Genomic DNA, 57671 nt, shown 5'->3' with positions numbered 1-57671 from the left:
GTGACCGAGATCCTCGAGACCGGGGCCCTGCGGGTGCGCTTCAAGTGCGACAACCCCGGCGCCCAGGGCGGCACCGCGGGTGGGGTGGGCTACGAGGTGCTGCGCCAGGACGACGCGAGCGGGACGTACGGCTTCGTGCTGGTCGCCGGCGAGCGCGAGTTCGTCGACGCTACGCTGCCGGCGGGCACGGCCACCTCGACCTACCGCATCACCGCCTTCCGCGGCACCCAGCGCGGCGACGCGGCGACGTTCAACGTCTTCTTTGGTGTTGGGGGCAACGGGCAGCAGGTGGTCGAGGCGGTCTCGACGCCTTCTGGCGCGAGTGGCAAGGCCGCGTAGTCGATCGGATCGAGCGGGCCCGGATGGAACCGGGCGCACGAGGAACCCCCTTGGGGGTCAGCCGCCCCAGTTGCGCGTGCCCCAGCGCTTGAATTCGTGGATTTCGTGCCCGGGGAGCATCGTGTTGGTGATCTCGAGGCTCTGCATGAGCGGGCTGCGCTCGGGGTGCTCGGGGTCGAAGGCGTACCACGAGGGATCGAGCTCGGCGCCGAACGTGGACTCGTAGTGGATCATGCCGCTCCCATAGATCAGCTGCCGCACCACGCCGGTCTCCACGTCGATCCAGAACTGGGTCGCGTGCTCCGGCGGCACGCCCGCGTCGCGCACGTGGTAGCACGGCCGGCCGCGGATGACCTCGACGCCCACCAGCCGCGGATCGGTCGAGTGGTCGAGGATCGAGGTCCAGTGCTCGGTTGGGTCGAGCGCCTCCCACATGTGGGTCACCGGAGCCGCGCTGGGAAAGTAACCAAGCGGCCGGAGCTCGTCCCCGGCCCTCCGCCACAAAAAAGACTGGCCGTCCGGCCCGCGCCACACCACATGCAGAAACCCGTACCACTTCTGCGGCAGATGGAGGTCGAGTACTTCCTGGTGGATGCGCACGCCGCGCTCGAACGCCGTCAGGAAGACCTCGGGGTAGAGATCCGGCTCGAAGCGCGGCCGGAACGAATAGGGTTTGAGGTCGACGAAGACGCCTACGTCGACGTAGGTGTCGCAGGTCTCGTATCGGAGCTTCGACCACGCCAGGGCGACGGCGCCCTTGTGCGCCTCAGCCGTCAGCGGCACGGGGTCGTCCGTGGAAATGGTAAACAGGCGGGCGGCGAGTTGCTGGCCGGCGGGCGTCGACGCCCGCCCGAGCAGCGTGCGGCTCCGATGGCGAAGCAACCAGCGTTCCCAAGGCCAGAGGTCGCCGGCCGACCACCAGGCGTGGTGCTTGCTCGATGGATTGGTGGAGGACCGGTGCCACACTTCTCCGAGCAGTGGATCGGTGCCCGGAGCGCCGAGTGGCGACCCCGTGGGCTCCTCGACGTACGGCACCATGGCGATGAGGACGGTGTCGGGCACCGCCCGCCACCAGCCGTGGTCGCGGACGATCGGATAAGCGTGGCTCGCGTAGCTGCCCGCAAGCATGATCATCGCGAGCGCCGCGAACCCCCAGCGCCGCCGTGTCTTGCGGAACTTTCGAGGCTTGCGTGTCGCCTTTCCGCACTCGGGGCACGTTGTCGCGCTGTCAACCTCGGGCACGCCCTCGACGACATACCAGCACTTCGGGCATCGCTTGCGGCCACGGGAACGATCCCACAGCATCGCCCACGCCAGGCCGAGGAGGCCGAGCGCGAGCAGGAGCCACGTCAGGGTTGTGAAGATCCAGTCGCCCACGGGGAACGATACCGCGTGGATCGGACCGAGGATGCGAAGACGGGTCCGCGTGCTCACGCACGCGGCTCGGACTGATGCCCGGTGCCCAGTGCCTGATGCCTTCTTCTACCGATCCAGCTCCGCCGCCACCACATTAATGCTGCCCAGGATGCCCACCACGTCGGCCAGCATGTGGCCCTCGGTCATCATGGCCATGATGGCGTAGTTCATGAAGGTCGGCGGGCGGGTGCGGACGCGCCAGGGGCGCGGGCCGCCGTCGCTGACGATGTAGTAGCCAAGCTCGCCGTTGGCGGTCTCCTGCGCGTCGTAGCACTCGGCGACCGGGGGCTTCCAGCCGCGATTGCTCATGATGAGCTCGAAGTGCTGGATGAGGCCCTCGATCGAGCCGTACACCTCGGCCTTGGGTGGCTTGACCATCTTCGAGTCGCTGAAGACGTCGATCGAGCCGCCGGGGATGTTGTCGATGAGCTGGTCGATGATCTTGACGCTTTGCTTGATCTCCTCGATGCGCACGAGGAAGCGGGTGTACACGTCGCCCTGGTCGGCCACGGGCACCTGGAAGCGCACGGCCTCGGCGCCCTGGCCGTCCCAGTTGTCGGCGTAGCAGAGGTAGGGGGCGTCCTTGCGCAGGTCTCGCGCGACGCCCGAGGCCCGGGCCAGCGGGCCGGCGATGGACCACGCGATGGCGTCTTCCTTGGAGAGGATGCCGATGCCGCGCGAGCGGTCCATGAAGATGCGGTTGCGCTCGACGAGTGTCTCGAGGTCCTTCATGGCGACGAGGCAATCCTCGTGACAGAAGGCCTTGACCATCCGCTGGAAGACCTCCTGGTCGGGCAGGTCCTGCATCGCCCCGCCCACGCGGGTCCAGTCGGGGTGGTACCGCTGGCCGGCGACGAAGTCCATGATGTCGTAGATCTTCTCGCGCGGGTTGAAGCTGTAGAGGAAGCCGGTGATGGCACCGAGGTCGAGCGCCGCCGCGCCCACGCACAGCAGGTGGTCCTGGATGCGGCCGAGCTCGGCCAGGATCGTGCGGAGCACCTTGCACCGCGGCGTGATCTCGATGCCGAAGAGCGTCTCGACCGCGCCGTGCCAGGCGATGTCATTGGAGACCGGGCTCAGGTAGTTCATCCGGCTGACGATGGTGACGTACTGGTTGTAGTCCAGGGCCTCGCCGAGCTTCTCGAAGCCGCTGTGCAGGTAGCCGATGTGGGGCGTGCAGCGGGCGACGCGCTCGCCGTCGAGCTCGAGCACCAGCCGCAGCGTGGTGTGGGTGGCCGGGTGCTGGGGCCCGAAGTTCAGCGTCCAGCGGTCGCCGGTGTCGGGGTGGTCGGCCAGGTAGCCGGTGGTTTCCACGTCGAGGCCATAGCCCTCGTCCGGTCGCATGGTGTACGGCATTTCGGCTCCGCGATCACAGGTGCTGGGGGCCAGTCCGTGGGCCCTCGGGCGCGATGATAGACCCGGCTGGTGGGGCTTTGGCGGGGCGTCGCCCTACGATGGGACTCCCCGTGCCCATCCTGCCCGTTTCCCTGCTAAGTGAGCCCCCGCCGCATGCGAATCTGCCTGGTCAGCAAAGAGGTTTTGCCCTTCTGGGGCGCGGGCATCGGCGTCTATGTCTCGCTCATGGCCCGGGCCTGGGCCGCCGCGGGGCACGAGGTCCATGTGCTGAGCGAGCCGCACCCGGGGTTGCTCGACGACGGCCCGAAGACCCACAAGGGCGTCCGCTTCCACGCGGTGGACGTCCACGCCGGCCAGTGCCTGCTGGATGGCTTCCGATGCCAGTTCGAGCAGCACTCGATGGCCGTCCACGAGAAGCTCAGCGAACTGCACGCCAAGCACCCCTTCGACTACATCGAGTTCCCCGACTTCGGCGGCGAGGGCTGGCTTGCCCTCAAGGCCCGGCGGACGCTGGGTGCCTACGCCGGCGCGGTCATGGCCGTCCGCCTGCACACGCCGCTGGCCGATTGCATCGAGCTGAACGCCGACGCCATGCTCGATCGCGAGACCGCATTGATCCTGGCGATCGAGACCCAGGCCATCCGCGACGCCGACGCGCTGATCTCCCCGTGTACGAGTCTGCTCGAGCGCGTCCGCGATCGCTACGGGCCCGACGTCGCCAAGGATCGCAAGCCGGGTTTCGTCGTGCCCTACGCGTTCGACATGGCGACCATCGACGAGCTTGGCAAGGGCCAGGCCGAGAAGTATGAGCGTCCGACGGTGCTGTTTTATGGTCGCAGCGAGCGGCGCAAGGGCGTCCATCTGCTGGTGCCCGCCGCCCAGCAACTCATGGACGAGGGGCTGGACTTTGACGTCCGCTTCATCGGCGGCGACACGATGACCGGCCCGGCCTGCGGCTCGGTGCGTCGGCATCTGGAGAAGCTCGCGTCGCGTGCCCACGCCGACCACTTCCGCTTCGACGCCCCGCGCCCGCGCGTCGAGCTCGGCCCGGCCATCCGCGGCGCGGCGGTGTGCTGCTTCCCGTCGCTGTGGGAGAATTATCCCAACGTGTGCCTCGAGGCCCTCGCGCTCGGCAAGCTCGTCGTGGGTTCGAACGCCGGCGGCATGAGCGAGCAGATCGAGGACGGCGTGAGCGGGCTGCTGTTCGAGAGTGGCGATATCGAGAGCCTCAAGGACACGCTCCGGCGAGCACTCACTGACGACGCCCTGCGTGAGCAGGTCAAGACGGTGGGGCCCCAGCGCGTCGCGAGCATGTGCGAGCCCGCCCGCATCGTGCGCGAGACGAGCGCCGCGATCGACGCCGCTCGCGGGCGCATGGTGAAGACTACCGAGTTCTCCACCAGCCGCGTCACCAGCAACGGCTCGCCCAATGGCAAAGCGGTCCCCGACGCCTCGATCATCATCCCCTTCTACAATATGGCTATGTGGCTGCCGCAGACCCTGGAGAGCGCCAAGGCCCAGACGCACGCGAACACCGAGATTGTCGTTGTGGATGATGGCTCGACCGACCCCGCCAGCATCGCGATGATCGACCAGTTGGATCGCGACGGGTCGGTCCGCGTCGTGCGCAAACGCAACGGTGGGCTGGGCGATGCCCGCAACTTCGGCATTGCCGAAGCGCGCGCGAAGTGGGTGGTCCCGCTGGACGCCGACGATCTTCTCGACCCGACCTTCGTCGCCAAGGCGTTGCATGCGGCGAACCAACCCAGCCATTCCAGCCGCCCGCTGGCGATGGTGACCTCGATCGTCGCGGCGTTCCCCGAGACGCCCGAGGACGCCCCGTGGATCTGGCTGCCGCTCGGCCTCGAGCGCGACATGCTGCCCGCGGCCAACGTGTGCTCGTGCTGCGTGGCCCTCATCAACAAGGCCGTACTCGACGCCGTGGGCGGCTACGACACCTGGCTGACCAGCTACGAGGACTGGGATTTTTATTGTGCGCTCGCGTCACGCGGCTACCGGTGCGAGACGATGCCCGAGCGGCTCATCTATTACCGCCAGCGCGAGGACTCGATGCGGCACGAGATCGGCGAGCCCAACCTTGCCCGCTTCCGCGCCCTCATCACGCACCGCCACCCGAATCTCGCCGAGCACCCCGACATCGCCCTGCGCATCCTCGCCGGCGAGCTGCGCCAGCACGAGTCGGTCTACCTGCGCAACCCCCGGTACCAGGCCATCGACCGCATCAACCGCGCCTTCAAGCGCACACCGCTGCATGCACCGCTGAAGAGCCTGGTGCTGCGGACGCTGGGCGTGGGGGCGATGGATTAGGGCCTCCCTGTCGTGCGGGATTAGGCGGTACCGGTCGTAGAGCGTTACCAACTCTGCGCCAGGCGCGCCAACAACCGCGCACTAAACCCCGTCGGCCCCTTGATGTACGGCCCCTCATCCCCCTCGACCGCGTGCGTGCCGGCGATGTCGAGGTGGCACCAGGGGACCTTCTCGTCGACGAAGTAGCTCAGGAACGCGGCGCCCTGGATGGGGTGGGCCTTGCGATTCGGGTTGCTGTTGATGATGTCGGCGATGGGGCTCTTCATCATGTCGCGGTACTCGTCGTGCAGCGGCAGACGCCACACGCGTTCCCCGCTGGCGTCGCTGGCGCTCTGCACCTTGTCGCGGAGCTTGTCATCGTCGCACCACATCCCCGAGAACGTGCTGCCCAGCGCCACCACAACACCACCGGTCAGCGTGGCCACGTCGATGATGGCGGCGGGCTTCTCCTTGTCGCACGCGTAGCACAGGCCGTCGGCCAGGACGAGGCGGCCCTCGGCGTCGGTGTTCGTGACCTCGACGGTGACGCCGTTGCGGAAGGTCAGCACGTCGTCGGGGCGGTAGGCTTCGTCGCTGATCGAGTTCTCCGCCGAGCAGAGCAGCGCGACGACGGGGACCTTGGGCTTGATGGTCTTGGCGATGGCGAGCATGGCGCCCATGACGCCGCAGCCGCCGTCCTTGTCGCGCTTCATGCCGACCATGCCGCCGCCGACCTTGATGGAGAGGCCGCCCGAGTCGTAGGTCATGGTCTTGCCAACCAGCACGATGGGCTTGGCCGACTTGGCGGCATTGGCGGGGCGGTACTCGATGCGGATCAGGTGCGGCTCGTTCTCGCTGGCCTTGCCGACGTTGATGAGGCCTTCCATCTTCTCACGCTTGAGACCTTCGCCCTTCACGACGCTGACCTTGAGCCCGTGCTTGGTCAGCTTCTTAGCCTCGGCTGCCATCCAGGCTGGCGTGGCAACGTTGGGCGGCGTCTGGCTGAGCGTGCGCGCGAAGTTCGCGCCCTCGGCCAGGCCCAGGCCGAGCTGGAGCGCCTTGGTGCGGGCGGCCTTGGACTCGATGACGGCCAGCTTGGGCTTGGCGCTCGACGGGCTGGCCGAGCCGCGGAAGTGTTCGCAGCGCCAGCTCAAGAGCCCGAGGCTCTCGCCCACCGCGGCGAAGGCGTCGCCATCATCCAGCTTGGCGGCGCCGATGGCGTCGTCGAGCTCGAATTGCACGGTGGTCACCTTGGCGCCCGAGAGCTGCCGGCCCGCGGCGGCGATCGCGTTGCGGAGCTTGTCGGCGGTCAGTGTCTTGGCATCGCCAAGTCCCAGCAGGAGCACACGCTCGGCGGGCTTGCCCTTCGCGGGGTACGCGGCGGCGATGGAGCCCAGGTCGCCCGTGGCCTCGCCCCGCTTTGCGGCGGCGGCCATGGAGCCGTCGGCGTCGAGCTTCTTGGCGGCGGCACCCAGGCCCTTGCCCTTGAAGACGCCCACGACGATGGCCTGGGGCTGGCCGGTTTTCTTCAGACTGATCGCATCGAACATGGGGAGGCTCCTGTCTGGGTCAGACCGCCTGGAAAGGCAGGAATGGCTTGGAAAGTGGGGCGTCAGTGTAGGAGTGGGAGCACCAAAAAGCGGGCGTGCGACCCGCAAAGGGACGCACGCCCGCACCCGAGAAAGGAAGTCTGTCAGGACTTCGCCCCGCTCACGCGAGCGGCGGGGCAGTACGAATCCGAATCACAGACGAAGCGGAGAGGGAATCACGGGCAGCCGGCGTCGAACTCGTTCTGGAACGCCAGGAAGTCGAAGATGGTCAGCACGCCGTCACCGTCGAAGTCGGCTGTCGCGATGTCGCCGGCGTCGAACGCGTTCTGGAACGCCAGGAAGTCGAAGATGGTCAGCGCGCCGTCGCCGTCGATGTCGGCCCGGCAGCCGGCATCGACCTCGACCAGCAGCACGTCGTCGATGTACGACGGGTTGGCGTTGGGCGTGTACAGGTCGAGTACGTCGATCTGCGTGAGGCCGCCACCGGAGACGTTCTCGCTCCAGATCAGGTCCTCGGCCAAGATCACGTCGTTGTAGTAGATATCGAACGAGTCCGCGTCCAGGTCGATCTCGGCACGGACCTCAACCCACTCATCCACGATCAGATCGGTGGTGGCACCGTCAAACTCGCTCTCGACCAGTCGATCGATCGTGCCCAGGCGCAACTGCATCGACCAGTTGCTATTGCCCGGATCGGCGTCGTTGTAGGTGTTCAGCAGCAGCACGTAGAAGTCGCCGATGGCCGACGACGACATGTACGTCTGGCATGTGAACGTCCACTGGCCGCTCTGGGCAATCGGAACCCCCGCGCCATCACGCATGCGATAGATCATGTCGACTTCGAAGTCGTTGGCCTTGAACGACTGGCTGCCAGAGGCGGCCTGATCGTTGGAGACGGTGGCGTCGGCGCCACCCGGCCACAGATCCCAGCCACCTTGGCCGGTCAGGATGCTGTCGAGCGCGTAGCTCTCGAAGTCGTCATCGATGAGCGTGGTCTGGGCGAGAGCAGGAGCGGCAACACCGCACGCCAGAGCAATTGATAAAACAGTCCGCATAGCGAACCTCCCCTTCAACTTGTATCCGTGGAGGGCCTTCCAGCACCCGCAGCAATCACACCCGCTAGCAAGTGGCCGTGCGCGGGCAGCACACGGCCGGACGGAGGGTGAACGGGTACGCACCCGACCACACCATAAACATCAGGGTGCTGCGGCGTTCGGTAACCGTACCGACATCTGGATACTCCCCACGGCGGGACCGAAAACGTCCCTTAACCAACAATAGTTTCCACATTCCTGCTCAATAATCAATACGTGATCTCCCGAACTATCGAAAATTTGTCAGCCCGTGTGGATTCGGCGACTCCGGCTACACTGCTGCGAGCCGGATCGAGACCTCCCGGCATACGGGGAATCCGCCGCGGGTGATGGACGACGAGCCCCAACTCATCGAGCGTGCGAAGGCTGGCGATGGGGCCGCCGCGGGCGAGATCGTCGAGCGGTACCAGCGACGGATCTACACCTTGTGCCTGCGCATCCTCGGCAACGCCGATGACGCCGAAGAACTGACCCAGGAGACCCTGGTCAAGGCCCTGACGGGCTTGGAGCGCTTCGACGGCCGCGCCAACCTGGGCACCTGGCTGCACCGTATTGCGACGAACGCCTGTTACACCCGTATTCGTTCGGATCGTGTCCGGTCGAAGGGGCGTGTTCCGTGGCCCGAAGGTGGGGAACCTGAGGCCCGCTCGCGCGTCCAACGGAGCGATGAGGTCCTGGATGCGGGGCAGCGCCAACGCCACGTGGCGATGGCGCTCGACCAGATCCAGCCCGAGCATCGCGTTGTGCTGGTGCTGCGGGACGTCCAGGGCTTGGAGTACGAGCAAGTGGCCGAGGTGCTGGGCGTACCCATGGGAACGATCAAGAGCCGGCTCTTCCGGGCCCGGCTGGCACTGCGTCAGGCGATCGAGCGGCTCGAATCCGGCGTCACTCAAGGCAAGGGCGGCAACCAACAATGAGCAACCGCCCGTTCAACCTTGATCTACCACACGGCCTTTCCGAGGCCGACGTGTTGGAGTGGATCGAGTCGGACACCAAGGCGCGCTCTTCGGCGACTCCTGGCTCGCCATTGCATCGGGTGACCCAGGCCGTTGCCGCAGACGGTCACTTCGGTTCGATCCTCGAAGCCATGCGGATCGATCGCGCCGCCCTTGGCTCGCTCGAGGCTCCCGCGCCGCCGGAATGGGTTGCCCAGGCCGTACTTGAGGAGCACGAGCGTCAGGCTTTGCTTGCACTCTCGGATATGGCGACGATCGGGCCTCGCGCCACCAACCGTGGTTGCGACGATGAGGGCTTTTCCATCTCGGCGATGCCCGGCTGGTTCAAGCCGGCGATGGCCGTCGCGGCGGTGCTCGCGCTCGCTTTCGGCGCGTGGCAGCTCGTCCCCGTACTACTGCCTCATCCCGCTCCACAGCCTGGGCCAGAACTTGTTGTGAGTGACCCCGATGCCGGTGATCCAGTGCTGGTCACCTCCGAGGATGTCGGTCAAGAGAGCAGCATCCTCGCCGAAGCGCCACCGGCGGCGACGCTCCTTGCTCCGCGAGTGATCGAGCCAACGGCCACCGAGATCCTGACCGCTCGATTGGACATTCCCGTTGAGCGGGCCCTCGAACTCGCCCTGGCTGGCCGCCTCATGGTGGTTGTCGCCGTCGATGAAGCCGACACCGCTCGTGAAGCTGCTGTGGACATCGCTGCGCAAGCGGTCGCGCCCACCTGGGGACTCGAGGAGGCCAAAGCCGAGTTGGTAGCCGCGATGGCGACACCCGACCACTCCCGCCTGATTGGCTTGGACGGGATCGGCGAAGGGCCCGCCACCGCGAACGGTCATGGACCGCTCGGCCATCTCGAGTACATCATGGCCACCGCCCCGACTGTGTTCCTGGCACGGGCCTCGGCCTCCCCCGAGGCCTTGCTGGGCATGCTCGATGGTCTGGCGCGTTTGGGCACCGGGGTTCGCCTGGTGCCCCTCAGTGAGCATCTGCCCGGAACGGGCGAGATACCCGCGCCGGCCATCGAGAGTTCCTTGCTGTGGTGGGAAGGCGATCCCGCCGCATGGCAACCGTGGGCCGCGATCCCCGTGCGGTTCGTCGAATCGCGATAAGCCATCAATCCAGATACGCCGACGCATCCCGCGGCCAGCGGTTGCGTTTCATCATGGCGCGCATCTGCGGATCGGCAAGGTACATCCGTACGGCCTGTTCGGGGAGTGAACGCGAGCGCTCGCTCGGCGCTGCCGACGGCGCGCGGTCTTCGAGCTCTTTCGAAGAGCCGTGATAGTGCCCGGTAGTGTATTGCACGGCTGCCTTGACGCGGGCCGGATCTTTTGGCAATCCCCACGCCTTGAAGAGCTGCCGGAAAAACTTGTCGGGCTTGCTCCGGAACATCTCGAACGTGAGCGGCACGTGTGAAGCCGCCCAATTTGCTGCGAAGTTCTTGTAATGGTCGAGTTCGAAGTTGGGCCGGAGCGCATCGGTCCAGCCGCGCGCGTACAGGCTGTTGAGCCTGGTCAGGGGGTTACGCGCCAGCCACACCGCCTGATGATCCGGGAATGCTCGCCAGAATTGTTCGGGCGGCGGACGCAGGTGGGGGTGCTTGACCACGAGCGTATCGCTGCCATCGGCGATCTCGCGGAGCACTTCCTTGGCGAGGTCGATCGTCGCGGGGTCTTCCAGCATGCACTGGCCCGCGAGGTGGGCCTTCACCAGTTCGGCCTGGCTTGGCGGATAGTTGTAGGGTTCGGCCGTGCGATCCCACGGGCCCAGCGGTTCGTCGGCAACCGGGCAGCCCAGCGCGTGCGCCGCCGCGTACGCCGTCACCGACGAGCCGCTGCGAGGGAGCGAGAAGATCCAGAGCACGCGCATGGGACACTGTTGTAGGCCCGAGCCCCATCACACGGCGATTCACGCGTGTATGGGGCGCCGCTGACGCCCGAGGATCTCGTTGGCAACAGCCAGATCGACGTCGTTGTCGATGTCAACGACGTCACCCGGCTCGGTCGTCACGCCACGATGGTCGCGGCCGAGAAACGCGTGTGGGTTTTGGGGCTCTGCGTTCGCCGCATCCAGGCACGACCGCCGGACAACGATCACCCCGCCATCGGGCACGAAGGCGGGCTCAAGATCCTGCCTGCGATACACCCCGCCAAACAGCCGATCGCCCTGCCAGGGGCGGACCCGGCCCTGGCTATCGACGCGGGCCGTCCACATCGGGTGGTACTTGCCGACGGCCGCATAACTCTGCACGCTGTCGCAACCGCTCTCGCGAAACACGGCCAGCGCTCGGTCGATCAAGCCCGGCGGCCGGACCGGAACATTGGCATACAGCATCACGATCGCGGCATCATCGGGCACGATCGCGTGCTCGTCGGCTTGATCGAGCGCCGCCCGTGCGGCGGCGTCCACGGTGGCCGTGTCGCTCGCAAGTTCGCCGGGCCTGGGCCAGTGCTCGAACCCCGATTGCGTCGCCAGAGTTGCAATCTCTCGATCATCGGTCGACACGCCGGCCCGGCCGATGCCAGCCGAAGCTCGCACGTGCTCGAACGTCCACTCGACGCACGGCTTCCCCGAAACTGGCGCACGGTTCTTCCCGGGCAGGCCCTTGCTGCCAGCGCGAGCCAGGATCAGGGCGATCGCTTGTGGATGGGGAGTCATGCCGGGCTGCCCGCGTGCGAGACCGATGCGGCCTCGGTCTGCCTGTCCTCACGGTCGAGCCTCTCCCTCGCGGTTTGCGGAAGTGGGAGGGGCACGAGCCTCTGCGAATCATCGGGCGTGTCTGGCTCGATCAGCGCGGCCCCGAAACCCATCAGCGCCGTATTGTACTTCTCAAGCAGTGTTGGCAGCATCGCCTCGGTACGCCGGAGCCGGGGCACGATCCACGGCGTGCTCAGCCCCCTGCCGGGCGCGTCGGGGAAGGCCTCGAGCGGCGGGAGAAAGTCCGGATCGATGACGTCGATGCTGATGATGTCCACCGTGCTCGCCAGGAGTCGGTCGATCTCGTCCTGCCCCCAGCCCAACGGTGTATGTGCATGCACTGAGGCGGTCCCGAGTTCGTGCAATGCGCGGGCCAGGTGGTTGGCGAAGGGAGTAAAGCCACACCGCTCGCAATCCAGCGTGATGGCGGCGTCGCCCGCGCCGCGCGCGAACGCGAGCACGCGTTGGCACAGGTCATCATCGGATTCTTCGCCCAGGATCACACGCAAGTGTGTTGGGCGCTGGGGTGCGGTCGCGTACAACTCGCCCAGGGTGCTTGTCACGAGAGTGCTATTTGCAGCCTCATGCATCGCCGGCAACAGTACCACGCGCCGATCATCACTGTCGGGAATCACGCGTCGACCCAGGTCCCTGAGCTGGGGATCGACCGTGACGCAGATCTCGCGCGCGATCGGGTCGGTCCGGGGCATGTGCGGCGTGTACGCCAGCAGACCACCGATGCTCGCGATGGGACCGGCTTCGAGGTTGTTGGCGAGTTCCGCAACCGCCGGTTTCGCGAGCGCGCACGCCGCCAGGCCGGCCGGAGCGTGCGCGAAGGCGACGTGCCGGGCTTTGGCGTCAATCAGCAACCGCTCGGCGACGCGATCAGTCAGCCCCGCATCCAGCAAAGCCCAGTCCGCCCCGAGGATGAGGACACCGGGGGCGTCGAGGCCATCGAGAATCGCGAGCGTCGCGGCCGGATCGAACGCCTCGTCGTGTGCGGTGAGCGACGCCAGACCGCCTCGGAAGCTCGAGGGGCAGAACGCCCGGGCCGATCCGATTGCCCGGCGGCGGTCCGAGAGCCCATCGGTTGCTGAGTGAATAGAAACACGCAAGCCCGATGGAGCCTTTGCGGCGACCCGCTGCGCCGCCTCGATGTCCGTAGCGATCAGGATGGCCTCGGACACGCGCTCGCAGGAAGCCAGCGTGCGCAGCGTGATGTCGGCTATGCAAAAGCCATCGGCGATCGGTGCGAGCAAGTCCCGACGTTGGTTGAGCCCTCCAACCTCTGGATCAAACCAGACGATCGCGGGTAGCCTCTTCGATGCATCGGGGGCGGCGACTTCGACCACTGCTGGTGACTGCTCTTCGGCCGTGTCCTTGAGCAACCCGGCCATGCGATCTGCTGCATCGGCGAGCCAGCTCAGGTTCTCGGCGTCGCGTTCGATGCGCTGGGCCTGGACCTCCCGGTCGGTGGCTTCTTCGGCAGAGATCGCGATGGCTCGGTCACGCTTGGCCCGGCGGAGGCCTCCCGTCTGGTTGAGGAACTGGGTCAGCCAGAACGCGGGCTGGATCGCCTCGGCCCGGTCACGCACGTCGTGGATCTTTCGCACGGTCTCGTTCATCACCCCGGCATCGCCAAAGGCATCGAGCCCGCGAACGAGGGCTTCGGCCTTGCGTGTGAGGTCGGCGAGATCGCATGTCTGATCGGCGGTGCTCAGGAGCGTCTCGCGGACGGTGTTGTTCCCGGTCGATGGGTTCGGCGTGTCGGGCAGGGTGAACGCCTTGCCGTAGTTTTGTAGTGCCTCGGCCAGCGGCATCACGACGGTGTGCGCCTTGGCCGCACCACGGCCGGCATCGATCACCGAGAGTCCACGCCGCTCGTCCTCGGCGAACTCACGCTCGAATTGCAACAGGTAATTGTGCAACTGCTCGTCGGTGGCCACGGGCTGGCCGTTCTGGTCGGGTATCTGCCGGAGCATCCGCCGTGCACGCCCGATGCGTTCGGTCTCCATCATCTCAAGCGTGCGGAACGCTCCAAGCTCGGCGGCCCACACGTTGTGGATCGCTGCGCCGGGGCCGTAATAGAGGCCATCGGTGTAGGCCAGATCCTGCCCGACCATGATGGCCGGATCGCACCCGAGGTGCCGCGCCAGGAAGTACGAGAGGTGGGCCACCGTCGCCCCGCTGCGCACGAAGGCGTGCGATGCATCTCCGAGCACGCGGTCGAGTACCTCGTCGCCGGTCAAGCGCAGCGCACCGGGCCAGGCCTTCAGGATCGCCGGGTTCGCCTTGGGCTCGGCTACCAGCGTGACGCCTTCGACCATCTCGGCGGTCAGCCCCTCGTAAAACCGCTTGCTGATGTCGTGGTAGTCCAGAGCCGTCACGAAGTGCGGGCGGATGCCTCGTTCGAGCAGGGGCTTGAGAACCGTCTGCGCCGCGATGATGCACGCCCGATCGCGCACGCCCGGCTGGGCCAGCACGTCCATGCTCTCGGCCAGGCTCGGGCCCGCGCTCACCACGACCGCCGGCACGCCCTCGAGCACGCCGGCCAGGTCGTTCACACCCGGATGGGTGGCGTAGGCCCGCGCATTGGCGAGCGTGTTCTCGAGGGTCTTCTCGGTCTGCACCAGCGTCGTCACGATCGACGTCTTGGCGGCCGAGATCACCTCAACCAGCTTCTTGCTGAACGTCTCGGCGGCGGGTCCGAGCCGTCCCGTACTGGGCGGGTGGGCGATGAACCGCACGCCCAGCGCGAGCACGCCCTCCAGGCCGCGAAGCCTCGCCGTGATCGCGTCGCTGCTCTCGGCCTCGTGCAGCACGATCACGCGGCCGGTGTCGAAGCATGCCGTGCAATCCACACGCTCCAGCACCGATCGCAGCAACTCGACGTCGGGCTCGAAGCAGAGCACCAGCCCCGCCCCGCCCACGCGGTGCGCCATCGCGTCGACGTGGTAGCCGATCCCGAACCCGAGGACGGCGAAGACGGCCGCTTCCGATGGGTCCGCCTGCTCGGCCAGCCGATCCGCCTCACGCAGCGGGTGCCGGGCCGATCCGAGCGACCGCTCCTTGCCGTCCACGATGATCCTGCAGGCCGGCACGCCGTCCTCGGTCATCGCGAATGCGGCGTCGGCCCTCGGCTGTGCCGCTGCGATGGCGTTGGCCACCAGCGGCGAGGCCTTGGCCAGCGAGCGGAGGTTGCGGTCCAGCAATTTTGGGTCGGCGGGCAGGGACATCGGCATCGCTCCGGGGCTCGTCGTACCGCTCTGCATCGGCACTTCCAGGGAATACGCTGGAGCGGTCCAGAGGCGATCCAGACCACCAACGACCCGGCCCGCATACTCAGGGAGGTCCACCGTGAACGACTTACTCCAGGCTGGCAACATCGAGCGGCTGCCGCCGCCCCCGCTGCTCGAGCGTTTCCTCTTCGAGCAGCCCTTGCTGCCCATCGCCGTGCTCGTCCTTCTGGCCATCATCGCCGTGGTTGCGTTTGCCAGCCGTAACCAGCGCCGGAGGGGCCTCATTGTGGCCGGCGTGCTCGTGGCCGTGGCGACCGGCGTCTACCTGGCATCGATGTTGGTGACGACCGAGCGCGAGACGCTGCTCGAGCGGACGGAGGTCGCCATCGGCGCCACAGCGCAGGTCGAGGTTGACGCGATGAGTGAGATCTTGACCGAGGACGCCTACCTGCGCACGGCGGGTGCCATCGCACGTGTTCAGCTTCCAGTCGAGGGTCGAACCGAAATCATCGATCTGGCCGCACGCCGATTGCAATCGCGATATCGCGTCGGCCAGTGGGAGATCCTGGATCGCCAGGCGACCATCGATGGCCCGAACCTGGGACGGACCCTCGTCCGCGTGGGCGTCGATGTCGACGGATTCAGCCGTACCCACTACTCGTGGTGGCGTTTGCACTGGGAGCGTGGGCCCGACGGCGTCTGGCGGTGCTTCGAGCTCGAACCGCTGTGGATCCAACTCGTTGGTTCGGCTTGATCCTTCCGACTACCGCTTTGGAATGCCCACGAGCACGCTGCGCTGGGCCTGGGGTTCTTCGCCTTGCAGCGTCACCCTGCGCTCGGCACCATTGAGCAGGTTGTATGGGAACTTCGCCTGGAGGTCGTAGAACGCCGGGCTGCGCAATCCGGTCTGCGGGTCGACCTCCTCGGCCCGGAACAGCCCGACCGTCACGCTGCTGTAGTTCGGCCCGTGAAAATAGAACGCCTGCTCGCCCTCGCTCCGCAATGTCGCCACAGCCCGCTCGGCCGCCCGGCGAGCCTCCATGCGCTCGGCATCGGTCGCCGGCCGCCCATCGGCACGCCCGTAGCTGCCGATCTGCAGCGTGTAGATATAGCCCGGCCCGTACGTCCGATGCACGTTCAGCAGGTCATGCTCGGGGTTGGTCCCGGTCGAGGCTAACGGTGGTGTCAGGATCGCCCGCTCGAACGGCGTGAAGCCTCGGATCTGGACTCCTCGTACCCGCTCGAGTTCGGCTGCCGCTTCTGGATCGTCCGGCCCGCCGAACCGGCCCAGCGTGAGAAGGATGGCCCTCCCTCGCTGCTCGACCCTGGCGCCTTGCAGCCCGCCCTCGTTGACCACGCGATCGTGGGCGAGACGGGCGGCCTTGTCCGCTTCTTCCCCCCGGAACGCCGCAAGCACGATCGTCCAGGCCCCGTCGTCACGAGCGGAGGTGCCGCCCCCTGGGAACAATGCTCGGCCCTCGCCTGGATCGATGGACGGACCCGCCTCACCGCCACCGGCGCAGCCAACGAGCCCCGCCCCGACAGCCGCGAAGACGCACCATGCCACCCGGGCTTGCCCAGATTTACATTGCTTGGCGGCGACATCCGTACAAACACCAAGTGGTTTTCGGACTTGGGCAAAAAAAATCTTTCGTGGGCCGTGGTGAAGGAGTGCTGCGTTCATGGGCTCTATCTCGGTTGGACCCGCTCTGAGTGTGCCGTGAGGGCTACTTGAGCGATTCTTTGGCGCGGTGGTGAAGTTTGTAGCGGTCGTGCCACCTGGGACGATATTCACCCTGTTCCGGTGACGGGACGGTGGTAAGAGAGAACGGTGGTTGGGTGGCAATGGAACGCCACCCTCGCAAGGGCAAGACGTCACGATCGGGGTGCCAACGGGGCATTCTGGGCTATACGTATTGCCAACCGCCGCACGAGAGAGGGGTTGTTCAATTGATGCGTTCGAGAGATTCAGTTCGGAGGCCCCGCCACATGTCAGACATCGGCCAAGTTAGCTCCGGGTCCCATGCCCGAGACATCGAACCCAGGCCCATCGCCCGTCCGGATCGCGATCCGGGCCAGCAGCCGGGTCGCAACGCCCAGGCACCTCGCCGCGAGCCCGATCGCATCGAGATCTCGCCGGCGGCGCGGGCCGGTCGCGAGACCTCGGAAATCCGAGCCGAACTCGTGATCCGAGTTCGCGAAGAGATTGTCCGGGGCGTGTACGAGTCGCCAGCTCGCATCGAGGGCACCGTCGACGCCCTGCTCAGCGAGTTTGATCCCAACGCCTGACCGTTCGCGGGGTCAATAGCCCCAAGAACGGAGTTCCGGTGGAGAGAAGATTCGACGCCGCGATGCCTCAGGGTGTTGCGGCGTCGTCGCGCGCGGGCTCCTCGGCCGGCGGGTTCACAAGACGATCGACCGCGCCGATGACCTGCGAGATCGCGCGAGCAAAGCGTTCCTTGTCGATCGTGTCCACCGCGTCGGTGGATTGGTGGTAGTGGGGGTTGCGGAAGTTGGCCGTGTCGGTCAGCATCACGCCCGGCCAGCCTCGGATCAGGAACTCGGCGTGATCCGATCGCATCAGGTCGGGTGGCGGCACCACGAACATGTCGATGGGCAGCACGCTTGCATCTGGCTCGGTCTCGAGCATCGCTGCGGCCAGACCCCGGCTGAAGCTCTGGTGCCGCTTGACACCCAGGATCGCGAGAAAATCCCCGCGGTCCGGCTGCTCGAACCCCTCCATCGGCGGCAATGGCGACCGCTGGCTCCCCGGCTCGTCGCTGTAGTAGCCGAGCATCTCGAGCGAGATCGCGCCGAACACGGTCATCTCTCCAGATTCGACCTTCGGCTCGATGTTGTCGGTCGCGTGCTTCCTCGCACCGTGCAGGCCGGCTTCTTCGAGTGTCGTGAAGAGCAGCCGCACGCTGCGCTGCCGGGGCCTGTCCTTGATCGCCCGGGCCATCTCCAGCAACGCGACCACGCCGGTGCCGTTGTCGTCGGCTCCCGGGCTTCCTACGACCGCATCGATGTGGGCCATGACCACCAGCCACTCGCGAGCGAGGTCGCCGTCGCCCGGAAGATCAACCCAGATGTTCCGCGGCGTCGGCGCCTCCTCCGGCGTCAGATTGGCTATGCGTTCGGGCCTCGGGACCTCCTGGGTCTGCGGATCGTACCCCAGCGTTCTGAGCCTTTGGAGCACCAGCGTCTCGGTGCGTTGCAGGCCGGCGGTGTCCTCGGGTGTCCGGTGGCCCGCACGCGCGGTGGGCAATTCGGCGAGCAACTCCATGGCTCGCGCTGCGTCGACATGATGCCAAGCAGGCTCCTGGGCTGGGGCCGCATCGGCTTGGGCCCAAACAGCCACCGGCATCGCGAGCAGCATGGTGATCGAGCATCGGGCCAGGCGGGTGATGGACATGGTCATGATCTTCTCCTGCCAGCGTCTTCGGACCTTGCATCGCACTTTCTTCGCGCAATATGGCGGTTCTACGCCGCTGCTCGGCCGAAGTGCTCGGTATACATAGTAGAATGGTCGCTTGGAGGACCGTTCGATGATCAGACCCGGCTTGATGCGTGCTATGGCCATCCTACTGGTGGCGGCAACGCCCGCCATCGCCCAACTCCGCGTGGCGACGTGGAACCTAACCAACTTCAATGGCTCCGACGCCGACCGCAACGACGCGTTCAGGACGTCGCTGTTCGCCGAGTTCGATGGCCGCTCGCTGCGCCCGGACGTGCTAGTGGTCCAGGAAGTGACCGGTGCGGCGGCCGCGAGTCGTCTGCCGGGCATCCTCAATAGCGACGCTCGCGGTGGGCAGGACTGGGCGCTCGCTCAGTTCGTCGATGGCCCGACCACCGATAGCGCGCTGGTATATCGCACGTCCCGCGTATCGGTGCGTGAGGTGGTCATCGCGTCGGCGGGCGGCAGTTCCCCACTTCCCCCGCGCAACACGATGCGCTACGACCTGGCTCTCGCAGGATACGACACGCCCGTGCTGAGCTTGTACAGCACGCACATGAAGGCCGGCACCTCGGGCAGCGACAGGGACCGGCGCGAGGTTGAGGCCCAAGCCATCCGAGCCGATGCCGAGGACCTGCCCGAGGGCACCTGCATCATGCTGCTGGGCGACCTCAACATGCGGAGTTCGAGCGAGGACGCGTATGGGGACCTGGTCGACAGCCGCACCGACAACAACGGCCGCTTGTTCGACCCGATCAAGAGCCCGGGCTCGTGGAACAACAGCTCGCTTTTCCGCTTCCTCCACACGCAGGATCCCGTTGACCAGATGGACGACCGGTTCGACCTCATCCTGATCAACGATGACCTCTTCGATGGCGACGGCATCGAGTACTTAGGCGACGTGACCGTCCAGTTCAGCCGAACGCGGTTCGATGATCCCAACCACAGCTACCGTTCGTGGGGTAACGACGGCAGCTCGTTCGACGATCCGCTTACCACCAGCGGCAACGACATGGTCGGCCCTGTCATCGCCCAGGCTCTCAGAGACGCTCCCGGCGGATCGCTCGGCCACCTGCCGGTGTTCCTCGACTTGCTGGTGCCCGCCAAAATCGGCACGCTGGCCTCGCTCAGCTTTGGTGAGGTTGCTGTTGGCCAGGAGATCGTGCTCGACCTGCCTGTTGGCAACCTCGGGAGCGTTTCGCTGTGGAGCGCCGCTGGCATCCAGCCGTTGCGGTTCACGGTTGTTGCACCGCCGCCCTTCGATGCTCCGCTAGATGTGGTCACCGTGCCCGCCGGGTCGCCTACGGCTTTTGTGCCCATTACCCTAATTCCCACCTCCGCCGGCGACATCGACACGGAACTGCGTGTCGTCAGCAACGATCCAGATCGCCCCGAGGCCATCGTCCGGCTCCTGGCCACCGCCGTTGCGAGTTGCCGCGCCGATCTGGACGGCGATGGGCGGCTCAGCATCTTCGACTTCCTCGAATTCCAGAACCTGTTCTCATCCGGCGACCCCGCGGCCGATTTCGATGGTGATGGCGAGCTGACGCTGTTCGACTTCCTGGCGTTCCAGAACGAGTTCGACGCTGGTTGCTGAGCTGCCCCGGCTGCTGAACGCAACGTGGCGAATACACGGCCCCGATTCGCCATATGGTGGCAGCATGTTCGGTAGGCCTCGGGATATCGAAGGACACACCCGGTAACGCGATCCCTGTCATAGGCGGTAGGCTCCTGTGGCGGCCCGCCCGTGGCCGCTTTCTGTCGTCTCTGTGGAGGGGGAAAGCAAGATGTTGAAAACGACTGATCGTGCGGCGGCGTTGCTGGCTCTGGCCGGCGGTGTTCTTGCTCTGTGTTCCGCGTCGGTTGTGGCTGATCCGATCTCGGGGCCATTCACTGTCGAGGTGAACGACCTGGGTGTGCTGACCGCATCGCCCAGCGGGGCGCTGCGCACCTACGACGGCGACATCTTCCACCTGGCTGACGCTGGCGGGCAGGGCATCATCGAGTGGTCGGGCTACCAGTACATGGTGGGGGGTGAGGTCAGGCGTTTCGTCGCCAGCGGCACCGAGGGTGATTGGTTGAATCGGCCGGCGGTCGAAGCCGTGTCGAGTGAGTTCACACCCGAGCGCGCCGTCACGGTGACGCGCACGCCGCACCTCGAGATCCACACCGAGGCGTGGTTCGATGGATCAGAGTTAATCGTCTCGACGACGTTCACCAACACGAGCGACGAGCGTGTCCGCGGGATGTTCTTCTCGCGTGAATGCCGGACGATGGACGCGGTCGATACCACGTTCCCGGCTGATTGGTCTCAGGAAGTGCCGGTCGCGGCGGACGGTGTCAGCCGCCGGCTGTGGATGCTCGATGACATCTTGCCCGGGGCCGTGGCCCAGGTGACGTGGTCGTATACCAATACGTCCGAGGTCGATGGCCCCGATGACCCCGACACGGATGTACCCCTGAGCTTGTGGACGAGCCCGGCGTTCCCGAGTGGGCTGATCTACGGCTTCACAAATGGCATCAGTTGGGGCGATTACGACGCCGACGGCTGGCCCGACGTGTTCGCGTGCCAGGGCGGCGAGCTCTGGCGGAATCAGGAGGGCAACGGCTGGCTGATGGTCGATGATCTCGATCGCCTGCTGCCCTTCGCTCAACGCCGGTACGGATCGTCGTTCGGTGATTACAACAACGATGGGCTGCCCGACATCGCGACGTCCCCGCGTGACTTCCCGGGCGATACCTGCATGCATCTGCTTCGTAACGACGGCGACCTCAACTTCGTCGACATCATGCTCGACCGCTCACTGGTCGACGTGCAGCCCTGCAACGCCCACGGCGAGGCGATCTGCTTTGCCGATGTCGATGCCGACAACGACATGGACATGATCCTGCCGGTGTACCCAGCGTGGGCCTTCGGTAATCACGGGAACTACTTCTTCGACAACCTCGGGCCCGTCGGGCCGGGGGGCGAGTACGTGCTCGACGAAGATACGGCAGAAGCGGGCCTGCTCAACCCGCCGCCGGCCAGCGCGCGGAGCGAGGGGGCCCAGTTCGTCGATGTCGATTTCGATGGCGACCTGGATTGGTATTGCAACGGGCACATGTACCAGAACAACTCGACCGTGGGCGATCCATCGTTCAACTTCATGGCCGAACGATCCAGCGGCATCCGCTTCTCGACGTTCCTGGAAGAGGGCATCGCGTTCCTCGATTATGACTTGGACGGCGACTACGACTTGATCGCGATCTACACCGGCCCTGGCATCAAGTTGTGGGAGAATCGCGGCGACGGGACCTACTTCGAGCGCACGGGCGCGATTGACAGCCCGTTCATCGGGCTCGATCTCGGCATCAGCGTGGTCGATTGGGACAACGATGGCGACCTGGACTTCACCAGCCGCAGCGTGTTCCGCCAGAACCAGCTCATGGAAACCGGCGAGGCCCGCTACACCGTCGCCACGACCGACATCCCCTCGAGCCACCGCACCAGCGCGACGCCCGCGTACGCCGACTGGGACCGTGATGGCGACCTCGATTGTGCGCTGGGCAACTGGCTGGAGCGTGGCCGCTTCTACGAGAACACGCTGTATGACAACTCGACGCCCGAAGAACAGAAGCGGTACATCCGCGTGCGAGCGATGACCGATGACGACACGATCGAGCGCGGACTCGAAACCCAGTACGGCGCCAACGTCATCCTCGACATCGAGGGCGATACGGTCCACCGCATGAAGTTCCTGACCAGCTCGGCGGGCTACCTCAACCAAGACGAGTACCCGGTGCACCTGGCCCTGCCGGCCGACCCATTCCCGGGCGATCCAACGCGGGACCTCGAGGTGTCGCTGATCGTCGACTTCCCGGGCCTGCCCGAGATCGGCTATCGGCGAGTCGATCGTCTGGTGAACTCGGCGCTGGGCGACATCGACATCGCAACCCTGGCCGACCGTGAGGTCGTCGTGTTCCGCTCGGGAACCGTCGTGATCGACGGCGAGACGTTCGCGCCCGATGGCGATCCGAACATGATGTTCACCGCCGGACGGGAGCTCATCAAGGCCGACCCCGCGATGGGCATGAACCGGCCGACCCCGCTGGGTTCGCCGGCGTTTGTTGGCGTCGACTTGGACACGACCGACGCCACCGGGCCCAAGCGGATGACCCAGATCATCATCGATGGCCAGCTCCGGGGTGCCTCGGATTGCCAGGGTGAACTCGCGAACGTTGTCTTGTGGGACGTGACCGAAGCGCCGGTGGTTGCCGAACGATTCAACCTGAGCACCAACCCGAACAACGATCGCGCGCACTTCAACGTCGATACGACATTGCTGCCGGCTCGCCAGTACCGCCTGGTTGCGGATGTGCTTTCGAGCCGCCAGTCGCTGTTCTTTGACCCGACCACCGTTGATGGGGTGACGGTCGATGGCGGCCTGTTTGCTTTCGATAGCGCGTGCGACGGTGATGCCGTTGCGGCGACCAACGTCACGCCGGCATTGTTCATGACGGCCCGGTTCCGTGATGCCGTGGGTGGCTGCATCGCCGACTTTGACGGCGACGGAAGCCTGGACATCTTCGACTTCCTGGCGTTCCAGAACGCCTTCGCGCTGGGGGATCTGTCGGCAGACCTCGACGGTGATGGCGTGCTGACGCTTTTCGACTTCCTGGAATTCCAGAACTTGTTCGCGGCGGGCTGCTAAGGCGCGCTGATCCCGGGAATCGGGTCCTACATCTGGTCGTGTTCAACACCCAATCGGCACTCCTTTTCTTTAAGGGGCGCCGGTTCTTTTCTACGTGGACGATCGCCCATGATTCTGGGGGTATGACCAACCCCCGCATACGGGCGATGTTACTAGGATCGGCTACGCACTCGAATATGGTGGTGCAGCAGGTTAGAACCAACATAGGAGTTGAACATGGACGTATCCAGATTCACGAACGATCCGCGTGTGGAACGAAGCATGGCCGCTCTAGGCGGCGGCGGTCCCTATGCGGTGTCTGACATCACCGATGGTGACGGCCATCGGTATATTGACCTAGTGATGGAGGGCGGCGGTGTATTGGGCATCGCGCTCGTGGGGTACGCCTGGGCACTCGAAGAGATGGGCATCCGGTTTCGCAGCATCGGCGGCACTTCTGCTGGAGCGATCAGCGCATGCCTGCTGGCCGCGGCCGCGCCTCCCGCCGAGCCGAGGGCACTGCGGCTGCTGGCAATGCTTTCGGACATGGATTTTTTCTCGTTCGTCGATGGCGGCGACGACGCGCGTGACCTGGTGCGGGACATCTTTATCAAGCGCCGGGGTTGCTATTCGATCACCCGGGCCGTGCTGCGCAATATCGATGAGATTGTTGGGGAGTGGGGCATCAATCCCGGCGTCGTGTTCGAGGAATGGGTCCGCGAGCGCTTGCTGGAGTGCGGTGTGGAGAGTGTCACGGACCTGGACACCCAGATGAACCGCTGGCCCGATTCGATGTCACACAACGGCGCGCCCCAGGACATGGCGGACCTGCAAGCGAAGCTACGGATCGTGTCCAGTGAGGTCACGACCTATAGCAAGATTGTTTTTCCCGAAATGGCGGGTTTGTTCTACGACGAGCCGGAGGCGCAGAACCCCGCCCGCTTCGTGCGCGCGTCGATGTCGGTGCCCTACTTCTTCGAGCCGATGCGCGTCGCGCCGTTGCCGTCGGGGGACGCGGCGCGGGCCCGATGGCGGGAGTGCGTGGGCTACAACGGCGAGGTGCCGGCAGAAGCGATCTTCCTCGACGGCGGGCTCATGTCGAACTTTCCGATTAGCCTGTTCCACACCCAACCGGGGGGCTCTGGACCAAGGCGGCGACCGCGGTTGCCGACGTTCGGGGCCAAGCTCGGACGCAGCCGGGCCCAGGCCGCACGGGTCACTGGCCCGATCACCATGGGCGGGGCTATGTTCAATGCAGCTCGACAGGCTTCGGATTTTGATTTCTTGTGGCGCAACCCCGATTACCGCTCGCTGGTTGCCGAGATCGAACTCGACGCAAACCGTGACGGCAAGGATGACGTGCATTGGCTCAATTTCAACCTGGAAGAAGGCGAAATGATCGACCTGTTCGCGGCCGGTGTCGACGCGGCTCGGTTGTTCCTGGCTGGCGACCCGAAGTCCAGCCGGAAGCCGTTCGACTGGTCGGCCTATCAGGATAAACGTGAGATGCTGTTCAGGGCCAGTGACGCGTAGCCGGCGTGCTAGGTGGCTACGAATAAGCCCGCGATTCGCGGGCTTGCTGAAGACATCCGATCTGGTTGTCAGGCACCGGCGGACTTGGTGTGCCCTGCCAGCACTTCGAGCAATTCACTATTGATGTCGCGGACACCCACAAACGTGCGTTTGGCGGCATCAACGACTTTTTCGAGCGCGTCGGGCCCGAGGTCGAGCGTGTCCAGCCTGCTCTTAAAGCGGGCCCAGGTCTCGCGCTGGGCTGGGCCGTAGCTGGTGAGGTAGCGCAGGCCGTCGGTCTTCAGATCGAGAGCTGGGCCAATCTTCTTGGCGATGAATCCGTTGCCGTTGGTCGAGCCTTCAAGAACATACTGCACCCCGATGAGGGCGGTGGGGTTGTCCTTCGCGGTGGCCTCGATCCAGGTCACGAAGCTCTGAGTCGCAGGTACGGGTTTCACGTCGGCCGGATCGGTCGACAGATGGGCGAGATCCGCCTCGAGCTTGCCGGTATGACGCAGCTCTTCGCTGTTGAGCGCTTTGACCTGATCGCATGTGCCGGCGGCGTCGTCCAGGCAGCTCTCCAGCTTGCGATGCACGAGGTAGAGCTGGCCCAGGTGGGCGGCGTACTCGGCGCGGCCGAGTTCACCTTTTACTAGCCGCTGCTGGAGCTCGCCGCTCTCGGCCTGCTGGTGCAGGTCCCAGGTGCTGTCTTTCAGCGTGGCGGCGATGCCGGTGGCGGCTTCGGAGTCGCCCGTGTGAGTCGTGGGGTGTTGCATGCGTTCCTGGCTCCTGTCTTGCCGAAGGGTAGGGAGGCTCAGCCGGCGTCGAAGGCGTTCTGGAAGGCCAGGAAGTCGAAGATATCCAGCACACAGTCGCCGTTGAAGTCGGCCAGGGGCTGGTCGGCGTCGAAGGCGTTCTGGAAGGCCAGGAAGTCGAAGATGTCCAGCGAGCCGTCGCCGGTCAGGTCGGCGTCGTCAACCGCGATGACGGTGATATCCAGGCGAGGGGCGTAGCCCAGGATCGGGCTCAGGGCGTTCTCCTTCGTGAAGAACGCGGGGAAGGCGGTCGAGCCTAGCTCGGCGCTGTGCATGCTGGTGACGGTCAGGTTGACCTTGCCGGCGTCGAAGGACGCGTCGAAGAACGACTTGGCCCCCGGGGCGCAGGTATCGATGTCGAAGGTGAACACCGTCTCGGCCGGCACCAGCTCACCTACGGCCACATCAGTGGTCTGGCCGATGGCCATTGGCGTGCTCTCGATGCGCTCGCGCACCTGGCGTGACAAGTCGACCACGTCGTCGACACCCGCGTAGAACGCGGCAAACGCGTTGCGAGCGCCCTCGGCCGGTGGCACGATGGGCGGACCGCCGAACACGCTGGTTTCTTCCCAGTTCTCGATGGTAATGCCGTTGCGATAGCCCGTGGCGTAGAGCTCGATGGGGCGGCCGGCGGTGGTGTCCTCGACATAGTCGGGATCGTCACTCTGGAAATAACTCGCCAGCACGTCCTGAGTGGCGTCGTAGGCGAACTGGAAGTCGTTCTGGACCACCAGTGTGACCCTGGCCGAGACCACGCGGAACGCGTCGGCGCCCATGCCGGTGGGGATGTCGCCGCCGGTGTCGAAGCCGATCACGAACTGGCTGTCGCGATCGTCGAACCCCGCCAGGCCCGTGGCCCCGAAGATGGGCGACTCGGTGCGTGTGCCGGGGGTGGCGCTGAAGGGGTAGTTCCAGCGGTCGCGGACGGGCTCGTCGAAGCTCAGCGAGATCGGGCCGGACTGGGCGAGGCAGGCACCGGCGAGAGCGAGCAGGACGGCGGGGGCGATGGTGCGGGTCATGGGCGGTCTCCTTCAAGAACCGGGCGGCAGATTCTCACCCGAGCGGCATTGCGATTGAGTCTCAGTTGCGTAGTATTGGGCTGGACTCGCTGTTGGTCAAGAAATATTCTTGTATGACAGCAAAGCAGGAGCCCTGCCGTGTCACAGCGCCGTGAGAATGCCGCTTTTACGCTCATCGAACTGCTCGTGGTTATCGCGATCATCTCGATCCTAATCTCGATCCTGCTGCCCAGCCTGGGGGCCGCCCGGGGGCTGGCCAAGGCCACGCGCGAGCTCGCCGCCGCCCAGCAGACGATGCTCGCATTCCAGCTCTACGCCCAAGACAACGGCGGCCGGCTGCTGACCGGCATGCCCGATCGCCGTGACGTGATGGGCCGCCATGCGCCGTTCGACGACCGGGGCGATCCCATCGGCGACCCGCTCATCGCCCAGCGGTACCCATGGCGGCTCGCGCCGTACTTCGACTACAACTTCCGAGGCATGTACGGCGACGCCAAGGCACTCGCGGCCCTGCGCGAACGCCGCGATGACTTCGTCTACACGGTGAGCCTCTACCCCAGCCTGGGCATGAACGTCGCGTACGTCGGCGGGAGCGTGAACCACCTGGGCGACACCACCAGCCAGCGCGTGTTCGGCAAGGTGTTCCTCGAGCGCGACGACCAGGCCACGCGCCCAACCGAGGTCATCGCGTTCGCCTCGGCCCGCTTTCGCGGTCCCGGCACCATCGAAGAACTGCCCGATCCCGAGGGCTTCTTCAGGATCGAAGCGCCGACCTTCAGCAGTGGGTGGCAGGATAGCTATGAAGACCGCGCGGCCAACCCCGGAACCAACAGCGGCTTCGTCAGCCTCCGGCATGGCGGCAAGGCCGTGACCGCCATGCTCGACGGCCACGCCGAGGTGCTGGGGTGGCAGGAGCTTCGGGACATGAGGAAATGGGCTGATCAGGCGACCGGTGAGGATTGGGCTCCGGAGCCGCGCCGATAGCCAAGCGGGGCTAGCAAATTTTCTCGACCGGATTTGCTAGAGCCTGATTACAATATCTCGAAGGCCGGGTGGTGCAGGATCAAGCCGGGTACGACCGTATCAAGCTTGGAGTCTGGATTCACACTTTGAGATGGGGTGAGGTCATGCTCGGGATGAACAATCGGTGGGGTGCGCCAAGGTGTGGTGGGATCCTGATCTCGGTGATCGCGGCGAGTTCGCACGCCCAAACGGTAGTTGGTGGCCCGATCCTCGATGACGTGACTTGGACCGCAGCCGGGAGCCCGTACCGGGTCGTGAACCTCATCATCGTGGGTGACGACGCCACGCTGACGATCGAGCCGGGCGTTACCGTGGAGTTCGGTGACGGGTTGGGCATGGACATCGGCTCGTCCGCGTTCGGTGCGGGCACGCTGATCGCCCGAGGCACCGAAGCCGAACCCGTCGTCTTCAAGGCGCTCGCTACCGATCCAATCCCGGGCCAGTGGCGGGGCATCCACTTCACACCGCTGGCTGTCGATGGTCAGGTCGACTTGGACACTGGGGCCTATCTCGGCGGATCGATCCTCGAACACGTGGACGTGTCGATGGGGGGTGGGCCTTTGGGCATCGGTGCTTCGGTCTACCTCGACCTCAGCGTGGCAGTCTTGAAGGACCTCACCGCCCGACAATCGGGTTCTAGGGGTGTGCGGGCGGAACTGGAAGGCGAGCTTCGCCTCCATGCCGAGAACCTGGAGGCACGTGACAACGCCGGCCTAGGTATGTCCGTCGGTGGCGGTCGATGGCACGAGATTTCCGGGTTTCGGGGGATTGCAAACTCCACCGAGGCGTTGAATATCTTCGATGCTGACGACGTCTTAGTGGTTGATAGCGTGATGGAAGGCCGAACCGGGTCCCGTGGGCTCGCCTTCTCGCGGTGCAATCGTGTCGTGATCGAATCATCACGAATCGAGCAGTGCGATCGCAACGGACTCGCGATCACGGACTGCACGGATGTCGATCTGGTCGGGTGCTCGGTGCTCGAGAACGGCTGGGCGGGTGCGACGATCTCTAGGGTTGAGAATCTGACGATCACCGACAGCGACTTCCGACGCAATTCATCTGATACGTTCTTGGCGTCGTCTTCCGGAATGTTCTTGGGCGAATGCAACAACGTCGTGATCGAGCGGGTGGTTCTCGAAGACAATATGTTCGAAGGCCCCTCTGCCTTTGGCGGCGTGATAACGCTCCATGATAGTGAACGGATTCGCTTGATCGACGTGCGATTCGAGGGCAACACGAGCGTGATGGACTGCGGCGGCCTGCTGGTTGACAACTGCCCCGACACGATCGTGTCCGATTCGGTCTTCGTGGGCAATACTGCTGCGGAACGGGGCGGGGCGGTGCTCCTGCGGAGCCCGGGTGTGGTGTTCGAGGCGACCACGTTCGAGGACAACATGGCCGCGGATGGTGGCGCCGTCTTCATCGATGTAGGCTCAACCGGGACCACGTTTGCTGGTGATCCGGATGCGAGAAGATTTAACGTGTTCACGGACAACGTGGCGACACGCGGGCAGGACGTGTTCAACGGCCAGCCCTTCGATACCGGTGGTTCGAGCAACATCGATGCCAGCAACGTCTGCTGGGGCACACTCGACCAATTCGAGGTGCAGCAGCGCATCTGGGATGGCTTCGACGATCCGTTCCTGGGGTTCATCGTGGCCAACCCGCTGGCCGACTGCGACGCCTGCCGCGCCGATATCGATGGCGACGGCGAGCTGACCATATTCGACTTCCTCGGCTTCCAGAACGCCTTCGACGCCGGCGACCTCACGGTGGCCGACTTCGACGGCGATGGGGTGCTGACCATCTTCGATTTCCTGGCGTTCCAGAACGAGTTCGACGCTGGGTGCCCGTAGCGCGAGACCACGACGGCGGGCCGCTGGGCTCATACCATCTCGGCCCATGCCCGAGACCTCCAAACAGATCGACCTCCTCGAAGAGCTCCGCTGGCGGGGCCTGCTCCACCAATGCACCGACGAGGCAGGCCTGGCCGAGCACCTGAGCCACACGGCCGGTGGGGGCCCGCGCCGGATCTACTGCGGCTTCGACCCGACGGCCGACTCGCTGACCATCGGCAACCTGGTGCCCATCATGACCCTGGTCCACGTGGCCCGGGCCGGGCACGAGCCGGTGGTGGTCATGGGCGGCGGCACCGGGCTGGTGGGCGACCCCAGCGGCAAGAGCGACGAGCGGCAGCTCATGCGTCGCGAGCAGATCGAGGCCAACGTGAACGCCCAGCGGCCGATCTTCGGCGGCGTATTCGCAGGGGCAGGGTTTGGCGAGCCACCCATCCTGAACAACCTCGAATGGCTCGGCAAGATCAGCTTCCTCGACGCCTTGCGCGACGTGGGCAAGCACTTCAGCGTCAACCAGATGATGCAGCGCGACTCGGTCCGCGACCGGCTGCACGGCCGCGAGCAGGGCATCAGCTTCACCGAGTTCAGCTACATGATCCTCCAAGCCCTCGACTTCGCCCACCTGCACCTGACCCAGAAGGTCACCGTGCAGTGCGGCGGCAGCGACCAGTGGGGCAACATCGTCTCGGGCATCGACCTCATCCGCCGGCTCATGGTCGAGCTGCCCATGACCCGCCAGCGGCCCGCGTGGCTGAGTACAGAGGCGGGCGACGTGGTGGTGAGGGAAGAACTCGAGAAGCGGGCCGCCAGTTTCGGCTTCACCATGCCGCTGGTCACCAAGGCCGACGGCGGCAAGTTCGGCAAGAGCGAGAGCGGGGCGGTGTGGCTTACCAAGGAACGCACGAGCTGCTACGACTACTCGCAGTTCTGGCTGAACACCGCCGACGCCGATGTTGGCCGATTCCTGAAGATCTTCACGTTGCTCGATCGGGCCGAGATCGAGGAGGTATTGCAACGCCACGAGCGCGAGCCCAGCCGCCGCTACGCCCAGAAGGTGCTCGCCAAGCAGGCCGTGACGCTGCGCTACGGCGAGGGCGAGGCCCGGGGCGCGATGCAAGCAGCAGAGGCATTGTTCTCGGGTGGCGTTGAGTCGCTGGGGCTCGACGCCCTCGAAGCCGCGATTGCCGATGCCCCGAGCATCAACCACCCGCGGGCCATGCTGGGTGCCGACGGCGGTGGGGGCGTGCCGCTGCTCGACCTGCTCATCGCCGCCGGGCTGGCTTCAAGCAAGCGCGAGGCCCGCGAGTTCCTGGCAGCCGGCGCGATCCGCGTCAACGGCAAGCCGCACGATGGCTCGCACCCGATCACCGCCGCCGACCTCTTGCACGACCGCCTGACCGTGCTCAAGCGGGGGAAGAAGAAGCAGGCCGTGGTGCGCTGGGTCGACTAACGGCGGCATCCGGCGAGTTGCCTGCGGCGCAGGCTTGCCGACATCCCGAACTTCCCTCGGCGAGCATCCAAACCGATGGCCCTGGCCGGCCGTGGGGGGTATCCTGCCATTCCAGTTTAGAATCATTCCAGATCACACCCCCCAGGCACGCGGCGGCATCGGACGCCAGGGCGAGCAGCCCAGCACGAAGGAGACCACGAGCATGACCACCATGGACACCTCGTCCCGTTCCACAGGCCACGGCAGCGACCAGGGCTCGGGCAAGTGCCCGTTCCGTGGCGGCCGCGTGGGCGGCGCCTTCGGCTCGGGCCCGACCATCAGCGACTGGTGGCCCAACCGCCTGCCCGTCGAACTGCTGCACCAGAACCCGCCCCAGGCCAACCCGCTGCGCGACGTGGACTACGAGGAGGCCTTCAGCGCCCTCGACCTCGACGAGGTCAAGGCCGACATCCGCACCGTGCTGACCGACAGCAAGCCCTGGTGGCCGGCCGACTATGGGCACTACGGGCCGCAGATGGTACGGATGGCCTGGCACGCGGCGGGCACGTACCGCATCGCCGACGGACGCGGCGGCGCGAGCGCGGGGCTGCAGCGCTTCGCGCCCACCAACTCGTGGGACGACAACGGCAACATCGACAAGAGCCGACGCCTGCTGTGGCCCATCAAGCAGAAGTACGGCGCGGCGCTGAGCTGGGCCGACCTGATGATCCTCACCGGCAACGTCGCGCTCGAGGATATGGGCTTCGCCACGTTCGGCTTTGGCGGCGGCCGCATCGACGCCTGGGAGCCCGACCGCGGCATGTACTTCGGTAGCGAGTTCTGGGATGGCAAGTCAGTCAGCGAGTTCAAGGGCCAAGCCAAGCAAGGCGGCGACCACCCAGGCGAGATGGTCACCCGCACCAAGCGCTGGACCGGAAAGCCCGGCGACGCCGAGTACGACCTCGAGGCCCCGCTGGCCGCGAGCTTCCAGGGCCTGATCTACGTGCACCCCGAGGGCCCGATGCGCGACGGCGACGCGGCCAGCGCCGCCGGTGACATCCGCGAGACCTTCGCCCGCATGGCCATGAACGACGAGGAGACCGTCGCGCTCATCGCCGGCGGGCACGCGTTCGGCAAGAGCCACGGGGCCGTGCCGGCTGACAAGGTCGGTCCCGCGCCTGAGGGCGCCCCCATCAGCGCCCAGGGCATGGGCTGGAAGAACACTGAGGGCAGCGGCTACGCCAAGTACGCCATGACCAGCGGCATCGAGGGCGCCTGGACGCCCGAACCAACGAAGTGGGACAACGCCTACCTCGAGAACCTCTTCAAGTACGAGTGGGAGCTTACCAAGAGCCCCGCCGGCGGCATCCAGTACAAGCCCAAGTCCGACGACGCTCCGAAGACCCCCGACGCCCACGTCGAAGGCCAGCAGAACGAGCTCATGATGCTCGCCACCGACATCGCGCTCAAGGTCGACCCCGCGTACAAGGCCATCTGCCAGAAGTTTCTCGAAGACTTCGACTACTTCAGTGATTGCTTCGCCCGCGCCTGGTTCAAGCTGACCCACCGCGACATGGGCCCCAAGAGCCGCTACCTTGGCCCGGACGTTCCAGCCGAGAACCTCGTCTGGCAGGACCCTATCCCCGTCGTCGACCACGAGCTAATCGACGACAACGACGCCGCGAACCTCAAGCAGGCGATCCTGTCCAAGGGGTTGTCGGTACGCGAGCTCGTCTCGGCCGCCTGGGCCTCGGCGTCGACGTACCGCGACTCGGACAAGCGCGGCGGCGCCAACGGCGCTCGGGTTGCCCTCGACCCGCAGAAGGACTGGGCCGTGAACCGCCCCGAGGAACTCGGCAAGGTGCTCGACGTGCTGCGCCGGGTTCAGGGCGAGTTCAACGGCTCCCAATCGAACAACAAGTCGGACAAGAAGAAGGTCTCGCTAGCCGACCTCATCGTGCTGGGCGGATGCGCGGCGATCGAGAAGGCTGCCACGGACGCCGGCGTGCAGGCCACCGTGCCTTTTACGCCCGGCCGCACCGACTGCCTCGCCGAGAACATGGACGAGCACACCGACCCGGAGAGCTTCGACTGGCTCAAACCTGTCGTCGATGGCTTCCGCAACTACGTCGACACCAGCATCCAGATGGACGTCGCGCCCGAGCGGATTTTCCTCGACCGCGCCAACCTGCTGACGCTCACTGCCCCCGAGTGGACCGTGCTCGTCGGCGGCCTCCGCGTGCTTGACCAGAACCACGACCATTCGAAGCACGGCGTCTTCACCGACCGCCCAGGCGTGCTGACCAACGACTTCTTCACCACGCTGACGAGCATGGACTACGAGTGGGAGGCGGCCGACCCAATGGAGATGGGCTTCTACCTCAAGGACCGCGCCACTGGCGAGACGAAGCACACCGCGACGCGGATGGACCTGATCTTTGGTTCGAACGCCCACCTGCGGAACCTGGCCGAGGTCTACGCCGCGGCCGACGGCCACGAGCGGATGGTGCACGACTTCATCGCCGCGTGGAACAAGGTGATGATGCTGGATCGGTTCGAGATGGGGTAAGTAGCGACGGAGCGACAAAGGAAGAGCCACTCGCCCGGGTATGAGCCCGGGCATATTTGTGCGCCTTGTCACACGTGGATTCTGCTACATCAAGTAAGCACTTTCCGCACCTGTCTAAACACTCGTTTGACTCGAATCGGCCAGGGGGCTAAATTCAAATCTGTTTTTATAAACGAGTGTTTGAATGAAAGCCGCCGCAAGCCCTGACAAACAGAATGCTCTATCCGCCGCGGACGACACCCGGGAGCGTCTGCTGTACGCTGCCGGCGAAGAGTTCGCGAGAGTTGGCTTCCAAGCGGCAAGCGTGCGGACGATCTGCGATGCCGCTGACGCCAATGTGTCGGCCGTCAAGTACTACTTTGGCTCGAAGGAGCAGTTGTACCTCGCGGTGTGGAACGTCGCGGCCGAGCAGATGGTGTCGGCCGAGCCCATGCCGATGCTCGAAAACAACAACAGCCCGCACGATGCCCTGCGCGAGCTCGTCGCTTGGTTCATGCGGCTCGTGTTGACCGAGAACGAGTCCCAGCCGTGGGCTGGGCGTTTACTAGCCCACGAAACGGTGACGCCCACGCCGGGGGCCCTGGATGTGTTCGTCGAGCGCTGCGCCGGTCCGATCAAGGACGAGATGTCACGCATCGTGCGGGCCATCGTTGGGCGAAGGCTCGGCCAAAAAACACACGACGATCTCGTCTATGGCGTCATTGCGCTCTGTGTGAATGCCAAGCACTGTCGTGAGATCCTCACCTCGCTCGGACATCCGCCACCTACAACGAAGGCGGGCATCAATCGTATGGCGGGCACGCTCGCAGAGTTTGCGATCCGTGGCCTGGACGGCTTCGCGGACGACACCCCGGCTAAGAAAAGGGGCGCGTAGTGCTCCGCACCGCACTTCGCATGCTGCTGGGTGATACGACCAAGTGCCTCGGGCTGGTCTTTGGCGTGGCCCTGAGCACGCTGCTGGTGTGCCAGCAGGTGTCGATCTTCTTCGGCCTGCTCGGTCGTGCGTCGAGCGTCGTGCGCGACGTCCGCGAGGCCGACATCTGGGTGATGGACCCCAGCGTGAAGACCGTCGATGCTCCGTTCCCGCTTCGGGACACTGCTCTGCAGCGCGTACGTGGTGTGGAGGGCGTTGCTTGGGCGGTCCCGTTCTTCCGGGCCAACGTGCAGGTGCGCACGCGCGAGGGCACGCTCGAGAACGCGATCATCCTGGGGATCGACGATGCCTCGCTCGTGGGTGTGCCAGACGCCTTTTTATTAGGCTCGATCGATGACCTGACGATGCCCGACAGCATCGCCGTGAACCCCGCGGGCTTCCGGCTGCTCTTCCCCGGGCAAGACCTCGACCTCGGCCGCGTGATCGAGTTGAACGATCAAAGGGCGCGGATCGCCGCGATCGTCGATGCGTCGCCGGCGTTCAGTGCCAACCTCACGATCTACACGCGATACAGCCTGGCTACACAATACACCAACAACGGCCGCAACCAGCTCAGCTTCGTGCTCGCCAAGGCCGCCGATCCAGCCGAGCGCGATGCCGTCGCCGCGAGCATCGCCGAGCAGACCGGGCTCAAGGCCGTCACGAGCGACCAGTTCCGCCTCGAGTCGATCATCTATATCCTCAAGAACACAGGTATTCCCGTGAGTTTTGGCACGGTCGTGTTCCTGGGCGTGCTGATCGGCATCGCTATTGTTGGGCTGACGTTCAACCAGTTCATATCCGAGAACCTGCGTCAGTACGCCGCGCTCAAGGCCATCGGCGTGCGCAATGGGCGACTGCTGCTCATGACGCTCTTCCAGGCCGCGTTCGTCGGTGCCATCGGCTATGGCCTCGGCCTGTTTGCCGCCTCCCAGTTCTTCAACTGGCCATCCAAGAACGTCGACGCCCTGCGTGGCTTTTACCTACTGCCCGAGGTCGCTATCGGCGTGGCGGTCATGGCGATCGTGATCGTCTTCAGTTCCACGATCCTCAGCATGCGGCGCGTGCTGGTCGTCGATCCCGCCACGGTCTTCCGAGGGTGATGCCATGACGACCGCATCCATGCCACAGGAGAAATCCGCCGGACTGGCGTTTGCTGTGCGATGTATGGGTATCGAGAAGTCATTCCGCGCCGGAGAGACACGCATCAAGGTGCTCCGCGGCACAGACTTCTCGGCCGAGGCCGGCAAGATGACCTTCCTTGTCGGCCCCTCGGGCTGCGGCAAGACCACGCTCATCTCGGTCATCGGCGCCATTCTCTCCTGCGAGTCGGGCGAACTTGAGGTGCTTGGCCAGGACCTCCGCGCCATGCGCGGCGGACGACTGGCGGACTTCCGGCTCGCGAGCCTCGGTTTCATCTTCCAGCAGTTCAACCTGTTGCCAGCGCTCAACGCCGAGGAGAACGCCGCGCTTCCGCTCGTCGCCCAAGGCGAGTCGACTTCGAAGGCCGAGAAGAAGGCTCGCCAGTTGCTCGAGCGTCTGGGCCTCGAAGGCCAGACCCGCAAGATGCCCTCCCAGCTCTCGGGTGGCCAGCAGCAGCGCGTGGCCATCGCTCGGGCACTCGTGCACGAGCCCAGATTGCTCATATGCGACGAACCGACGGCATCGCTCGATGCCGCATCGGGCCACACCGTGATGGAACTCCTCCGCGACGTCGCGCTCGCCGGTGACCGATCGGTCGTCGTGGTAACCCACGACAGTCGCATCTTCGAGTTCGCCGACCGCATCAACCACATGGCCGACGGACGCATCACGCGGACCGAAACGCCTGACAAGGAATCGCGATCATGAGTACCCGATCAAGGCTCCTGACGTGGGGGCTACCGCTCGTTGGCCTCTCGGCGCTGGTCATGGGAACCGGGCTGGTGGTCAAGAACCGGCCGGTCACGACCGATGAGACGCCGCCGCGCCAGCCGACGACCGCCCCGACCGCGACCGATGCCGGTGTCGCGGAGGATGGGGCGGCCTACATCGGTGCCATTGGCACCAGCGAGCCGCCGGGCGAGGCTCTGGCGATCGCGGCGCACACGGCCGGCGTCATCACCGACGTATACGTCGGCATCGGCGACTCGGTCGCACCAGGTGATCCGCTGTTCACTATTGACACCAGCCGGGCCGAAGCCGAAGTGGCGCTCCGCGAGGCCGAGATTGACGTCGTAACAAGCGACCTCGCCTCGCTCCGCGCCGCCATCCCGCCGTTGCAAGCCTCGGTGCGATCCGCCGAAGCGTCGGCACAGTCCGCCCGGGCCGACCTACGCGTAGCCGAAGCCGACCTAGCCGACAAGCAGAACCAGTTCGCCATTGCCCAAGCAGTCAATGACCCGCGGGCGATCTCACGCGAAGAGGTCGATCGCCGGAGATTCGCCGCTGCACAGGCCGAGGCCCGTGTCGAGACCGCCCGCGCCGCCATCCTGCGCGCCGATGCGAGCGTCGCTGCTGCTCGGGCCGAACTGCAGCGTTTCGTTCGCGCAGATGGCTCTGGCGATGGTCCGGAGATCCTCGCCGCGGAGTCTCGCGTGACCCGGGCTCGTCGTGCGGTGACGCGGGCTCAAGCGGATATGGACTTGCTCACCGTCCGCAGCCCAGTTGATGGTCGGGTGCTGCAGGCCAATGCACGGCAGGGCGAGTTTGCGCCCGCGTCGGTTCCCGCAGAGGGCCTGTTTGTCTTGGGACGCAAGGGAACGATGCACCTGCGTGCCGAGATCGATGAGGTCGACATCCCCCGCTTCTCTCCGAGCGCCCGTGCATGGGCATCTCCACGCGGCGATGCAAGCCGACGGATTCTCCTCGAATTCGTTGCCATCGAGCCGTTGGTAGTGCCGAAGCGAAACCTGTCTGGTCGCACGAGCGAGTTGATCGACACGCGCGTGCTCCAGGTCGTATACGCGCTCGACCCGTCGTTCGAATCGCCGGGCATCGGCCAGCAGTTCGACGTCTACGTCGAGGCGACCGGAGCGGGATCGTGACCCGTCGCGCGTCGATCGTGCTGGGGCTCCCCACCGCGCTCGCGCTCTCCGGCTGCGCGGTCGGCCCCGACTACGAGCAACCTGAGTCTTCCGAGCTTGTGCCCAAGTCCTGGGCGGGCACGGACGAAGCTGACCGCGAGCCCGACCTGAGGCACTGGTGGCTCCGATTCGGCGACGACGAGCTGACGGCACTCATCGAGCGGTCGCTCGCCTCAAGCCTCACTCTGGCCGAGGCCCGAGAACGCATCATCGCCGCGCGGGCCCGCCGGGGCATCGCCAACGCGGAACGGGTCCCACAGCTTGACGCCCAAGGCTCCTACATGCGTACCGAATCGGGCGATGAAGCCCAACCATTCGGCCAATCGCCCGCGAGCACCGATGGCGACCTGTATTCGTTGGGTGTCGTCGCCGGGTGGGAGCTGGATCTGTGGGGTCGCGTGGCGCGTCTGGCCGAGGCCGCCGACGCCGAGATCGGCTTCGCCACCGAAGACTTCCGCGCCAGCCGCGTGGTGCTCATCGCCGAGGTCGCCCGCGAGGTCATCGCCGTGCGTGCCCTCGATCGCGACCTGGCGATTGTTCGCGCAACCGTCGAGACCGACCGTGATGCGCTGGACATCGCCGCCGCGCGCGCCGCCGCCGGCTTCGCCGACGAGCTCGATGTGGCCCGGGCCCGTCGCGACCTCGAGGTAAACCAGGCGCTCATCCCCGGGCTACAGGCCGACCGCCGCGCCGCCGAGTTCCGTCTCGCGGTTCTCCTGGGCGCTCCGGCTGGCACGATCTCTGTGGCCGAGCGTGCCCTGCCCGTGGGCGTTGCCGTGCCCGACCGCGGCGTGCCGGCCGATCTGCTCATGCGTCGTCCCGATCTTCGGCGGGCCGAGCGTGACCTCGCCGCGGCCACCGCGCGTGTTGGCGCCGCCGAGGCCCAGCGCTTCCCACGTGTCAAGTTGCTGGGCTCGATCACGCTTCAGGGCCCCGACGCGGGCGACGCGATCAACCCCGAGGCCTATGTGCTGCAGGCCGGCCCGACAATCTCGCTGCCGGTCTTCCAGGGCGGGCGCATCGACGCCCGCGTTCGGCAGGCCGAGAGCGAGCAACGACAAGCTCTGTTGCGGTTGCGCGCAACTGCGCTCGAGGCTCTGGCCGAAGTCGAGACCGCAAGCGTCCGCCGTGCGCAGGCCGAGACGCGGGCTCATCGCTTCCGCGAGGCCGAGGCCGCCGCCCGCGACGCCGAGACGCTCTCGCAAGACCGCTTCTCGGCCGGCCGTGTCGACTTCCTGGACGTCACCGAGGCCCGTCGCGCCCGGCTGTTTATTGAGCGGAACGTGCTGAACGCACAGCGCGATGCCCTGCTCGGGTTGATCGACCTCTATGCGTCCCTAGGCGGCGGCTGGGATGCACCGGAGATCGGACAAACCTCGTCGGCGTCGGGGTCGGGCGCTTAAGAGCGCAAACAACTACGCACGCCAAGCAAGAAGCGATTTCGTGACGAAGCATGGTTCGCCCCTCCGACTGCGGGGGCTCTTCGAGCCAGGGCCTCCACAGAGTGACGCGACCGTCCTTGAACCCCGCATCCGCGGGCCATCCTTTTCGTTCAACAGAAAATATGCCCTGGTACCCCTTAGCAAGATTTTGATTGGAGCGCCAAGAGCCCTTGACGCTTGGGAAATCGTTTCCGAAGCTCCGTCAAGAGTCCACCAAGCCCGCTGGTAGCCGGCCAAGCCCCGTGAACCTTCAGCGCGGCTCCGCCCGAACACGCCAAGCCATTGCTGCCATCCGTTCGCGCAGCGCGAGGCTTAAAGCTGAGGCCTGCCGGCGAGGAGCCAAACCGAATCTGTCCGCCCACGCAGCCCAAGGCCGAAGGCCGCGGCTCCGCCGGCGAGCCGACAAGATCAGTACGCCCGCTCGAGCGTGGCCCCAGGATAGAAGTTCATGAGGATGCGATCACCGCTCCAGCCACGCTGGGCCAGGGCCTGCGCGCTGTACTGGCACAGCCCAACGCCGTGCCCGAAGCCGCGGCCGCGGATCACGAAGCGTGAGCCGGCGGCGGTGACCTCAAGGTCGCCGCTACGGACTCTGGTGTCGTTGGTGACGTCGGGTAGGCCCCTCGCGTCGGCGTTGAGCGCGAGGCGGAGGTATTCGGCACTCAGCAGGTGTGACACGCCATTGCGTTCGCCTACGCGGTACTGTGCGGGGCGGCCGACACGGTTGGTGCGCGCGACCTCGATATTGGTGATCGCGCGCGCATTCTTGAGCGTGTGGCCGCGGCGTTCGCCCCAAGCGCGCAAGCGACGTGTCACTTCGTCGGTCGACCGCACGACCTGCCAGCGGTGCAGGCGCGAGGCGTCGCTGGCGTGGACCGCCCGATGACCCGACGAACCGGCTTGGAGTGGGGGAACGAGGTTGTACTCGTAGCCGCGGCCAGTGGGCCAGGTGTCGGCGGCCGAGCCGCTACGCCCGCCGCTCGTGCTGCTGTAGTAGGCTCGCAGGACCTTGCCGCCGTAGGTGAGCACACGGCCGCGCGTGTTGATCGCGGCCGTGATGGAACGCTCGTGGGTGGTGTGGCCGGGGTAGGCCTGATCGATCGTGCCCGATTCAACGTGCCACGCACGGCCGCGGCGGTCGGCGAGTTCCATCGACTGCAACGCATAGGAACGCGCCGCGATGCACTGGGCTTCGTACGCGACGAGCTCCCACGAGGGATAGAGCTCCTTCGACGCGACGGCGGCAACGTATTGCTCGAACTCGACGACGTTGATGGCCTGCACGCCCAAGGCCGATGCGGAGAGGCGGATTGTCCCAGGATACTTCACGCCCGCGACGGCGATGGTGGGGGTGTCCTTGAACCAGCCAAGGGTGCCCGGGGGCGAATACGCGGTCGATCTCGGATCGGCCGATTCGAACTCGACATCGCCGACCACGGTGGTCGTGGCACCGCCCGGCTCACTCAGTTGCAAGCTACCGCCCGAGACTCGCGCGAGAAGCGGCGTGCGATAGATCTTCACCCGGCCTGCAGCATCGCGCGACATCACGAGCCGTGAGCCGGCGATAACGACCTCGTCGGTGGGCTCGACGATGCGAACTCGGATGGTCGGCTCGCGGCCCATCCAGACGCTCGAGACCTCCCAACCACCAGCGGACGGCCCGATGACGGCGCGCGTCCGGCCCGGCCATTGGCAACTCGCCGCGATGAGGCTGACAACGAGCCCCAGGCCGAGCAGGGCGGCCATGGTGCCCGAGCCGGGGTGGGCCAGGTGGGCGCGGACCAGACCAGCATCGCCGAACAGAGAACGCCATCCGTGTTCCATCGTGTTGCGTATGGGCTGGAACATCCTGCTCCCTGCCATAGGTCGGTCGTCAGAAAACTCGGTCGATCCGACCAAGCGTAGTGCCCATCAGCCTTGGGGGCGTGTGAGGGGGTTGTCCGGGGCTGTCGGTTGGGGGCTACCATTTTGGGCAATGACGGTGAGCGGCGCGATCCAGCCCGAAACCGGCAAGACCCGGACCGACACCCGGCCCAGCGCCCGGGCGGTGCTAGCGCTAACGCTCGTCCCCGAACTGGGCCCCCGACGGATCCGCCGATTGGTTTCCATCATGGGCGGGCCGGATGCCGCGCTCGGGGCGTCGATGGCCGATCTCGCTTCGATCCCGTCGGTGGGTGAGCCGCTCGCGCGGAAGCTGAGCCGGGGCTTGGCCGAGGCCCGTAGGGAGGTGGAAGAGCGGCTGGAGCACGTCCTGGCCGCTGGCGTCGAACTCCTGCCCTTCGATGATCCCGACTATCCGCCCCAACTCGCCGGCGACGAGCACGCTCCCACGATGCTTTATGTTCGTGGGTCAGTCGAGGCGCTGGCGCTCGATGGCGTAGGGCTCGTCGGTGCCCGCAAATGCTCGGCGTACGGCGTCGACCAAGTCGGCCGTTTTGCCGGAATTCTGGCCCAGGCGGGCTGGTCGATCGTCTCGGGCGGAGCGCGTGGCATCGATACCGCCGCCCACCACGCCGCGCTTCGGAGCGGCGGGGTGACGGTGGCCGTACTGGGGTGCGGGCTGGATCACAATTACCCGGCCGAGAACGCCGAACTCTTCGAGAAGATTGTCGAGAATGGCGGGGCTGTCGTGTCGGAGTTGCCCATGAGTTGCCGGCCCGAGGCCAAGAACTTCCCGGCCCGCAACCGGATCATCGCGGGGCTCTCGCACGGCATCCTGGTAGTCGAGGCCGGCGAGAAGAGCGGGGCACTCATCACGGCCCGCCTGGCCGGCGAGATGGGCCGCGAGGTCATGGCCCTGCCCGGCCGGGTTGACGTCGAGAGCAGCCGGGGCTGCCACGCCCTGATCCGCGATGGCGTGACCCTGGTGGCCACGCCGGCCGACGTTGAGGAAGCCCTCGCGAGTTTCCGTGATTGGCCAGCACCCGCGGCGGGCTTGTTCGCGGAATCTTCCGAAACCCCCGACCCCAGGGAGGGAACCGGGGGCGATCGGACCCCGAACAGCATAGAGGATCGTGTGCTCGACGCGCTCGGGGAGGCGTTGACGCTCGACCAGTTGTGCGAGCGGGTGGCCCTGCCGCCCGAGCAGGTGCGCGCGACCGTTACCCTGCTGGAAATTCGACGCCGGATCAGGCGTGAAGGGATGAGGCTTGTTCGGAATCGATAAGGTATTCTCATGAACGCCGGATCACCCAGGTAGCCAGATAAATTGTTTTTGATATCAGGGAAATGGCTTGCTACAGTAAGCCGAACAAAGATCCAAAAAAATATCGAACAGATGACCCAAGCCGACCGATGACCCAGGCATGATCGCATACCAGACCCAACCCGAATGTGTGTCGTCCGACGTCGGCCAGACACACGCACCGGAATCGACACCGGGCTTGGTCGTGTTGGGGCCGGGGGGCGATTTTGTGTTCGGCATGGGCCAACACCAATTGGCGAGAGCCGCTTGGGGTGTGCCCGCAGCCGACCTGGGGTGGAAGGGCATCTTGCACGAGTTGGCGAGTTTGGTACTCGGCTCACTCCGCCTGGGGTGGCTCCTCGGCCCGATCGATGGCATCCAGGCAAACACAACGAACATGGCCCGGGCGTCGCTCGGGTCTTTGGAGGGGGCGGCGTCGACCAGGAGGGTTGGCGATTGCCCGGAGAGAACGATCACATCACCCCATATGGCAGCGCAGTTTCGCGTCGCCAATGGGGGTAAGGCGTTCACCACGCGGGTTGCTGGGCTGGCCGATGGGCTGTTGCCAATGACGAGCGTGGCGCGCGTGAACGAGGAAAGCACCCATGAATCTCACACCAAAGCAACTCCGCATCCTTCGGCTGATTCGCGATTGGCGGATTCGCCGTGGCTATTCACCGACGATGCAGGAGCTCGCCGACGAAATCGGCGTCAGCAAGGTAACCGTGTTCGAGCACGTCGAGGCGCTCATCAAGAAAGGCGCTCTTGTGCGCGAGCCCAACAGGGCACGCTCTTTGTCGATCGCTGAGGGGATCTCCGTCCCCGACGAGTCGCGTCCGATGCGGTACCCGCTGGTGGGCAAGATCGCGGCCGGCTACCCGATCGAGAAGGTGGCCGACACCGATGAGGTCGACCTCCAGCAACTCGTGGGCAACCCTTCCGACGCCTCTCGGTCTATGTTCGCCCTGAAGGTTGACGGCGACTCGATGCGCGACGAGGGCATCCTGGACGGCGATTACGTGCTCATCGAGCGCAGCCCGACGGCCCATAACGGCGACCGCGTCGTAGCCTTGCTGCCCGATGGGGCGACCACGCTGAAGACCTTCTTCCGCGAGGCTGACCACATCCGGTTGCAGCCGGCCAACCCGGACTTCGAGCCCATCCGCGTGAAGCACTGCGAGGTGCAGGGCGTGGTGCGGAGCGTGATCCGCAAGTACTGATTCGATGGGTATGGGCTACAGCGTGGGCCAGATGGCCCGCACCAAGTCCAGGTCTTCTGGCCGGGTGATCTTCACGTTGCGGGGATCGCCGGTTACGAGCAGCACCGGGTCGCCCAGTCGCTCTACGAGCTGGGCGTCGTCGGTGCTGGTCAGGTCGCTCTGGTCGTAGGCGCGAAGGATCAGGTCGAGGTGGAAGCCCTGTGGCGTCTGGCAGGCGAAGAGGTCGCGCCGGTTGATCGTTTGGTCGACACGATGGGTCGTTGCGTCCGACTCCGGCGTGGCCCGCTTGAGCGTGTCACCGATGGGGACCGCTGGCACGACGGCCGCATGGCTCGCCAGGGCATCGATCACGCGGCGGACGACCAATCGTGGCGTGCATGGTCGGGCCGCGTCGTGGACGAGTACGGCGTCGATGTTGGTCAGGGTTGCTCGAATGTGGTCAAGGCTGGCCTTGACGGTCTCGTACCGCTCGGTGACTCCGCCGGGGCAGATCGTGGCTCCCAGAGTACTTAGGTGCTGCTCGTGGCGCGATCGGAAGGCGGCTAATACATCAGGATCGGCCGGGCCGGCCACGACGGTGGCGACGACGTCGGGTTGGCTGGCGATGGCCTCGACGGCGCGTTCCAGGACGGCCTTGCCGTGGATGTCCTTGTCGAGCTTGCTGCCGCTCGAGACGCCGAAGCGGGTGCCCGAGCCCGCGGCACAGATGATGGCGGCGATGCGGAGCGGGCTGTTGTGTGGGGGCGGCACGGGCGAGTGTATGGATTGTGTCCACGGAATAGGCGATGTGGGTGGAGTGGTTTGTTTCGTGGGTCGCGTCCGGCAGCGGGCGCGGCTCTATAGTCTCTGTCCCGGGTGCGAGCCCGGGTTGGACAATCTGGTTTCGACAATTGAGTTTGACAATCTGGGGCCGATATGGATTCGATCGGACGTGTAAGGCATGGTGTGGCGCGTCGAGAGGTGTGCTCTCCTCGTAACCGGCACACAAAACCAACAACTGCCGAACCGCAGTACGCACTGGCTGCTTAATCACAGCCCGTCCCCCTCTCGACGCCCGATAGGGATGGGGGACGACGACATCGGGCTGGTCAACGCGTGGCGCTTCCGGGCGTGTTGGCGAGGAGGTTCACCGGTGGCTGGGCCGAAGGTGAGGGCGTCGGCGCCCGCGCACAGGCCGAGACCAAATCGCCGACTACACGCGTAGAGGCGCCATGGCTGCCGTTCCGACACGGGGGTTCGATTCCCCCCGGCTCCACTTCAGATCATCGAGGTGTTGGCATGACAAGAGGGTCCGCGTGCTCACGCACGCGGCTCTGTTGTTGTGCTGGTTTCTGGCTCAGTCGTCGTCCGCATGCGGGTCATACGCGGCGATGACTTCGGCCTGGACCTGGGGCGGCGTGCGTTCGTCGTGGCTGTAGTCCATGACGTAGCTACCGGCTCCATGGGTCATGCTCTTGAGCTCGTTGGCGTAGTTCTGGAGCTCGCCCAGGGGCGCGACAGCCCGGACCATGCAGCTCTCGCCGTCGACCATAGAGTCTTGCACGCGGCCTCGCCGGGTTGACAGGTCGCCCGTGATATCGCCCATGTATTGTGATGGCGCGTTGACTTCGACTTCAACGAAGGGCTCGAGCAATGCAGGCTTGGCCTTGCGGCAGGCGTCGACGAAAGCCCGCTTGCCGGCCTTGAGGAACGCGACTTCCTTCGAATCGACGGCGTGGTACTTGCCGTCGTAGACTTCGACCTTGACGCCCTCCATCGGGTAGCCGGCGATGGCGCCCTCGGTGAGTGCCTGGCGGACGCCCTTCTCGATGGCGGGCATGAACTGGCGGGGGATCGACCCGCCCACAGTGGCGTTCACGAACAGGAAGTGCTCGCCGTTGGCTTCGGCGGTTTCCTGGTCCTCCCCGTTGAGCGGGGCGACGCGGAGGTAGACCTCGCCGAACTCGCCCGAGCCGCCGGACTGCTTCTTGTGGCGGTGGTGGCCCTCGGCGTTGGCGGTGACGGTTTCTTTGTAAGCGATCTTGGGCTGGTGGGTGTTGATCTCGATGCCGTACTGGCCCTTCATGCGTTCGAGCATGACGCGCAGGTGCATCTCGCCCAGGCCGCGGAGCACGGTTTCCTTGGTTGCTGCGACACGGTCCATGATGAAGCACGGGTCTTCGGCTTGCAGCTTGGCGATAGCCGGGCCGAACTTTGATTCATCCTTGTGATTGGCGAGTTCGACGGCGACGCCGTACATGGGCTTGGGCAGCGGCAGCGGACGAAGCCGGAGGTGCTCGTTGGCGTGTGCGTGGACGACGGTGTTGAAGGCGATGTCGTCGATCTTGCTGACGGCGACGATCTCGCCCGGGCCGGCCTCCGCCACGTCGACGTGGTCCTTGCCCTGGAGTCGGAAGAGGGTGTTGACGCGGATGGGCTTGCGGCCTTCGCCGAAGTAGACCTCGTCCTTCACCTTGAGCGTGCCCTGGTGGATCTTCATGATGCCGAGCTTCCCGACGAACGGGTCGCTGGAGACCTTGAAGACGTGGGCCAGCAGCGGCTGGCTGGCGTCGGGCTTGGGCTCGAAGGACTCGGTGAGCTGGCCGTCGTCGTCGAGCTTCTCGAACGTGCGCGGGTTGGTCTCCAGCGGGCTGGGGCACTGGTTCTCGATGAGGTCGAGCAGGGCGTCGGCCCCGGCACCGGTCTTCGCGCTCACGAAGCAGATCGGCACGAGGTGGGCCTCACGCAGGGCCTGTTCGAAGGCGTCGTGAACGGCCTTGCGGTCGAGCGAGGCGGCACCGCCCTCGAGGTACTGGGTCATGAGGCTGTCTTCGACCTCGACGACCTGCTCGACGATGCTTGTGTGGGCGCTCTCGACGTCGCCGAAGGCGGTGTCCCCGCTGGTGTTCTCGCCCAGCACGTCGACGACGCCGTCGCGGTTGGCGTTGGGCAGGTTCACGGGCACGCAGATCGCTCCGAACGTGTCGCGTAGCTTGCCGACCACGGCCTCCAGGTCGGCCTGCGGCTCATCGATGCCGTTGATGATGATCATGCGCGGGATGTTGCGCTGCTGGGCGGTGGCCATGATGCGGCGGGTGCTGGTCTCGATGCCCTTGGCGGCATCGACGACGACCCCGACCAGGCCGGCGGCGGGCAGGCCGGCGATCGCCTGGCCGAAGAAGTCGGTGAGCCCGGGCGTGTCGATGAGCGTGACCATCGTGCCGTTGCGCTCGTAGTGGGCCAAGCTGCTGGACAGGCTGTGGCCATGCTTCTTGGCTTCGTCGGTCCAGTCGGTCACGGTGTTGCCGTCTTCGATGGAACCCATGCGGTTGGTGGCACCCGCGGCGCTGAGCAATCGCTCGGTTAGCAGGGTCTTGCCCGCACCGGCGTGGCCGGCCAAGAGGATGTTGCGGATGGTTGAAGGGTTGCGAACAGCCATAGGGGCACCTCCGTCGGGATGGGTGGGCAGGGCGATCCTTCGAGAGGGCCTGCCGGGGGCAAGATGGCGTGGCCCGGCGTGGGGCCAGTGCTGGCCCCGGCCCACGAGCGGCCACGTCCCATCATACAGGCTGCGTCCACCCATCGTTATGGAATGACGCATCGGATGGGGGGTCGGGGCAACCGGGGTGGCTGTAACGGCGGATGTGGTGGGGTGTAGAACCATTAAGTCGTTCGCCGCGGGCGGTTGAATATCGCGGCGTCATGTTGTTTCCTGCGGGGCTTCCATGAGGGGAGCCCGCCACCTGCCCGGAACGTTCCGTTAGGAGTTTGATAATGAATCGCACCCCCCTAGCCGCTACCGCGGCGGTGTTGTCGGTCTGTGGTATGGTCTGCTCGATTGGTCAAGCCGACGAGACAGTGACCCCGATGGCCGACGTGCTGATCGAGTTTGCCTCGAACCCGACGCCCGCCGATGTGGCTGCGGTCGAGTCGGTCGGTGGCGTTGTCCATCAGGTATGGACGGTGGCCCCGGGCATGCATGCGAGCCTGCCGTTCGGGGCAGACGTGGACCTGCATGCTCTGAGCCGGCGCGTTGTGGGTGTCCAACTCAACCACACCGGCGAGTGGACGGATGAGTACGACGACGTGTGGGGTGTCGTGCGCATTGGTGGCCAGACCACACACTCCGCAGGCCAGACTGGCACGGGGGTGGCCGTCGGCGTGATGGACTCGGGATTGCGCCACACGCACGAGGACATCGCCGACAACTTTGTGTTCGGCTTTGATTTCGAGACGATGAGTGCGGACTTCAGCGATCCGTTCAGTCACGGCACGCACGTGTGCGGTACCGTCGCGGCGGTCGCCAATGGCTCGGACATCATCGGTGTCGCGCCTGAGGCCGATCTGTACATGCTGAAGATCGGCACGTTCTTCCCGTCGTCTTCGGGTGTCATCAACGCCTTGCAGTGGGCCCTCGATAACGGCATCCAGGTGACCAACAGCAGCTTTTCGGTTGGTGATTCATCGCTGCTCCAGCAGGCCTACGACAACACCTGGGATGCCGGTATCATCCACTTTGCGGCTTCGGGCAACGGCGGTGGGGCCCCCATCGGTGTTCCGGCTCGGTACGACAACGTGATCGCGGTCGGTGCCATCGATGATCGGGATCGCCGGGCGAGCTTCTCGCAGGGCGGCTCGGCACTCGAGCTCGTCGGGCCTGGCGTGGGTGTGTACTCGACGGTTTCGGGTTCGGACACGAGCTACGACTTTTTCGATGGGACCTCGATGGCTACACCCCACGCCGTGGGCGTGGCGGCCCTCATCATCGGGGCGGGCATCGAGGACGCCAACGGCAACGGCCGCATCAACGACGAGGTTCGCCAGCGGATGATCGATACCGCGATCGACCTGGGTAGCCCCGGGTGGGACAGCGATTTTGGGCACGGCCTCGTGAACGCCGAGGGTGCGTTGGGTCTTGAACCATCCTGCGTGGCCGACTTCGACGGCGATGGTGAGTTGACGCTGTTCGACTTCCTGGCGTTCCAGACCGCGTTCGGCTCGGGCGACATGTCGGCCGACCTGACGGGCGACGGGGCGCTGGACATCTTCGACTTCCTCGAGTTCCAGAACCTGTTCATCGCCGGCTGCTGAGAACCCCGGCTCGTCGCTAGCATCGGTCACGATGAGCGACACCTATAGCCAGCCGACGCCCGCGGAGCACACCATCACGCGGTTCGCACCCTCGCCCACGGGCCACCTGCACGTGGGGGGAGCGCGAACCGCGTTGTTCTGTTGGGCCTTCGCCAAGGGCCACGACGGCACGTTCCTGCTGCGCGTCGAGGACACCGATCAGAAGCGGTCGAGCGAGGCAGCCGTCGTGGGTATCCTGGAGGATCTGGCGTGGCTGGGCATCGAGTGGCAGGAGGGGCCAGCGCTCGACGGCTTGGGTGGTGATCCTCGGGGCGTGGGGCCGTTCTTCCAGGCCGAGCGGGTGGAACAGTACAACGCGGCCCTGGCCGAGTTGCTCGAGAGTGGGCGGGCGTACCCGGCCTTCGAGACGGCCGACGAGCTGGACGCCAAGCGCAAGGCGGCCCAGGATGCCAACGAGACGTATCGCTACGACCGGGCGGCCCTGGAGATACCCGAGGCCGAGCGGATGAGCCGGATGATGGCGGGGGAGCCACACGTCGTGCGGTTCAAGGCGCCCGACCACGACGTGGTGGTGGCCGACTCGGTGCTGGGCGAGGTCCGCTTCGCGGCGGGCGAATTGGACGACTTCGTGATCCGCAAGGCCGACGGCTTCCCGACGTACCACTTCGCGGTGGTGGTCGACGACGAGGCGATGGGCGTGAGCCACATCCTGCGGGGGCAGGAGCACTTGCAGAACACGCCCCGGCACGTGGCGTTGCAGCAGGCGCTGGGCTATCGCACGCCGGTATACGCGCACCTGCCGCTGATCTTCAATCCCGACAACAGCAAGATGAGCAAGCGGGACAAGGACAAGGCGGTGCGGGCGTTTTGCAAGGAGCAGAAGGTCGATGGCGCACCCGAGGGCACGATCGACAATGCGAGCTTCAAGGCGTGGCTGGGCGACAAGCGGGCGCAGCTGCCGACCGATGATTTGATGCAACTGGCGGGTGCGATTGGCTTCACGCCGCCCGAGATTGATGTTGAGGATTTTCGGCGGAGTGGGTACCTGCCGCACGTGCTGTGCAACTACCTGGCGCTGCTGGGCTGGAACCCAGGCGAGAAGAACGAGGACGGCACGGACGTTGAGCACTTCACGATGGGGTACCTCGTCGAGAAGTTCGGCCTGGATCGCATCGGCAAGAGTGCGAGCAAGTTCGACCGCGAGAAGCTCATGGCGTTCAACGCCGACGAGATCCAGAACCGGATGAGTGACGAGCGGTTCGCCGGAGTCTGGCGGGCGTGGCTTGAGCGGTACGACCGGGCGACGCTGGAGGCGCTGGGCGACAAGCTGCCCATGGCGGCGGCCGCGGCGCGGCAGCGCACCCGCGTGCTGCGGGAGGCGGCGGGCGTGGTGGCGTTCGCGCTGCGGGACGACTTCGGGTACGACGAGAAGGCCGTCAACAAGGTCTTGCTGAAGAACGACGGCGAGGGGCTGGCGGTGCTGCGCGAACTGGGGCCGGTGCTGGAGGGCGTCGAGCCGTTCGAGGCCGAGGCGATCGAGGCGGCCATCAAGCAATGGTGCGAGGGCAAGGGCCTGGGCATGGGCAAGGCGGCCCAGCCGCTGCGCGTGGCGATGACGGGCGGGACGGTGAGCCCGGGGCTTGGGCAGACGCTGGAGCTGATTGGAAAACAGGCATCGCTCGAACGTGTCGGGCGATGCCTGTCGCAGTTCGCGGGGGTGAGCGGGGCTTAGCCCTGAACGATCCCCTTGCTCTCCAGGAAGCTCAGCACTTCCTGCACGCATTCGTCGATCGAGCGGCCCTCGGTCTTGAGGACCAGCTCGGCCTTGGGCGGGGCCTCGTAGGGGTCGTCGATGCCGGTGAAGCCCTTGATCTCGCCCGCGCGGGCCTTCTTGTAGAGGCCCTTGGGGTCGCGCTTCTCGCACTCTTCGAGGGGCGTGTCGACGAAGACCTCGATGAAGGGGAGCTTCGACTCGTCGTGCATGGTGCGGCAGAGGTCGCGGTCCTTCACGTAGGGGCTGATGAAGCTGGTCAGGCTGACGACGCCGGCGTCGGCGAAGAGCTTGCTGACCTCGCCGATGCGGCGGATGTTCTCGGTGCGGTCCTCGGCGCTGAAGCCCAGGTTCTTGTTCAGGCCGTGGCGGACGTTGTCGCCGTCCAGGCGGTAGCTGTTGACGCCCTTCTTGACCAGGACCTGCTCGACGGCGCTGGCGATGGTGCTCTTGCCCGAGCCGCTGAGGCCGGTGAACCAGACGGTGGCGCCCTTGGCCTTGAGTGCGTTCCAGCGTTCGTCGCGGGCGAGGTCGCCCTCGTGCCAGTGGATGTTGGTCGCCTTGACCTGTTCTGTCTGGGTCATTCCGCCTCCTGTTCGGGTTATGATCGCCCGTAAAGCCCGGTATTTGCTTCGTGGGGAGGGGATCGTAGACGGGCAGCGGCCAGCAAACCGATAGGCTGACCGCCATGACCGCGAGTGCTGACAGCCCGAACGCCCGATCCGGCCCGCCCACCCCGATCAGGGTGTGCATCCAGCAGCCGGCGCTCCCGGCGTATCGGGTGCCGGTGTTCGCGGAGCTGGCCCGCCGGCCGGGCCTCTCGGTGGAGGTGCTGTATTACGAGCAGGCCAAGCTGCCCAACGTCGAGGCGCAGGGGTTCACGGCTCGGCCGGTGGCGATGCGTCGGCTGTTGCGCCGCCCGCGTGAGGTGCGGTGGGTGCCGGCGCAGTTCGAAGCCGCGGATCCGGCGCGTGCGGACGTTGCGGTGTTCGAGCACAACTCGGGCGTGCTGAGCCTGATCCCCGCGATGCGGCGTGCGAAGCGCAACGGGGTGGGCGTCGTGCTGTGGGGGCACGGGTACTCGGTGCGCGAGACGGGGTGGTCTCGCCGGCTGCGCAACTGGTTTGGGCGGCAGGCCGACGCGGTGCTGCTGTACAACCACGAGGCCCGCGAGCGGTTGATCGACGAGGGCATGGATCCCAAGCGGCTGTTCGTGGCGCTCAACAGCCTGGATCAGGAGCCCATCCAGCGTGCCCGCGAGCGATGGCTGGCCGACCCCGAAGGGCTGGCGCGGTTCCGTGCCGAGCAGAAGCTGGACGGGCCGGTGGTGCTGTTCGTGTCTCGGCTGTACGCCCAGAACCGGATGGACCTGCTGCTGCACGCGGCGGCGAGATTGAAGGACAGCCATCCGGACCTGATCGTGGCCATCGTGGGCGACGGGGCCGAGCGTGAGAACCTGGAGGCGCTGGCCCAACGCCTGGGCATCGCCGACCGGGTGCGCATGCCCGGGGCGGTGTACGGCCAGGAGGAGCTGGCGCCGTGGTTCCTGTCGTCGCGGGTGTTCTGCTATCCCAGATTCATCGGCCTGAGCGTGCTGCACGCGTTTGGGTATGGCTTGCCCGTGGTGACCAACCAGGACATGTGGTCGCACCCGCCCGAGGCGCAGTCGATCGTGCACGGGGAGAACGGGCTGCTGGTCGACCCGGGCGAGCCGGGCTCGCTGGCCGAGGCGATCGCCCGGCTGGTGGACGACGAGGCTCTGGCCCGGCGGCTGGGCGAGTCGGGCCGGCAGACGGTGCTGGAGCGGTACACGATTGCCGGGATGGTCGACGGGCACGAGGCCGCCATCCGGTTTGCCCGCGAGAAAGCGCTCCAGCGCGCACAAAATCGCTGAGATATCCCCGGCCAAACCCCCAAAAAGGTTGCTCCCATCCAACATCTGTCATAACGTCCCCTTCCCCCGGATTGGCCGATTCCGCGCCCCGGGCAACAGGAGGATGCGATGCCCGCGACGATGACCCAAAAGAAGTCCCTGATCGAGGCCCACGGCGGTACCTTGGTCGACCAGGTGGCCACCGGAGCCCGGAAGGACGAGTTGATCAAGGAGGCCGCGGGGCTCACCCGCGTCGACCTCTCGATGAAGCAGTCGTGCGACGTCGAGATGATCGGCATGGGCGCGTTCAGCCCGCTGGACGGCTTCATGGGCTCGGCCGACGTCAAGGGCGTCATCGAGGACATGCGCCTGAGCAATGGCAGCCGCTGGCCCATCCCCATCACGCTGAGCGTTGACGCCACGAAGGCTCCCAAGGAGGGCGAGCGCGTTGCGCTGCACGCCCCCAACGGCACGCTCCAAGCCGTGATGACTGTCGAGGAGGTCTTCCCGCACGACCGCGAGGCCGAATCGACCATCTTCTTCAACAGCCCCAGCGACGACGACGGCAAGCACCCCGGCGCTGAGGCCGTGAAGGCCGAGGGCGACACCTGCCTGGCCGGCCCGATCGAGGTCGTGACCGCTTGCGTCGATCCCGATGGTCCCGAGGCGTTCCTGGACAAGCGGCTGACGCCCGCCCAGACGCGTGAGGCGTTCGAGAAGAAGGGCTGGACCACCGTTAGCGCCTTCCAGACGCGTAACCCCATCCACCGCGCCCACGAGTACCTGTGCAAGTGCGCCCAGGAGATCACCGACGGCCTGCTCATCCACCCGCTGGTGGGCGAGACCAAGCCCGGCGACATCCCCGCCGACGTGCGCATGGACTGCTACGAGGTCTTGGTTGACGAGTACTTCAACAAGGACCGCACGATGATCACGGTAATGCCCGCCGCGATGCGGTACGCCGGCCCGCGTGAGGCCATCCTGCACGCCATCGTCCGCCAGAACTACGGCTGCTCGCACTTCATCGTTGGTCGCGATCACGCGGGCGTGGGCAGCTACTACGGCACCTACGACGCGCAGACCAAGGTGGATGAAGTCACGACCGGCGCCGAGGGCGACCTGAAGATCACGCCGCTGAAGTTCGAGCACGCCGCGTGGAGCCACAAGGCCCAGGGCATGGTCAGCGGCAAGACCTTCCCCAAGATCGAGGGCGACCAGGTCTTCCTCAGCGGCACCAAGGTCCGCGACATGCTGGCCAATGGCGAGCGTCCGCCGAAGGAGTTCAGCCGGCCCGAGGTTGCGGATGTGCTGATCAAGTGGGCGACGAGCTGAGGCTTGTGACAGGTTGAGAGCGCCATCTGAATGCAGAGGGCCCGGGCGAGAGTCCGGGTTTTTTGGGCGCGCTTCGGATTCGATTCTTGCGCGGCCAGGGGGTGGGTTGGGGCGCGCAGCATACGAATCGAGTGGGCTCTCGGACGCCTGAAGCCGCGACGAATCGTGTTTCGCGACACGATATTTCGTTCATAGGGGTAAAACGCAAGATCATCCGTCTCATCCCTCGCGGGGCGTCACACATTCCGTTCGCATCGTCGTACACCGCGGGTTCTTCGCATCTATGCGCTCGGCAAACGGCGTCTGAATACCACACAACCCGCAAGGGAGTGTCGCCGCGGGCGTGGGCATGTCGCGATGGACACAGCCTGCGCCGAGGTGTGGGTTGTGCTGTAATTTCGCGTAGGTCGTGACTGTCGTTGTGGCGGTTTCCCTTTTATGCGGGTACCCGCGCTGTGCGGGGCGTTCACAGTTCTACGGGAGTTGCGTCATGCACACGATGTTGGCCGCGTCCGAGACATCGATGGCCCTGAATGCGGGGCTGTCGGTCGAGGGCATCACGATGTATCTGTTCTGGATCGGCACCGTCGCCATGGGTGCCGGTACCGCGTACTTCTGGCTCATGGCCGGCAGCGTGCCCAAGGCATACCGCTCTGTCATGATTGTTGCGGGCATCATCTGTGCGGTGGCCTGCTTCCACTACTTCCGCATGTCGGGCATCTATATCGAGCAGGTTGCCTTATTGTTTGACGCCGACGGCACGCGGATCGAGGGCGCTGAGATCGGCAAGTTCCCCACGGCCTACCGCTACATCGACTGGTTGATCACCGTACCCCTGCTCGTGCTGGAGATCCCGCTGTTGCTCAGGCTCAAGGGCCGCGGCGGCAATCTGTTCGCGACGCTGGTTGGCGCTAGCATCGTCATGCTCGTCTTCGCCTGGATCGCCGAGGAGTCGGCGACTGGCAGCGGTGCGTGGTGGATCAACTACCTCATCTCGTGCGCTGCGTGGCTGTACATCGTCTTCGTGCTGTTCACCAAGGTGTCCGGTGAGATGGCAAACTCGCCGCCGAGCATCCAGAAGTCGCTGAAGATCCTGCGGCTGTTCATCCTCGTCGGCTGGACCATCTACCCCGTCGGCTTCCTGATGGCCCTGATGGGCCCACAGGGCGAGTCGATCCGCGAGATCTGCTACAACGTCGCGGACGTGATCAACAAGGTCTTCTTCGGCCTGGTGTGCTACCAGGGCGTGAAGGTCCTTGCCGAGTCGGATGATCACGGTGCGTGAACGGTCTGCCGTCGGCGCTCGCCCGTGCGGGCGATGCGTTTGAGTATCTTGTCTTCGTAGAAGGTACCTTGTGATCCAAGCCCTGACCCAGCCACGTGTCCACACCCCGGCGGCAGCGTCCCCCTCGCTGCGCCTGTCGGACGCGTCGCTGGGTCGGGGTGTTCTTCTGTATGCGTCGTGTGCGCTCACGCTGTGGGTGGTGCAGGGCGCGGTCGCGAGCGGTGGTCTGTCGACATCCGTATCCACCCCGGGTAGCGTGGCGGGGAGCGCGCTGCCCGGTGCGTGGATCTGGGTCGTCGCACTCTTCGTCGTCGGCATGCCGCATGGCGCCTACGACCTCGCGGAACTGGCCCGTCGGTCGGGCTCCTTCCGCGGGACGCTCATGCGGTTCTTGCTGTACACGGCCGTCATGCTCTTGAGCACGATGGCGTTCTTTGCGGCACCGGCGTTCACGCTGGTGGCCTTCCTGCTGCTGACTATGGTGCACTTTGGCCGCTCCGACAGCGTGCACACGCGCGGGGCGATCGGGAGCGGCACCACTCCAACGCTGCTGGATCGTCTGCCCGGGTACGCCCACGGCGCGGTGGTGATCGCGGCGCCGTTCCTGTTCCAGCCCGTGGCAAGCTGGGCCCCGTTCGTTGAGATGGCGGCGGTGCTCGGGGCCGATGCGTCGCTGCAGGCGCAGGCGATGTCGGTCGCCGGCGGGGCGCTGGTGATCGCGGGGCTGGGTGTGATCGTGCCGGCCGCGGTTCGGCTCTGGCAGCGCGGTGCGCATGGGGCCGCGGTTGAGTCGGTGGTCATCCCTGCCGTGGCGCTGCTCGCGTCGGCCGTGCTGCCGCCGTTGCTTGCCATCGGCGTCTACTTCATGTGCGTGCACGCGATGCTGCACTGCCTGCGTGTTGGCGATCGTGGCGACGGCCCCGTCCGCGCTGTGATCCGAGCTCACCGGCTGTCGGTACCGCTGCTGCTGCCGTCGATCGTGATCATCGTGGCGCTGGCGGTGCCCTTCGGCGAGCTGGGCTGGGTGCCCGCACTGGCGGTGTCGTTCATCCTGTTCTGCGTGTTCGCGACGCTGCCTCACCATCTGCTGTGGTTTGGGACGCGTGGACGCGAACGGGCCGCGACCTACTCGAACGCATGATCGCGACAGCTATCCGCCGGGCGTTGGCGTGAGCAGGGTGTCTCCATCCTCGAGCTGCTGTTCGATGGGTCCTTGTCGGCCATCGGGTTTGGTTTCGCGTATGGGCGTATACCGGACTTCGGGACTGCTGAGCGTAAGGGTCTTTGGCGGCTGCTGTTGTTGCCCGAGCTCGTGCCTCTCTTGGAGCTCGATGAAGACCATCACGGCGCCGAGGGCGACCTGAAGATCACCCCGCTGAAGTTCGAGCACGCCGCGTGGAGCCACAAGGCCCAGGGCATGGTCAGCGGCAAGACGTTCCCCAAGATCGAGGGCGACCAGGTCTTCCTCAGCGGCACCAAGGTCCGCGACATGCTGGCCAACGGCGAGCGCCCGCCGAAGGAGTTCAGCCGGCCGGAGGTTGCGGATGTTTTGATCAAGTGGGCGACGAAGAAGTAAGATTGGTTGCCAGCGAGCAATGAGACAGGCCCCCGGGTGTTCGCTCGGGGGCTTGCTTCGTTTTGGGGTCGGTGCGCGTGATGTTCATCGCGGGTGCCGGGCCTTCAGGAGTTCTTCCTGCTTGCGAGCGCGTTCGTATTCCTCGACCTGCACATACACCACGTAGCCGAGGCCGCCAAGCAACACGATCAGGAGCCCCCAGAAGCACGCCATCCTCGCGATCTTCCCCCGCCGATGCCGACGCTCGGCCTGCTCGGCAAAGACCGCGTACGTGTCGCTGCCGCACTCGGGGCACCGGGTGTGGTCGATGGACCGCAGGTCGTACTTGCACTTGGGGCAGTTCACGGGTGAAGGGTGGGGGCGCGGATTCGATTCCTGCAGCGCCCGGGGTTGGGGTGGCCGGTGGACTAGTACGATCCGACGAAGCCCGGGCGTGAGCCGGGGCTTTTCGTTTCGGCTACGGGCCAACCCAGCCTTGGGCGGTAGCCGAAACGAAACTGGTTACCGAGCGAAACGGGGCCGGTCACTCGTTCGATGTTTCATCCTGTCGCACCCTCGCCAACGCTCGATCCAATTCCTCCACCGCGTAGATCGACTTGGCCCCTTCGGACATCAGCTTCTTGTACATCGCCACCGCGTCCTCCGACTCTGGAAAGGCCCACTCGCGCAAGTAGGCGACGCCGAGCCTGTACCAGCAGTCTGCGAAGAGCCTCTGCGTCCATTCCTTACTCTCCCAGCAGGGGTTGTCGCGAATCTCCCACTCGGGCGTCTCCAGGATCGACTTCCAGAACGCGATCGCCCGCTCGGAATCGCCAAGATTGTCGTAGATGCCAGCCCGATCCCACCGCACCGCCGGACATCGAGGATCGAGGCCGTACGCGAGATCGCTCCACTCCTTGGCATCTTGGTAGCGGCGCTGCTCGTTGCACGCCATGGCGAGGTTCGTGGCCGCCCAGTGGCTCTTGGGATCTTCACGCACGACCTCGCGAAGGCGGTCTTCGAGTTCCTCCCATCGCTCCGCCTTGAACAACGCGTCGTACTCCGCCTGTTCCAGCCTGCGATTTCCCTTGGCGCGTTTCACGCTTATGGCCTCCGTGGCGTGTCGCTCTCTCTGGAGCTTCGGCAGACCACCCAGCGCCGCCAGATAGCGCGCATGGGTGGTGGTTGGGGCGTGTTTCCTGATCCCGGCCGGCGTCAGCCGTCCCCCGAGCCCCGCTCCTCCAGCGCCTTCCCATACGCGATCATCACCATGAAAGCCGTGGGCAGGGCGTACTCGCCCGCGGTGCTGGCGACACTCTCCAGGTTCTTATGCTCGCCGTTCTCGACCTCGATGGCCAGATCCAGCAGCACGTTGTGCACGCTGGCCACCAGCTCGCCCCAGATCTCGAACTCCTCGTCGTTCTGCGGCAGGAACCGCTTGAGGGCGGGCATGTCCAGCGGCAGCTTCACGTACCACAGCCCGTCGTGCTCGACCAGGCTCAGCCCGACTACCGGCTTGCCCTGCCAGCTCAGCGCGACGATGTCGTCGGTGATGCGCATGGGCTCGAGCTTCTCGCCGTGGCGTTCGAGCCAGCCGTAGGGGTCGGCCATGAGCTCGCGCACGACGCTGTCGAGCCCCTGCCGCATGCGCGCCTCGTCGCGG

45 protein-coding genes and 1 other RNA gene (1 of these 46 only partly in view) are annotated in these 57671 nt (G+C 65.8%); 28 read left to right on the top strand and 18 right to left on the bottom strand.

Going from position 1 to position 57671, the window contains the following annotated elements; translation table 11 throughout:
* On the top strand, positions 1–339 hold the full coding sequence (locus tag NCW75_06735; GenBank protein ID UYV13980.1) for a hypothetical protein: 339 nt from the start codon (positions 1–3) through the stop codon (positions 337–339).
* 57 nt (positions 340–396) lie between these two features.
* Here the strand turns inward: NCW75_06735 and NCW75_06730 are convergent, their stop codons facing one another.
* Together NCW75_06730 and NCW75_06725 are read right to left on the bottom strand one after the other, a co-directional pair.
* Complete coding sequence (locus NCW75_06730) at positions 397–1773, bottom strand: hypothetical protein (GenBank protein UYV13979.1); 1377 nt, start codon at positions 1771–1773, stop codon at positions 397–399.
* A 48-nt stretch (positions 1774–1821) separates the two neighbouring features.
* Entirely contained in the window at positions 1822–3111 is a 1290-nt protein-coding gene (locus NCW75_06725) for an NADH-quinone oxidoreductase subunit D (protein ID UYV13978.1), read from the bottom strand.
* 153 nt (positions 3112–3264) lie between these two features.
* On the opposite strand from NCW75_06725, the gene NCW75_06720 reads away from it, so the two are divergent.
* Positions 3265–5439 (top strand): glycosyltransferase, encoded by a 2175-nt coding sequence (locus NCW75_06720; GenBank protein UYV13977.1) that lies wholly within the window; start codon positions 3265–3267, stop codon positions 5437–5439.
* Positions 5440–5483: 44 nt separating this feature from the next.
* Here the strand turns inward: NCW75_06720 and NCW75_06715 are convergent, their stop codons facing one another.
* Together NCW75_06715 and NCW75_06710 are read right to left on the bottom strand one after the other, a co-directional pair.
* Positions 5484–6968 (bottom strand): leucyl aminopeptidase family protein, encoded by a 1485-nt coding sequence (locus NCW75_06715; protein ID UYV13976.1) that lies wholly within the window; start codon positions 6966–6968, stop codon positions 5484–5486.
* A gap of 215 nt (positions 6969–7183) precedes the next feature.
* Positions 7184–8023 (bottom strand): hypothetical protein, encoded by an 840-nt coding sequence (locus tag NCW75_06710; protein UYV13975.1) that lies wholly within the window; start codon positions 8021–8023, stop codon positions 7184–7186.
* A 368-nt stretch (positions 8024–8391) separates the two neighbouring features.
* Between NCW75_06710 and NCW75_06705 the strand changes: the two genes are divergently transcribed.
* Both NCW75_06705 and NCW75_06700 read left to right on the top strand, forming a co-directional pair.
* Complete coding sequence (locus tag NCW75_06705) at positions 8392–8979, top strand: sigma-70 family RNA polymerase sigma factor (protein ID UYV13974.1); 588 nt, start codon at positions 8392–8394, stop codon at positions 8977–8979.
* The gene (locus NCW75_06700) at positions 8976–10121 is read left to right on the top strand and encodes a hypothetical protein (protein UYV13973.1); all 1146 of its coding nucleotides are present in this window, start codon (positions 8976–8978) and stop codon (positions 10119–10121) included. The genes NCW75_06705 and NCW75_06700 overlap by 4 nt, the downstream gene beginning before the upstream one ends.
* A 4-nt stretch (positions 10122–10125) precedes the next feature.
* Here NCW75_06700 and NCW75_06695 read toward each other — a convergent pair whose 3' ends face one another.
* Genes NCW75_06695 through NCW75_06685 form a run of 3 tightly spaced genes read right to left on the bottom strand, consistent with a single transcriptional unit; the run spans position 10126 to position 14945 of the window.
* On the bottom strand, positions 10126–10881 hold the full coding sequence (locus NCW75_06695; GenBank protein UYV13972.1) for a hypothetical protein: 756 nt from the start codon (positions 10879–10881) through the stop codon (positions 10126–10128).
* Positions 10882–10920: 39 nt separating this feature from the next.
* Positions 10921–11670 carry an NTP transferase domain-containing protein gene (locus tag NCW75_06690; GenBank protein ID UYV13971.1) on the bottom strand — a complete coding sequence of 250 codons (750 nt, stop codon included), beginning with the start codon at positions 11668–11670 and terminating at the stop codon, positions 10921–10923.
* Positions 11667–14945 (bottom strand): DUF115 domain-containing protein, encoded by a 3279-nt coding sequence (locus tag NCW75_06685; protein UYV13970.1) that lies wholly within the window; start codon positions 14943–14945, stop codon positions 11667–11669. Before NCW75_06685 ends, NCW75_06690 begins: the two co-directional genes overlap by 4 nt.
* 121 nt (positions 14946–15066) lie before the next feature.
* Between NCW75_06685 and NCW75_06680 the strand changes: the two genes are divergently transcribed.
* Positions 15067–15702, top strand: a complete 636-nt coding sequence (locus NCW75_06680) for a hypothetical protein (GenBank protein ID UYV13969.1) — start codon at positions 15067–15069, stop codon at positions 15700–15702.
* Between the two features lie 9 nt (positions 15703–15711).
* Here the strand turns inward: NCW75_06680 and NCW75_06675 are convergent, their stop codons facing one another.
* Positions 15712–16515: a hypothetical protein gene (locus tag NCW75_06675; GenBank protein UYV13968.1), complete on the bottom strand. Its 804-nt coding sequence runs from the start codon at positions 16513–16515 to the stop codon at positions 15712–15714.
* A 422-nt stretch (positions 16516–16937) separates the two neighbouring features.
* Between NCW75_06675 and NCW75_06670 the strand changes: the two genes are divergently transcribed.
* Positions 16938–17237: a hypothetical protein gene (locus tag NCW75_06670; GenBank protein UYV13967.1), complete on the top strand. Its 300-nt coding sequence runs from the start codon at positions 16938–16940 to the stop codon at positions 17235–17237.
* A 67-nt stretch (positions 17238–17304) separates the two neighbouring features.
* Here the strand turns inward: NCW75_06670 and NCW75_06665 are convergent, their stop codons facing one another.
* Positions 17305–18369 carry a M20/M25/M40 family metallo-hydrolase gene (locus NCW75_06665; protein ID UYV13966.1) on the bottom strand — a complete coding sequence of 355 codons (1065 nt, stop codon included), beginning with the start codon at positions 18367–18369 and terminating at the stop codon, positions 17305–17307.
* A 127-nt stretch (positions 18370–18496) separates the two neighbouring features.
* Here NCW75_06665 and NCW75_06660 point away from each other — a divergent pair, with 127 nt between their 5' ends.
* The 3 genes from NCW75_06660 to NCW75_06650 all read left to right on the top strand — a co-directional run bounded on the left by NCW75_06660 (position 18497) and on the right by NCW75_06650 (position 24608).
* Positions 18497–20002: a hypothetical protein gene (locus tag NCW75_06660; protein UYV13965.1), complete on the top strand. Its 1506-nt coding sequence runs from the start codon at positions 18497–18499 to the stop codon at positions 20000–20002.
* A gap of 190 nt (positions 20003–20192) precedes the next feature.
* Complete coding sequence (locus NCW75_06655) at positions 20193–23096, top strand: VCBS repeat-containing protein (GenBank protein ID UYV13964.1); 2904 nt, start codon at positions 20193–20195, stop codon at positions 23094–23096.
* A gap of 216 nt (positions 23097–23312) precedes the next feature.
* A complete protein-coding gene (locus NCW75_06650; GenBank protein UYV13963.1) occupies positions 23313–24608 on the top strand; it encodes a patatin-like phospholipase family protein in 1296 nt (431 codons plus the stop codon).
* Between the two features lie 68 nt (positions 24609–24676).
* Here NCW75_06650 and NCW75_06645 read toward each other — a convergent pair whose 3' ends face one another.
* Together NCW75_06645 and NCW75_06640 are read right to left on the bottom strand one after the other, a co-directional pair.
* Positions 24677–25363, bottom strand: coding sequence for a biliverdin-producing heme oxygenase (locus NCW75_06645; protein UYV13962.1), 687 nt, complete (start codon positions 25361–25363; stop codon positions 24677–24679).
* 38 nt (positions 25364–25401) lie between these two features.
* On the bottom strand, positions 25402–26421 hold the full coding sequence (locus NCW75_06640; GenBank protein ID UYV13961.1) for a hypothetical protein: 1020 nt from the start codon (positions 26419–26421) through the stop codon (positions 25402–25404).
* Between the two features lie 138 nt (positions 26422–26559).
* Between NCW75_06640 and NCW75_06635 the strand changes: the two genes are divergently transcribed.
* The 9 genes from NCW75_06635 (at position 26560) to NCW75_06595 (ending at position 38679) form a co-directional block, all read left to right on the top strand.
* Complete coding sequence (locus NCW75_06635) at positions 26560–27405, top strand: prepilin-type N-terminal cleavage/methylation domain-containing protein (GenBank protein ID UYV13960.1); 846 nt, start codon at positions 26560–26562, stop codon at positions 27403–27405.
* A gap of 257 nt (positions 27406–27662) precedes the next feature.
* The gene (locus NCW75_06630; GenBank protein UYV13959.1) at positions 27663–29300 is read left to right on the top strand and encodes a right-handed parallel beta-helix repeat-containing protein; all 1638 of its coding nucleotides are present in this window, start codon (positions 27663–27665) and stop codon (positions 29298–29300) included.
* A gap of 46 nt (positions 29301–29346) precedes the next feature.
* The gene (tyrS, locus tag NCW75_06625; protein ID UYV13958.1) at positions 29347–30750 is read left to right on the top strand and encodes a tyrosine--tRNA ligase; all 1404 of its coding nucleotides are present in this window, start codon (positions 29347–29349) and stop codon (positions 30748–30750) included.
* Between the two features lie 202 nt (positions 30751–30952).
* Entirely contained in the window at positions 30953–33298 is a 2346-nt protein-coding gene (gene katG, locus NCW75_06620; GenBank protein UYV13957.1) for a catalase/peroxidase HPI, read from the top strand.
* 184 nt (positions 33299–33482) lie between these two features.
* Positions 33483–34172: a CerR family C-terminal domain-containing protein gene (locus NCW75_06615; protein ID UYV13956.1), complete on the top strand. Its 690-nt coding sequence runs from the start codon at positions 33483–33485 to the stop codon at positions 34170–34172.
* The gene (locus tag NCW75_06610) at positions 34172–35314 is read left to right on the top strand and encodes an ABC transporter permease (protein UYV13955.1); all 1143 of its coding nucleotides are present in this window, start codon (positions 34172–34174) and stop codon (positions 35312–35314) included. The genes NCW75_06615 and NCW75_06610 overlap by 1 nt, the downstream gene beginning before the upstream one ends.
* A 4-nt stretch (positions 35315–35318) precedes the next feature.
* A complete protein-coding gene (locus NCW75_06605) occupies positions 35319–36062 on the top strand; it encodes an ABC transporter ATP-binding protein (protein ID UYV13954.1) in 744 nt (247 codons plus the stop codon).
* Positions 36059–37237, top strand: a complete 1179-nt coding sequence (locus NCW75_06600) for a biotin/lipoyl-binding protein (protein ID UYV13953.1) — start codon at positions 36059–36061, stop codon at positions 37235–37237. The genes NCW75_06605 and NCW75_06600 overlap by 4 nt, the downstream gene beginning before the upstream one ends.
* Positions 37234–38679, top strand: a complete 1446-nt coding sequence (locus tag NCW75_06595; GenBank protein ID UYV13952.1) for an efflux transporter outer membrane subunit — start codon at positions 37234–37236, stop codon at positions 38677–38679. Before NCW75_06600 ends, NCW75_06595 begins: the two co-directional genes overlap by 4 nt.
* Positions 38680–39126: 447 nt before the next feature.
* On the opposite strand, the gene NCW75_06590 is transcribed toward NCW75_06595, so the two are convergent.
* Positions 39127–40542 (bottom strand): SpoIID/LytB domain-containing protein, encoded by a 1416-nt coding sequence (locus tag NCW75_06590; protein UYV13951.1) that lies wholly within the window; start codon positions 40540–40542, stop codon positions 39127–39129.
* A 151-nt stretch (positions 40543–40693) separates the two neighbouring features.
* Here NCW75_06590 and dprA point away from each other — a divergent pair, with 151 nt between their 5' ends.
* Both dprA and lexA read left to right on the top strand, forming a co-directional pair.
* Complete coding sequence (gene dprA, locus NCW75_06585; protein UYV13950.1) at positions 40694–41884, top strand: DNA-processing protein DprA; 1191 nt, start codon at positions 40694–40696, stop codon at positions 41882–41884.
* 623 nt (positions 41885–42507) lie between these two features.
* Positions 42508–43122, top strand: a complete 615-nt coding sequence (gene lexA / locus NCW75_06580; protein ID UYV13949.1) for a transcriptional repressor LexA — start codon at positions 42508–42510, stop codon at positions 43120–43122.
* Between the two features lie 15 nt (positions 43123–43137).
* Here the strand turns inward: lexA and NCW75_06575 are convergent, their stop codons facing one another.
* The gene (locus NCW75_06575) at positions 43138–43872 is read right to left on the bottom strand and encodes a 2-C-methyl-D-erythritol 4-phosphate cytidylyltransferase (GenBank protein UYV13948.1); all 735 of its coding nucleotides are present in this window, start codon (positions 43870–43872) and stop codon (positions 43138–43140) included.
* A 156-nt stretch (positions 43873–44028) separates the two neighbouring features.
* Here NCW75_06575 and ssrA point away from each other — a divergent pair.
* Positions 44029–44380, top strand: a transfer-messenger RNA (tmRNA) gene (ssrA, locus tag NCW75_06570).
* A 78-nt stretch (positions 44381–44458) separates the two neighbouring features.
* Here the strand turns inward: ssrA and fusA are convergent.
* Positions 44459–46540, bottom strand: a complete 2082-nt coding sequence (gene fusA / locus NCW75_06565; GenBank protein UYV13947.1) for an elongation factor G — start codon at positions 46538–46540, stop codon at positions 44459–44461.
* Between the two features lie 335 nt (positions 46541–46875).
* Here fusA and NCW75_06560 point away from each other — a divergent pair, with 335 nt between their 5' ends.
* Both NCW75_06560 and gltX read left to right on the top strand, forming a co-directional pair.
* Positions 46876–48192: a S8 family serine peptidase gene (locus tag NCW75_06560; GenBank protein UYV13946.1), complete on the top strand. Its 1317-nt coding sequence runs from the start codon at positions 46876–46878 to the stop codon at positions 48190–48192.
* A 31-nt stretch (positions 48193–48223) separates the two neighbouring features.
* Positions 48224–49924: a glutamate--tRNA ligase gene (gene gltX, locus NCW75_06555; GenBank protein UYV13945.1), complete on the top strand. Its 1701-nt coding sequence runs from the start codon at positions 48224–48226 to the stop codon at positions 49922–49924.
* On the opposite strand, the gene cysC is transcribed toward gltX, so the two are convergent.
* Positions 49921–50547 (bottom strand): adenylyl-sulfate kinase, encoded by a 627-nt coding sequence (gene cysC, locus NCW75_06550; GenBank protein UYV13944.1) that lies wholly within the window; start codon positions 50545–50547, stop codon positions 49921–49923. The two genes, gltX and cysC, sit on opposite strands and share 4 nt — an antisense overlap.
* A gap of 104 nt (positions 50548–50651) precedes the next feature.
* Between cysC and NCW75_06545 the strand changes: the two genes are divergently transcribed.
* From NCW75_06545 to NCW75_06525, 5 genes are all read left to right on the top strand, one after another.
* Positions 50652–51857: a glycosyltransferase family 4 protein gene (locus tag NCW75_06545; protein ID UYV13943.1), complete on the top strand. Its 1206-nt coding sequence runs from the start codon at positions 50652–50654 to the stop codon at positions 51855–51857.
* A 108-nt stretch (positions 51858–51965) separates the two neighbouring features.
* Entirely contained in the window at positions 51966–53168 is a 1203-nt protein-coding gene (gene sat / locus NCW75_06540; GenBank protein UYV13942.1) for a sulfate adenylyltransferase, read from the top strand.
* Positions 53169–53658: 490 nt separating this feature from the next.
* Positions 53659–54453, top strand: a complete 795-nt coding sequence (locus NCW75_06535; protein UYV13941.1) for a bacteriorhodopsin-like — start codon at positions 53659–53661, stop codon at positions 54451–54453.
* Positions 54454–54523: 70 nt separating this feature from the next.
* Positions 54524–55594 carry a Brp/Blh family beta-carotene 15,15'-dioxygenase gene (locus NCW75_06530; protein UYV13940.1) on the top strand — a complete coding sequence of 357 codons (1071 nt, stop codon included), beginning with the start codon at positions 54524–54526 and terminating at the stop codon, positions 55592–55594.
* 171 nt (positions 55595–55765) lie between these two features.
* Positions 55766–56029: a hypothetical protein gene (locus NCW75_06525; protein ID UYV13939.1), complete on the top strand. Its 264-nt coding sequence runs from the start codon at positions 55766–55768 to the stop codon at positions 56027–56029.
* 84 nt (positions 56030–56113) lie between these two features.
* Here the strand turns inward: NCW75_06525 and NCW75_06520 are convergent, their stop codons facing one another.
* The 3 genes from NCW75_06520 to NCW75_06510 form a co-directional block, all read right to left on the bottom strand.
* Positions 56114–56374: a hypothetical protein gene (locus NCW75_06520; GenBank protein ID UYV13938.1), complete on the bottom strand. Its 261-nt coding sequence runs from the start codon at positions 56372–56374 to the stop codon at positions 56114–56116.
* A gap of 178 nt (positions 56375–56552) precedes the next feature.
* Positions 56553–57110, bottom strand: a complete 558-nt coding sequence (locus NCW75_06515) for a hypothetical protein (protein ID UYV13937.1) — start codon at positions 57108–57110, stop codon at positions 56553–56555.
* Between the two features lie 113 nt (positions 57111–57223).
* Positions 57224–57671 carry the 3' portion of a hypothetical protein gene (locus NCW75_06510; protein ID UYV13936.1) on the bottom strand. It continues 389 nt past the right edge of the window, so only the last 448 of its 837 coding nucleotides appear in the window; its start codon lies off the right edge, out of view — the gene reads right to left on this strand; it ends in the stop codon at positions 57224–57226.

The sequence above is a fragment of the Phycisphaera sp. genome, assembly GCA_025916675.1.
Lineage (GTDB): Bacteria > Planctomycetota > Phycisphaerae > Phycisphaerales > UBA1924 > JAHCJI01.
Note: the sequence above shows the minus strand (reverse complement) of the source record. Positions and strands in the feature narration are given on the sequence as shown.

Coding starts and splice junctions, on each gene's coding strand:
- NCW75_06725 (UYV13978.1), bottom strand. CDS start 3,111: ATGCCGTACACCATGCGACCGGACGAGGGCTATGGCCTCGACGTGGAA.
- NCW75_06720 (UYV13977.1), top strand. CDS start 3,265: ATGCGAATCTGCCTGGTCAGCAAAGAGGTTTTGCCCTTCTGGGGCGCG.
- NCW75_06715 (UYV13976.1), bottom strand. CDS start 6,968: ATGTTCGATGCGATCAGTCTGAAGAAAACCGGCCAGCCCCAGGCCATC.
- NCW75_06710 (UYV13975.1), bottom strand. CDS start 8,023: ATGCGGACTGTTTTATCAATTGCTCTGGCGTGCGGTGTTGCCGCTCCT.
- NCW75_06705 (UYV13974.1), top strand. CDS start 8,392: ATGGACGACGAGCCCCAACTCATCGAGCGTGCGAAGGCTGGCGATGGG.
- NCW75_06700 (UYV13973.1), top strand. CDS start 8,976: ATGAGCAACCGCCCGTTCAACCTTGATCTACCACACGGCCTTTCCGAG.
- NCW75_06695 (UYV13972.1), bottom strand. CDS start 10,881: ATGCGCGTGCTCTGGATCTTCTCGCTCCCTCGCAGCGGCTCGTCGGTG.
- NCW75_06690 (UYV13971.1), bottom strand. CDS start 11,670: ATGACTCCCCATCCACAAGCGATCGCCCTGATCCTGGCTCGCGCTGGC.
- NCW75_06685 (UYV13970.1), bottom strand. CDS start 14,945: ATGTCCCTGCCCGCCGACCCAAAATTGCTGGACCGCAACCTCCGCTCG.
- NCW75_06670 (UYV13967.1), top strand. CDS start 16,938: ATGTCAGACATCGGCCAAGTTAGCTCCGGGTCCCATGCCCGAGACATC.
- NCW75_06665 (UYV13966.1), bottom strand. CDS start 18,369: ATGACCATGTCCATCACCCGCCTGGCCCGATGCTCGATCACCATGCTG.
- NCW75_06660 (UYV13965.1), top strand. CDS start 18,497: ATGATCAGACCCGGCTTGATGCGTGCTATGGCCATCCTACTGGTGGCG.
- NCW75_06655 (UYV13964.1), top strand. CDS start 20,193: ATGTTGAAAACGACTGATCGTGCGGCGGCGTTGCTGGCTCTGGCCGGC.
- NCW75_06650 (UYV13963.1), top strand. CDS start 23,313: ATGGACGTATCCAGATTCACGAACGATCCGCGTGTGGAACGAAGCATG.
- NCW75_06645 (UYV13962.1), bottom strand. CDS start 25,363: ATGCAACACCCCACGACTCACACGGGCGACTCCGAAGCCGCCACCGGC.
- NCW75_06640 (UYV13961.1), bottom strand. CDS start 26,421: ATGACCCGCACCATCGCCCCCGCCGTCCTGCTCGCTCTCGCCGGTGCC.
- tyrS (UYV13958.1), top strand. CDS start 29,347: ATGCCCGAGACCTCCAAACAGATCGACCTCCTCGAAGAGCTCCGCTGG.
- katG (UYV13957.1), top strand. CDS start 30,953: ATGACCACCATGGACACCTCGTCCCGTTCCACAGGCCACGGCAGCGAC.
- NCW75_06615 (UYV13956.1), top strand. CDS start 33,483: ATGAAAGCCGCCGCAAGCCCTGACAAACAGAATGCTCTATCCGCCGCG.
- NCW75_06605 (UYV13954.1), top strand. CDS start 35,319: ATGACGACCGCATCCATGCCACAGGAGAAATCCGCCGGACTGGCGTTT.
- NCW75_06600 (UYV13953.1), top strand. CDS start 36,059: ATGAGTACCCGATCAAGGCTCCTGACGTGGGGGCTACCGCTCGTTGGC.
- NCW75_06590 (UYV13951.1), bottom strand. CDS start 40,542: ATGGAACACGGATGGCGTTCTCTGTTCGGCGATGCTGGTCTGGTCCGC.
- dprA (UYV13950.1), top strand. CDS start 40,694: ATGACGGTGAGCGGCGCGATCCAGCCCGAAACCGGCAAGACCCGGACC.
- lexA (UYV13949.1), top strand. CDS start 42,508: ATGAATCTCACACCAAAGCAACTCCGCATCCTTCGGCTGATTCGCGAT.
- fusA (UYV13947.1), bottom strand. CDS start 46,540: ATGGCTGTTCGCAACCCTTCAACCATCCGCAACATCCTCTTGGCCGGC.
- NCW75_06560 (UYV13946.1), top strand. CDS start 46,876: ATGAATCGCACCCCCCTAGCCGCTACCGCGGCGGTGTTGTCGGTCTGT.
- gltX (UYV13945.1), top strand. CDS start 48,224: ATGAGCGACACCTATAGCCAGCCGACGCCCGCGGAGCACACCATCACG.
- cysC (UYV13944.1), bottom strand. CDS start 50,547: ATGACCCAGACAGAACAGGTCAAGGCGACCAACATCCACTGGCACGAG.
- NCW75_06545 (UYV13943.1), top strand. CDS start 50,652: ATGACCGCGAGTGCTGACAGCCCGAACGCCCGATCCGGCCCGCCCACC.
- sat (UYV13942.1), top strand. CDS start 51,966: ATGCCCGCGACGATGACCCAAAAGAAGTCCCTGATCGAGGCCCACGGC.
- NCW75_06535 (UYV13941.1), top strand. CDS start 53,659: ATGCACACGATGTTGGCCGCGTCCGAGACATCGATGGCCCTGAATGCG.